Source organism: Streptomyces pseudovenezuelae (genome assembly GCF_029892565.1).
GTDB lineage: Bacteria > Actinomycetota > Actinomycetes > Streptomycetales > Streptomycetaceae > Streptomyces > Streptomyces pseudovenezuelae_A.
In genome coordinates this window covers 57,409-114,660 of sequence record NZ_JARXVH010000023.1, presented here as the reverse complement: position 1 = coordinate 114,660, position 57,252 = coordinate 57,409, and the positions used below count along the sequence as shown (strand labels likewise).

General features: G+C 69.4%; 53 protein-coding genes and 2 pseudogenes (1 of these 55 only partly in view). 29 read left to right on the top strand and 26 right to left on the bottom strand.

The features are described 5' to 3' along the window. Positions 1–164 precede the first annotated feature (164 nt). Positions 165–899, bottom strand: coding sequence for a transposase (locus M2283_RS44265; protein WP_280882256.1), 735 nt, complete (start codon positions 897–899; stop codon positions 165–167). Between the two features lie 206 nt (positions 900–1,105). Between M2283_RS44265 and M2283_RS44260 the strand changes: the two genes are divergently transcribed. The 3 genes and pseudogenes from M2283_RS44260 to M2283_RS51780 form a co-directional block, all read left to right on the top strand. After that, entirely contained in the window at positions 1,106–1,954 is an 849-nt protein-coding gene (locus M2283_RS44260) for an IS5 family transposase (RefSeq protein ID WP_280882255.1), read from the top strand. Next, entirely contained in the window at positions 1,951–2,634 is a 684-nt protein-coding gene (locus M2283_RS44255; protein ID WP_280882254.1) for a hypothetical protein, read from the top strand. The genes M2283_RS44260 and M2283_RS44255 overlap by 4 nt, the downstream gene beginning before the upstream one ends. A gap of 8 nt (positions 2,635–2,642) precedes the next feature. After that, positions 2,643–3,059: pseudogene (locus tag M2283_RS51780) on the top strand (transposase); the annotation flags it as partial. Between the two features lie 21 nt (positions 3,060–3,080). On the opposite strand, the gene M2283_RS44245 reads toward M2283_RS51780, so the two are convergent. Next, positions 3,081–4,322 carry an IS110 family transposase gene (locus tag M2283_RS44245; RefSeq protein ID WP_280882253.1) on the bottom strand — a complete coding sequence of 414 codons (1,242 nt, stop codon included), beginning with the start codon at positions 4,320–4,322 and terminating at the stop codon, positions 3,081–3,083. A 366-nt stretch (positions 4,323–4,688) separates the two neighbouring features. On the opposite strand from M2283_RS44245, the pseudogene M2283_RS44240 reads away from it, so the two are divergent. The 4 genes and pseudogenes from M2283_RS44240 to M2283_RS44225 all read left to right on the top strand — a co-directional run. Then, a pseudogene (locus tag M2283_RS44240) lies at positions 4,689–5,117 on the top strand (transposase); the annotation flags it as partial. Positions 5,118–5,447: 330 nt separating this feature from the next. Continuing rightward, entirely contained in the window at positions 5,448–6,671 is a 1,224-nt protein-coding gene (locus tag M2283_RS44235; protein ID WP_280882252.1) for an ISAs1 family transposase, read from the top strand. Between the two features lie 46 nt (positions 6,672–6,717). Continuing rightward, entirely contained in the window at positions 6,718–7,056 is a 339-nt protein-coding gene (locus tag M2283_RS44230; protein ID WP_280882251.1) for a DUF4333 domain-containing protein, read from the top strand. A gap of 213 nt (positions 7,057–7,269) precedes the next feature. After that, a complete protein-coding gene (locus tag M2283_RS44225) occupies positions 7,270–7,920 on the top strand; it encodes a DUF4232 domain-containing protein (RefSeq protein WP_280882250.1) in 651 nt (216 codons plus the stop codon). Positions 7,921–8,199: 279 nt separating this feature from the next. Here the strand turns inward: M2283_RS44225 and M2283_RS52070 are convergent, their stop codons facing one another. The 6 genes from M2283_RS52070 to M2283_RS44195 all read right to left on the bottom strand — a co-directional run bounded on the left by M2283_RS52070 (position 8,200) and on the right by M2283_RS44195 (position 15,536). After that, the gene (locus M2283_RS52070; RefSeq protein WP_432423215.1) at positions 8,200–8,481 is read right to left on the bottom strand and encodes a hypothetical protein; all 282 of its coding nucleotides are present in this window, start codon (positions 8,479–8,481) and stop codon (positions 8,200–8,202) included. Positions 8,482–8,604: 123 nt separating this feature from the next. Next, the gene (locus tag M2283_RS44215; RefSeq protein WP_280882249.1) at positions 8,605–9,693 is read right to left on the bottom strand and encodes an ABC transporter permease; all 1,089 of its coding nucleotides are present in this window, start codon (positions 9,691–9,693) and stop codon (positions 8,605–8,607) included. Then, positions 9,693–11,216 carry a sugar ABC transporter ATP-binding protein gene (locus M2283_RS44210; RefSeq protein ID WP_280882248.1) on the bottom strand — a complete coding sequence of 508 codons (1,524 nt, stop codon included), beginning with the start codon at positions 11,214–11,216 and terminating at the stop codon, positions 9,693–9,695. Before M2283_RS44210 ends, M2283_RS44215 begins: the two co-directional genes overlap by 1 nt. Before the next feature lie 5 nt (positions 11,217–11,221). Continuing rightward, on the bottom strand, positions 11,222–12,874 hold the full coding sequence (locus tag M2283_RS44205; protein ID WP_280882247.1) for a GMC family oxidoreductase: 1,653 nt from the start codon (positions 12,872–12,874) through the stop codon (positions 11,222–11,224). Between the two features lie 301 nt (positions 12,875–13,175). Beyond that, positions 13,176–14,324, bottom strand: coding sequence for a substrate-binding domain-containing protein (locus M2283_RS44200; RefSeq protein WP_280882246.1), 1,149 nt, complete (start codon positions 14,322–14,324; stop codon positions 13,176–13,178). 171 nt (positions 14,325–14,495) lie between these two features. Then, positions 14,496–15,536 (bottom strand): NAD(P)-dependent alcohol dehydrogenase, encoded by a 1,041-nt coding sequence (locus M2283_RS44195; protein ID WP_280882245.1) that lies wholly within the window; start codon positions 15,534–15,536, stop codon positions 14,496–14,498. A 109-nt stretch (positions 15,537–15,645) separates the two neighbouring features. Between M2283_RS44195 and M2283_RS44190 the strand changes: the two genes are divergently transcribed. From M2283_RS44190 to M2283_RS44090, 21 genes are all read left to right on the top strand, one after another. Then, a complete protein-coding gene (locus M2283_RS44190) occupies positions 15,646–16,446 on the top strand; it encodes an SDR family NAD(P)-dependent oxidoreductase (protein ID WP_280882244.1) in 801 nt (266 codons plus the stop codon). Between the two features lie 246 nt (positions 16,447–16,692). Beyond that, complete coding sequence (locus M2283_RS44185) at positions 16,693–17,106, top strand: ABC transporter permease subunit (RefSeq protein WP_280882243.1); 414 nt, start codon at positions 16,693–16,695, stop codon at positions 17,104–17,106. A 6-nt stretch (positions 17,107–17,112) separates the two neighbouring features. Next, complete coding sequence (locus M2283_RS44180; RefSeq protein WP_280882242.1) at positions 17,113–18,978, top strand: aldehyde dehydrogenase; 1,866 nt, start codon at positions 17,113–17,115, stop codon at positions 18,976–18,978. Positions 18,979–19,037: 59 nt separating this feature from the next. Continuing rightward, positions 19,038–20,171, top strand: coding sequence for an acyl-CoA dehydrogenase family protein (locus M2283_RS44175; protein WP_280882241.1), 1,134 nt, complete (start codon positions 19,038–19,040; stop codon positions 20,169–20,171). A 206-nt stretch (positions 20,172–20,377) separates the two neighbouring features. Beyond that, a complete protein-coding gene (locus M2283_RS44170; protein ID WP_280882240.1) occupies positions 20,378–21,496 on the top strand; it encodes an alcohol dehydrogenase catalytic domain-containing protein in 1,119 nt (372 codons plus the stop codon). Positions 21,497–21,548: 52 nt separating this feature from the next. Then, complete coding sequence (locus tag M2283_RS44165) at positions 21,549–22,337, top strand: enoyl-CoA hydratase/isomerase family protein (RefSeq protein ID WP_280882239.1); 789 nt, start codon at positions 21,549–21,551, stop codon at positions 22,335–22,337. 5 nt (positions 22,338–22,342) lie between these two features. Continuing rightward, the gene (locus M2283_RS44160) at positions 22,343–22,723 is read left to right on the top strand and encodes a Zn-ribbon domain-containing OB-fold protein (protein WP_280882238.1); all 381 of its coding nucleotides are present in this window, start codon (positions 22,343–22,345) and stop codon (positions 22,721–22,723) included. Next, a complete protein-coding gene (locus M2283_RS44155) occupies positions 22,720–23,865 on the top strand; it encodes a thiolase family protein (RefSeq protein WP_280882237.1) in 1,146 nt (381 codons plus the stop codon). Before M2283_RS44160 ends, M2283_RS44155 begins: the two co-directional genes overlap by 4 nt. Positions 23,866–23,893: 28 nt before the next feature. Next, positions 23,894–25,096, top strand: a complete 1,203-nt coding sequence (locus M2283_RS44150; RefSeq protein ID WP_280882236.1) for an acyl-CoA dehydrogenase family protein — start codon at positions 23,894–23,896, stop codon at positions 25,094–25,096. Beyond that, positions 25,093–26,067, top strand: coding sequence for a phosphotransferase family protein (locus M2283_RS44145; RefSeq protein WP_280882235.1), 975 nt, complete (start codon positions 25,093–25,095; stop codon positions 26,065–26,067). Before M2283_RS44150 ends, M2283_RS44145 begins: the two co-directional genes overlap by 4 nt. A 40-nt stretch (positions 26,068–26,107) precedes the next feature. After that, entirely contained in the window at positions 26,108–27,364 is a 1,257-nt protein-coding gene (locus M2283_RS44140) for an acyl-CoA dehydrogenase family protein (protein ID WP_280882234.1), read from the top strand. After that, positions 27,361–28,137, top strand: a complete 777-nt coding sequence (locus tag M2283_RS44135; RefSeq protein ID WP_280882233.1) for an SDR family oxidoreductase — start codon at positions 27,361–27,363, stop codon at positions 28,135–28,137. The genes M2283_RS44140 and M2283_RS44135 overlap by 4 nt, the downstream gene beginning before the upstream one ends. Next, complete coding sequence (locus M2283_RS44130) at positions 28,134–28,946, top strand: SDR family NAD(P)-dependent oxidoreductase (protein WP_280882232.1); 813 nt, start codon at positions 28,134–28,136, stop codon at positions 28,944–28,946. The genes M2283_RS44135 and M2283_RS44130 overlap by 4 nt, the downstream gene beginning before the upstream one ends. Beyond that, positions 28,943–29,845 carry an enoyl-CoA hydratase-related protein gene (locus tag M2283_RS44125; protein ID WP_280882231.1) on the top strand — a complete coding sequence of 301 codons (903 nt, stop codon included), beginning with the start codon at positions 28,943–28,945 and terminating at the stop codon, positions 29,843–29,845. The genes M2283_RS44130 and M2283_RS44125 overlap by 4 nt, the downstream gene beginning before the upstream one ends. Positions 29,846–29,881: 36 nt before the next feature. Next, complete coding sequence (locus M2283_RS44120; protein WP_280882230.1) at positions 29,882–31,030, top strand: acetyl-CoA C-acetyltransferase; 1,149 nt, start codon at positions 29,882–29,884, stop codon at positions 31,028–31,030. A gap of 81 nt (positions 31,031–31,111) precedes the next feature. Further along, complete coding sequence (locus M2283_RS44115; protein ID WP_280882229.1) at positions 31,112–31,732, top strand: TetR/AcrR family transcriptional regulator; 621 nt, start codon at positions 31,112–31,114, stop codon at positions 31,730–31,732. A 675-nt stretch (positions 31,733–32,407) separates the two neighbouring features. After that, the gene (locus M2283_RS44110; protein ID WP_280882228.1) at positions 32,408–32,767 is read left to right on the top strand and encodes a nuclear transport factor 2 family protein; all 360 of its coding nucleotides are present in this window, start codon (positions 32,408–32,410) and stop codon (positions 32,765–32,767) included. A 40-nt stretch (positions 32,768–32,807) separates the two neighbouring features. Beyond that, complete coding sequence (locus tag M2283_RS44105) at positions 32,808–33,194, top strand: hypothetical protein (protein ID WP_280882227.1); 387 nt, start codon at positions 32,808–32,810, stop codon at positions 33,192–33,194. A 67-nt stretch (positions 33,195–33,261) separates the two neighbouring features. Beyond that, a complete protein-coding gene (locus M2283_RS44100) occupies positions 33,262–33,582 on the top strand; it encodes an EthD domain-containing protein (RefSeq protein ID WP_280882226.1) in 321 nt (106 codons plus the stop codon). Positions 33,583–33,683: 101 nt separating this feature from the next. After that, the gene (locus M2283_RS44095; RefSeq protein ID WP_280882225.1) at positions 33,684–35,183 is read left to right on the top strand and encodes a class I adenylate-forming enzyme family protein; all 1,500 of its coding nucleotides are present in this window, start codon (positions 33,684–33,686) and stop codon (positions 35,181–35,183) included. Between the two features lie 102 nt (positions 35,184–35,285). Continuing rightward, on the top strand, positions 35,286–36,326 hold the full coding sequence (locus M2283_RS44090) for an MBL fold metallo-hydrolase (protein ID WP_280882224.1): 1,041 nt from the start codon (positions 35,286–35,288) through the stop codon (positions 36,324–36,326). Positions 36,327–36,433: 107 nt separating this feature from the next. On the opposite strand, the gene M2283_RS44085 is transcribed toward M2283_RS44090, so the two are convergent. The 3 genes from M2283_RS44085 to M2283_RS44075 are packed head-to-tail and all read right to left on the bottom strand — an operon-like array spanning position 36,434 to position 39,449. Continuing rightward, entirely contained in the window at positions 36,434–37,192 is a 759-nt protein-coding gene (locus M2283_RS44085) for an SDR family NAD(P)-dependent oxidoreductase (protein ID WP_280882223.1), read from the bottom strand. 29 nt (positions 37,193–37,221) lie between these two features. Continuing rightward, the gene (locus M2283_RS44080) at positions 37,222–38,250 is read right to left on the bottom strand and encodes a phosphotransferase family protein (RefSeq protein WP_280882222.1); all 1,029 of its coding nucleotides are present in this window, start codon (positions 38,248–38,250) and stop codon (positions 37,222–37,224) included. Further along, positions 38,247–39,449: an acyl-CoA dehydrogenase family protein gene (locus tag M2283_RS44075; RefSeq protein ID WP_280882221.1), complete on the bottom strand. Its 1,203-nt coding sequence runs from the start codon at positions 39,447–39,449 to the stop codon at positions 38,247–38,249. The genes M2283_RS44080 and M2283_RS44075 overlap by 4 nt, the downstream gene beginning before the upstream one ends. Positions 39,450–39,583: 134 nt before the next feature. On the opposite strand from M2283_RS44075, the gene M2283_RS44070 reads away from it, so the two are divergent. Beyond that, positions 39,584–40,267, top strand: coding sequence for a TetR/AcrR family transcriptional regulator (locus M2283_RS44070; protein ID WP_280882220.1), 684 nt, complete (start codon positions 39,584–39,586; stop codon positions 40,265–40,267). A 158-nt stretch (positions 40,268–40,425) separates the two neighbouring features. Here the strand turns inward: M2283_RS44070 and M2283_RS44065 are convergent, their stop codons facing one another. The 15 genes from M2283_RS44065 to M2283_RS43995 form a co-directional block, all read right to left on the bottom strand. Next, entirely contained in the window at positions 40,426–41,121 is a 696-nt protein-coding gene (locus M2283_RS44065; RefSeq protein WP_280882219.1) for an alpha/beta fold hydrolase, read from the bottom strand. Between the two features lie 536 nt (positions 41,122–41,657). Further along, on the bottom strand, positions 41,658–42,164 hold the full coding sequence (locus tag M2283_RS44060) for a PIN domain-containing protein (RefSeq protein ID WP_280882218.1): 507 nt from the start codon (positions 42,162–42,164) through the stop codon (positions 41,658–41,660). 63 nt (positions 42,165–42,227) lie between these two features. After that, on the bottom strand, positions 42,228–43,373 hold the full coding sequence (locus tag M2283_RS44055) for a hypothetical protein (RefSeq protein WP_280882217.1): 1,146 nt from the start codon (positions 43,371–43,373) through the stop codon (positions 42,228–42,230). A 78-nt stretch (positions 43,374–43,451) separates the two neighbouring features. Beyond that, positions 43,452–45,551 carry a methyltransferase, FxLD system gene (fxlM, locus tag M2283_RS44050; RefSeq protein ID WP_280882216.1) on the bottom strand — a complete coding sequence of 700 codons (2,100 nt, stop codon included), beginning with the start codon at positions 45,549–45,551 and terminating at the stop codon, positions 43,452–43,454. Next, on the bottom strand, positions 45,548–45,910 hold the full coding sequence (locus tag M2283_RS44045) for a hypothetical protein (protein WP_432423214.1): 363 nt from the start codon (positions 45,908–45,910) through the stop codon (positions 45,548–45,550). Before M2283_RS44045 ends, fxlM (M2283_RS44050) begins: the two co-directional genes overlap by 4 nt. Before the next feature lie 511 nt (positions 45,911–46,421). Beyond that, a complete protein-coding gene (locus M2283_RS44040; protein ID WP_280882215.1) occupies positions 46,422–47,411 on the bottom strand; it encodes a thiopeptide-type bacteriocin biosynthesis protein in 990 nt (329 codons plus the stop codon). Further along, a complete protein-coding gene (locus M2283_RS44035) occupies positions 47,393–48,625 on the bottom strand; it encodes a lanthionine synthetase C family protein (RefSeq protein WP_280882214.1) in 1,233 nt (410 codons plus the stop codon). Before M2283_RS44035 ends, M2283_RS44040 begins: the two co-directional genes overlap by 19 nt. Then, on the bottom strand, positions 48,622–51,678 hold the full coding sequence (locus M2283_RS44030) for a lantibiotic dehydratase (protein ID WP_280882213.1): 3,057 nt from the start codon (positions 51,676–51,678) through the stop codon (positions 48,622–48,624). The genes M2283_RS44035 and M2283_RS44030 overlap by 4 nt, the downstream gene beginning before the upstream one ends. Before the next feature lie 97 nt (positions 51,679–51,775). Further along, on the bottom strand, positions 51,776–51,976 hold the full coding sequence (locus M2283_RS44025; RefSeq protein ID WP_280882212.1) for an FxLD family lanthipeptide: 201 nt from the start codon (positions 51,974–51,976) through the stop codon (positions 51,776–51,778). A 53-nt stretch (positions 51,977–52,029) separates the two neighbouring features. Beyond that, positions 52,030–53,265, bottom strand: a complete 1,236-nt coding sequence (gene fxlM / locus M2283_RS44020) for a methyltransferase, FxLD system (RefSeq protein WP_280882211.1) — start codon at positions 53,263–53,265, stop codon at positions 52,030–52,032. A 162-nt stretch (positions 53,266–53,427) separates the two neighbouring features. Next, entirely contained in the window at positions 53,428–54,162 is a 735-nt protein-coding gene (locus tag M2283_RS44015; protein WP_280882210.1) for a hypothetical protein, read from the bottom strand. Positions 54,163–54,536: 374 nt separating this feature from the next. Beyond that, the gene (locus M2283_RS44010; RefSeq protein ID WP_280882209.1) at positions 54,537–55,802 is read right to left on the bottom strand and encodes an acyl-CoA dehydrogenase family protein; all 1,266 of its coding nucleotides are present in this window, start codon (positions 55,800–55,802) and stop codon (positions 54,537–54,539) included. 70 nt (positions 55,803–55,872) lie between these two features. After that, positions 55,873–56,454: a GAF domain-containing protein gene (locus tag M2283_RS44005; protein WP_348538968.1), complete on the bottom strand. Its 582-nt coding sequence runs from the start codon at positions 56,452–56,454 to the stop codon at positions 55,873–55,875. After that, positions 56,454–57,050, bottom strand: a complete 597-nt coding sequence (locus M2283_RS44000) for a GTP-binding protein (protein WP_280882208.1) — start codon at positions 57,048–57,050, stop codon at positions 56,454–56,456. Before M2283_RS44000 ends, M2283_RS44005 begins: the two co-directional genes overlap by 1 nt. Before the next feature lie 4 nt (positions 57,051–57,054). Next, positions 57,055–57,252: the end of a DUF742 domain-containing protein gene (locus M2283_RS43995; RefSeq protein WP_280882207.1), read on the bottom strand. Its footprint extends 198 nt past the window's final position; 198 of the gene's 396 nt are visible here — the last part of the coding sequence; the start codon falls outside the window, past its right edge; it ends in the stop codon at positions 57,055–57,057.

The following is a 57,252-nucleotide window of genomic DNA, read 5'->3' as shown; positions in this document are numbered from 1 at the left end:
GCCGCGGGTCGCGGGGGTGGTTGGAGGTCATATCGGTCGTGGTCTCCTGGGCGGCTTTGAGCCATCTCAGGCAGGCGGCCGAGAGGTCGCCGTCTGCCAGATTTGCACAGCAGGGCAGGAGCGGTTTGAGCCAGGTCCCGGGCCGGTCTTGCCAGTGAGCGTTTTCAGCGTTGCCTCTCCAGGGTGAGGACGGCTTTGGTGATGACGCTCATGCGGTTGGGGCTGATGCGGGATCTGCGGAAGATCTGCCAGGACTTCAACCGTGCCATGCCTCGTTCGACGGGTGCCCGGGCCGCGGACAGGGCCCGGTTCTCGGTGAGTTCACCGTTGGGTGGGCGGCGTTTGGCGGTGGTGACCCAGTTGCCCGCACCGATGTAGGCCATGTCGGCAAGGATCGGGATGCCCTGGCGCGCGCAGATCCGGAGGATCTTGTGGGTGCGGGCGGCCGTCAGATCGTGGGTCCGGCCCGGCAGTGCCGGCGACAGCCACAGAATCTCGCCGGCCGGGTCCGTGACGACCTGCACGTTCACCCCGTGCCGCTTGTGTTTCGAGGAGTAGTCGCCCCTGCCGTCGCCGACGCGGTCGCACTCTGCGAGCGTGCCGTCCAGGAGGACGAAGTCCGGGTCGTGCGCGCGCAGCGTCTTCAGCAAGCCTGGCGCCTGCGCGGCGAGCAGACCGGTGACCGCGGTGACGTAGGCGTGGGCGGTGCCGACGGATATCCCGAAGCCCGCGGCGATACGGGCGAGGGTGTCGTGGCGCCGCAGGTACACGAGTGCGACCAGCGCACGGCGGTGCGGCGGGAGTTTGCACCGCCGGTCACCCTCACGGGTGACGATGAGCATCGTGACCCACTCGACCAAGGCGTGGGGCAGGTCGAGTGCGGCAGGATGGGGAACCAACGCAACTCCTGTGCCAATGCCGCGAAGTTAGAGAGGAAGCTGCCCACGTCAAGTGGGTTGGCGATACTGACGGTTGAGCCGTACGGCGCAACGGGACCTCTGAGTGGGCGGTTCGTGAGTGTATGAGTGGTTCTGGTGTCGCCTGATGGTGTGGGTGGAGCCGGAACGTGCCGGTCCGGCGCCGGTGGCCTGCTGGGATCGGTGGGATGAGTGCACGCAAGCCGTACCAGAGCGACTTGACGGACGGGCAGTGGGCGTTGATCGAGCCGGTGCTCACGGCCTGGAAGAACCGGCACCGTTCCGTCAGCGGGCACCAGGGCCGCTATCCGATGCGGGAGATCGTGAACTCGATCCTCTACCAGTCCCGGACCGGCTGTCAGTGGGCCCTCCTGCCGAACGACCTGCCGCCGAAGAGCGCGACGTACTACTACTTCGCCGCCTGGCGGGATGACGGCACTGACCAGCACATCCATGAACTCCTGCGCTGTCAGGTGCGGGAGAGGAACCGGCGATTAGAGGACCCGACCCTGGTGATCCTGGACACCCAGAGTGTCCGGGCGGCCACCGGGGTCCCTTCGGACACGACGGGCAGGGACGCCGCGAAGCGGGTGCCGGGCCGCAAGCGGGGACTGGCCGTGGACGTCCTCGGCCTGGTCATCGCCGTCACCGTGCTGGCCGCGAGCGTCCACGACAACGCCGCCGGCATCACTCTGCTCGACCAGGTAGCCGTCGCGGCCGGCGGCTCAGTCAGTAAGGCCCTGGTCGACCAGGGCTTCAAGAACCAGGTCGTCACGCACGGGGCCGCCCTCGGCATCGACGTCGAGATCGTCCGGCGCAACCCTGAGGAGCGAGGATTCGTTCCGCAGCCGAAACGGTGGCGGGTGGAGCAGACATTCGGGATCTTGATACTGCACCGGCGGCTGGTCCGCGACTACGAACACCGCCCGGCCTCCTCCGCCTCACGCGTCTACTGGGCCATGACTCATGTCATGGCTCGTCGGCTCACCGACACGAACACGCTCACCTGGCGCGATCCACAGGCGGCCGGCGCGTGAACCTCAACCCCCTCCTCCAGGCAATCAACCTTCAGGAAGACGCCGCCCGGGCCCTGGCCGACGGTCTCCGCACCCAGATCGACGCCCTGCAGACCCAACTCCACGAGGCCGAACTCCGTCTGGAACACCTCTCCATCACCCGCACGACCATCACCGGCCTCGCCGACCGAATCCCGGCCCAGAGCGCCGACCCGGCAAGAAGTCTGGAGCTGTCCGAACACCCGGACTACCCCCGCATCCTCGCCGTCTTCAACGACACCACCGGCCCACTGCGGGCCCGGGACATCTGCCAGGCCCTCAGCTTCGAGCTCTTGCCGAAACACGTCGAACGCACCCGGGCCAAGATGAAACGCCTGGTCACACTAGGAATCCTCAGCGAAGCCGAGCCCGGCACCTTCAGCAAGAAGCAATGGCCAAGCCCGGAACGGACATCACCTCACGAACCGCCCACTCAGGGGACGTTCGTGTCATTTATCCGTCGGTTTACGGTAGTTGGCGCGTGCCTGGAATCGGGGTGTACAGGCAGAACGGGTGGTATGTCTCTGCGGTCACAACGCGCCTGGTCCTGCGTTTCACCCCGGTTGCTACCGATAGCTCCTGTCCGGTTCGAATACGCATCTGAAATTGGCTTTTGCCTCGCCCGATCGAGCGATATGCCCGATCAGGAGCCTCGTGCATGAGTGTTCCCATGGCCACTTCGCAGCAGCGCAAGCCGTACCTGAGTGATCTGTCCGACGCCCGCTGGGCCTTGATGGAGCCGACCTTGACATCCTGGCGGGCCGAACGGCAGAAGACCTCGCTCAACCTCGGCGGCAAGGTCACTGACCTGCGCGAAGTGATGAACGCGATCCTCTTCCTCAACCGTACCGGCGTCCCGTGGCGCTATCTGCCGCACGACTTCCCGCCGCACACCACCGTGTTCGGGTATTTCAGCGCCTGGACCGCCGACGGCACCATCGAGAAACTCGGCCTCCATCTGCACCGGAAGGTCCGTGAGCAGGAAGGACGTACCGCCGAGCCCACCGCCTGCGTCCTCGATGCCCAGAGCGTCAAGACCGCCCCCAGCGTGCCCACCGACACCCAGGGAACTGACGCCGGCAAGAAGACATCCGATGCGGAGAACGTGTCAAGCGGCGAGGGTGAGACGGGGGTCTTTCGAGGTCGGGAAGGCTACGGCCTCGTTGAACGGGACGCGGTGAGTCAGGCAGTGGTGGAGGCAGCCGATCATTCGGTTGAAGAGGTTCCTCTGGGCGGCCGTGTGTCGATCTCCTGCCTCACGTCGGCGGTCGTAGTGAGCCCGCGCCCCATCTGAATGGGCCATCGCCGAGAAGGCCCACATGTAGCCGACCCCGGCCAGCCGCTGGTTCTTCACCCTTCGGGCCGCGACGGACACGCTCTTGCCGGAGGCGCGGGTGACCGGGGCGGAACCCGCGTAAGCCTTCAGCCCTCTGGCGTCGGCGAACCGAGTCCGGTCGTCGCCGATTTCCGCCAGAACCCGAGCTCCGCTGAGCGGACCCAGCCCTGGGAAACTGGTGATGATATCGGCGTCAGCATGTGCCCCGAACGCCTGCACCGCCGCCTCGGCAAGCTCGTCGGCGCTCGCGCACGCAGCTTCCAACTGCCGGAGCAGCGCGATTGCCTGGCGTCCCATGGCCTCCTCGACCAGGGGAAGATGGCGCATCTGCGATGCGCGAAGTGCGCTGTGCAGACGCTCGACCTCGGTGTCGATGGTGTTCTTGCGCCCGGCCTTCTTCAGCACGGCCCGCAGTTGCGGCCGGGTCAGCTTGGCTGCCTGGCCCGGAGTTGGCGCCGCGGCCAGGAGCGCCCGGGCTATGGGGTGATAGATGCCCTCGCGGCGGTGCCTGACGGCGGCCAGGTAGCTGGGGAAGTACTCGCGCAGGTGGGAGGTCAGCTTGTTGCCGGCCTGGGTTCGGTCCCAGACGGCGTCCTGCTGGGCGCGGGCAAGGACCGCGACGGCCTGGGCCACCTCCGAGTCGGCGGGAAGCATGCGGTGAGCGGCGGCGTCGGTGCGGAGAATGTTCGCCAGCACCATGGCGTCCAGGTGGTCGGACTTCTTCCGGGAGACCGTGTGGCGGTCCCGGTACCGGGCGGCGGCCAACGGGTTGATGGCAAAGACCGGGCGGCCGGTGGCCCGAAGGCAGGCGACCAGGAGACCGCGGGAGGTCTCAATGGCCACGGGGATGGATTCCTCCGAACTGTCGCCGTGCGCGGCGAGCACCTGAAGCAGCTGGTCGAGCCCTTCCGCGGAGTCATCGATGCGAGCCCGGGCCAGCAGCGAACCCGTTTCGTCGACGACGGCTATGTCGTGGTGGTCGCTGGCCCAGTCGATGCCGCAGAACGCTCTCACTCGCCTCACTCTTTCTCACCGAACCTGTGTGGTGGCTGGTCACAGCCGTGCAGGGCATGCGTCTCTCTAATGGAAGGGCTCAGTGGCCCGACATCCGATTAGCCGTTCATGACCCCAGCGACCTGCGGGGCCCTCGGTCTTGATCGGAGCTGATGGCTCCCGAGCACGTAAGAGGTAGTCCCCGCAGGGGGCTTGGACCACGATCATCATCGGTGATCAAGCGTTTGCTCTCGATGCCGACGGCGAGCGCCAGCACACGTCAGTCTTCTTTGAGGGCTCACGGCCCCGATCGTCGGTGGACGTTGTGCTGACGCCGGCGGTCGGCATCGAGAAGGTCCTTCACCGGGCTCAGCTACCGCCCATTAGATCGTGGGGCGCAAACGCAGCATCGTCGTCGATACCCTCGGCCTGTTACTGCTGGTCATGGTGACCGCCGCCAGCGTCTCCGACAACGAGGCCGGCAAGCAGCTCCTCACCCGCGTCGCCTCCGACCACCCCACGATCACCAAGGCGTGGGTCGACACCGGCTACAAGACCCAGGCCATCGAGCACGGCGCCGCCCTCGGCATCGATGTCGACGTCGTCCCCAGGAACCCGCAGGTCAAAGGATTCTCGGTGATCGCGAGGCGCTGGGTAGTGGAGCGAAGTTTTGGATGGATCATGATGCACCGCCGCCTCGCCCGCGACTACGAGACCAAACCCACCCACTCCGAGAGCATGATCCGCCTCGCGATGATCTCGAACCTCGCGAAACGAGCAACCGGCGAAACACCCATAACCTGGCATAACCCATGAACTGTCCGGTGTTCAATCGGAACATCCTCTCACGGTTGCTGAAGGTCACCGAGGAACACGCTGAGAAGCTGTATCGCCGTACCCGGAGAAAAGTCCGAAACCGCGGGCTTGGCGATGAGAGCCTGCTCGGGACAGGTCGAACCATGGCCTCTCAGTAGGAACCGCACGGGCTGGTCGGTATCAACCGAACACCCCGTGCGGCTCAGGGCGGTTGCAAGTTCCGGGATCGCGTAGATCGTCCGCGTCCAGTGGGAGTTGACGTGGCAACAGCACAGGCACGAGACCGGTGATCATCAGGGTGTCTACGCCAGCTGATCACATCGAGGTCCCGTGCCTGCCGCTCCATCCTCCCCGATCCCTGCCGTCCTGACGAAACTGGGCCCCCTCCACCAGCACGACACCGGCCGCCTGCGCGCCCATCTCCAGCGCGTACCCGACCCGCGTTCGCGTCGCGGGCGGTGGTATCCCCTGGTCGGCTTACTGCTGATCTGCGCCTGCGCAGTCGTCTCCGGCGCCCGGACCGTCACCGAGATCACCGAGTGGGGACAGCGCGCCACCACCACGGTGCTGGAACGACTCGGCATCCGCAGGCACTTGCCCGGATGTCGCCGCGCCCCGTCCCATGCCACCCTCACCCGGCTCCTGGCCACCCTCGACGGCGATGCCCTGGACAGCGCGATCGGCGCCTACCTGGCCGAACGCGACCACATCGACGACGGCGGCACCGGTTCTGCGCCGCGGCCGGCGATCGCGGTGGACGGCAAGGCGCTGTCCGGCTCCGCGCACCGGCAGCAGTGCCACCGGCACCTGCTGTCCGCCGTCACCCACACCCCCACCGTCACCCTGGCCCAGCGGGAGGTGGGGGCCAAGACCAACGAGACGGCCGCCTTCCGCCCGCTGCTGGAACCGCTCGATCTGACCGGTGCCGTGGTCACCTTCGACGCCCTGCACAGCGTCAGGGACCAGGTGCGCTGGCTGGTGCAGGAGAAGAAGGCCCACTACATCGCTGTGATCAAGGGAAATCAGCCGACCGCGTCGGACCAGGTCAAGGCCCTGCCATGGGAGCAGGTACCCGTGGCGCACACCGTCTCGGGGACCGGGCACGGGCGGCGGGAGTCCCGCTCGGTCAAGACCATGGCCATCGCGGCGAACCTGGGCGGGATCGCCTTCCCCGAAGCGCGGCTGGCCCTGCGCATCCACCGGCGCCGCCAGGAGAACGGCAAGCGGCAGACCCGGGAGACGGTCTACGCCGTCACCAGCCTCGATACCCACCAGGCCAGCCCTGCTGACCTGGGCGGATACGTGCGCGGCCACTGGGGAATCGAAAATTCCAGCCACCATGTCAGAGATGTGGTGTTCGCCGAGGATGCCTCCACCGTCCACACCGGCAGCGCGCCGCGGGCGATGGCCGCTCTGCGGAACCTGGCCATCGGCAGACTGCGACTGCTGGGAGCGGACAACATCGCCAAGACCACCCGAGCGATCCGGGACGCACCCGAACACGCCATCTGGATCTGGGGTATCACCGACAGCCCGCCCCTACCGGGAACTTGAAGCCGCCCTGAGGGATCGGCCGTCGCGGGAATCGAAGGAGCACCCCATGAAGCGCATCGTCATTGCCCTGGCCGTGGCCGCCGTGCTGGCGGGAGGCGTGGTGACGGCGTGGAACGTGTTCGACAACTCGTCGGTCGCCACCGCGGGCGGAGCGGATCACACGGTGCCGCGCACTCAGGTCGAGAAGCTGGCCAGGGAGAACTACGGCATCCCCTTCGTCCAGGACGGCCCGCGGTCCGTGACCTGCCCGAGCGGGCTGCACGCGAAGGTGGACGACACCGTGGCGTGCACCGCCGTCTTCAAGGGCGAGAAGAAGACGATGCTGATCTCCGTGACCGGAGTGCACGGCGACCGGGTGAGCTTCGACTATGGCCTGTCGAAGTAGGGCGAGGCCTTCAGGGCCCGGCAGCCAGCGCAACGGGCCCGGTCTGTCCCAGTTCCTCTGCTTCCCATAACCGCGCGTCAACTCGCCTGTCACAGGGGTGCCTTGGTGCAACTCCTGTCTGACGCATCGCCCGGCAGTAGGCCTCCCATGAAACAACCGTGCCCGCTCAGCCGGAGCAAACGACCGATACAACACCGCTTCCCAGGAGTACCGATGCGCGTCAAGAAGATGCCCGCCCTCGCCCCCATCCTCGCTGCTGCCGGCCTCTCGCTGACCGCATGCAACAGCAGCGACGGATCGAGCGCTTCCGCCAACACCAGCGCGTCCACCGCTGCGAGCAGCTCGACCGGCGGCAAGGGCTCGACCTCAGGTTCCTCCTCGTCCGACTCTTCCACCGGCTCCAGCAAGGGCAGCGAGCTCGCTGCCCGGTCCTCGACGTCGGGCTCGAGGTGCAAGACCGACCATCTCGCCCCCAGCGCCACCGCCACGGGGACCAAGAATGAGATAGTCGTCAACCTGAAGAACACCGGTTCCAGCGCATGCAGCATGCACGGCTTCCCGGGCGTCCAACTCGTAGGCCCCGATGGCCTGGGCGACACCGGGCCCGACGCCGCCCGCACCGACGTCTCCGCGTCCACCGTCACCATCGGGCCCGGCGAGGAGACACGCTTCCTGCTGCACTTCATCCCGGACACCAGCGGCTCCGGCAAGACCTACACCCGGCTCTCCGTCACCCCGCCCAACGAGAAGGTCTCGGAGATCGTGGATCTCAACGATCTGGCCTTCACTATCTCCGCCTCCAGCGGCAACGCTCCGGACGTCTACGTCGACCCCGTCGGCTACCACGTCGGTTCCGGCAAGTGAGCCCAGCAGCCACGCCCTCGCCCAAGTCGCCCGGCCAGTCCGAACTCGGATGAGCCGGGCGGGATCGCCGGGCCCGTGGTCAAAGGCGTTGGGTCGGCACGTCGCTGGGCTCCATGTCGGCGCCGACTGTCGGCGTACATGTGAATGTGGCTGACTCCAGTGCCCCCACCAAGGTCTCGTAGGAAGGTCGGCCACGTGCCCTCTCGTGCCGTCGCCGCATGTGACACCTGTGGTGATCCCATCCGCACCAACACGCCATCCAGTCGTCCCCGCTACTGCTCAAACGCCTGCCGTCAACGCTCGTACCGTCAACGGCGGAAGGCCGGCGGGATGGTCACCGGGGCGAATGGCGGATCGCTGACGCAGTTGAGCAGCTTCGTCGGCCGTACCGAGGAGGTGGCCGAGTTGAGAAGGCTGCTGCACGGTGTGCGTCTGCTGACGCTGACCGGTCCTGGTGGGGTCGGCAAGACGCGTCTGGCGCTGGAACTCGCCGCGCAGGAGCAGCGGGGCAGGCGCTGCGACGTCGCCGTGGTGCAGCTGGACGGGCTGGCCGATGCCCATCTGCGCTGCGGCGACAACAATCCAGAGCCGAACGGCAACGGTGGATCTTGCCGATCGTCAGGGTGGACAGCTACGGAACCCCCGCCCGCCACACCGGCCGACCATCCTGATCGCGGCGATGACTCAGGTGGCCTCCTTACTCGGTGCGCGGCGGCGGGTCAGGCGGGTGCGGAGGCCCAGCCGTCCGCCGGTCACGACCAGGGCGACGATCAGGACGAGACCGGTGAACAGGCTGGGGGCCCACTGGGCGGAGGTCGCAAGGCCGAGGCCCACCGTCCCGGTGCCCAGCAGGAGGACCGCGATGACCGTGCCCCAGGAGTTGAAGCGGCCCGCGCGGAGCTGGGTGGCGCCGACGAAGGCGGCGGCGTACGACGACAGCAGATAGGGCGTGCCGGCCTCGGGAGAGCCCGAGCCGATCTGCGAGGCGAAGACGACGCCCGCGCATCCGGCGATCGCCGAGGACGCGACGAGGGTGAGGAAGCGAAGACGGTCGGTGGGCACGCCCTGCAGACGCGCCGCGTCCGAGTTGAAGCCCGTCGCGTACAGGCGGCGCCCGGTCGCAGTGTGCTCCAGGACAAACCACAGCGCGATCGCCACCACCAGGAGGTAGAGAACGGGGATGGTGAAGCCGCCCGCGCTCTTCTGCCCGATGCTCGCGAAGGGTTCACGCAGCAGTTTGACGCCGGTGATCGACGTGCCGTCGGTGAACATCGTGATGAATGCCTGGATGAGCGACCCGGTCGCCAGTGTCGCGATGAACGAGTCCACCCGCAGCGTCACCACGACGATTCCGTTGATCACGCCGATCACCAGGGCGGTGCCCATGGCGAGGGCGATGGCGCCCCCGGCGCCGATGTCCGTGGACACGATCACCTTGGCGGTGATGACTCCGCTCAGCGACATCGTGTAGGCGAGGGAGAGGTCGAAGACGCGCGCGGCCAGCGGCGGCACCACGCTCAACGCCATCAGGCCGGTCACCGCGTTGCTGTTGAGTACCTGCTGGAACGTCGACCAGGTGGGAAAGGTGTCCGGCGCCCAGAACGAGAACACCACGATGATCACGATCCACACGTAGACCGCGCCGATGTTCGTGAAGGACAGACCCGAGAGCGCACGGCGTCCCAGCGGCTGGCGAGTCGGCGGCGAGGCGGGTGGCGCCCCTGTCGGTTCGCCGACGGACGGGCCGGTGCTGCCGGCGGCGGTGGTGCTCATCATTCGGTTCCTTCCATGGCATGGACGAGCGTCGGCTCGGTGATGGCCTCACCGGCGATCTCCCGTACGACCTGGCCGTCGCGCAGCACGAGGACCCGGGTGCACAGTGCGAGCAGGTCGCCCACGTCCGACGAGGAGACGATGACGCCGAGCCCTTGGGCCGCCTGCTCCTTGATCAGGTCGTAGAGCTGGAGCCGGGTGGCGATGTCGACACCGGCCGTCGGCTCGCACAGCACGAGCACCTCGGGTTCGAGGGCCAGGCAGCGGGCCATGACGACCTTCTGCTGGTTGCCCCCGCTGAGTGTGGTGATCGGGGCGTCGCGGCCCGCGGTACGGATCCCGACCCGCTCCACCCAGTCGTCGACGAGTGCGGCCTCGTGCCGGCCGTCGAGGAGGCGCCGCCCCGTACGGAGCCGGGACAGCAGCGGCAGCGTGAGGTTCTCGGCGACGCTGAAATCGGCGATGACACCGTGGGCGGCCCGGTCGCCGGGCACCAGGGGGATGCCGAGGCGGGCGGCGCGGGAGGCGTCCGACCACTCCGGCGACCGGGCGGGACAGCGCAACTGCCCTTGTACGTCACCGGGCCAGGCGCCGGTCACGACGTACGGCAGCACGTCGTGACCGGAACCGGCGAGCCCGGCGATACCGAGCAGTTCACCGCGGGCGAGGGAGAACCCCAGCCCGCGGAGCGGACCGCCGGTCAACTCCCGGGCCTCCAGGGCGGATTCACCGGACCGCGAAGTCGCCGAGACCTTCGGTCGCTCGGCGGAACGCTCCGTCGCCTCGCCGGCCATGAGGGAGGCGAGGCTCTGCGGCGTCAGCCCCTGCACGGGCCGGGTGGCGATGCGCCGGCCGCCCCGGATGACGGTCACCCGGTCCGCCACCTGGAAGATCTCGTCGAGGCGGTGCGACACATACAGCACGCTCGCCCCGCCCCGCCGTACCTCCCGCACGATGTCCAGGAGCTTGCCGACCTCGCCCGGCGGGAGTACGGCGGTCGGTTCGTCCAGCACCAGCAGGCCCTGGTCGGCCTCCCATCCCTGGAGCGCGGCGGCGATGGCCACCACCGTGCGTTGCACGGGCGTGGCGTCCACGAGGGGGCGGCGCACGTCGATGTCCAGGCCGAACCTGTGGACGAGCTCCACGGTGCGGTGCTCCTGCTCGCGCCAACGGATGTTGCCGAGGCGGCTGCGGGCGAAGCCCCGGCTGAGCGCCAGGTTGTCCATCGCGCTCAACTCGCCCACCAGGCCCAGCTCCTGATGGACGAATCGCAGCCGGTCGTGGTCCGAGCCGAGTTCGAAGGGCTCACCGTCCAGCCGGGCTTCGGCTCCCGCGTCGGCCTGGTGGTAACCGGCGAGAATCTTGATGAGGGTCGACTTGCCGGAGCCGTTGGGGCCGACCAGGGCGTGGATCTCGCCTTGTGCGATGTTCAGATCGACGTCCCGCAGCGCCTGGGTCCCGCCGAAACGCTTGGACAGTCCGGTGATGCTCAGCACCGGGCTTGTCGTCACTGTGTCCGACATCCCGATCACGACCCGCCCTGTACGGCCAGGCCCTCGACGGCGGCGATCGGGTTCGTGCGACCTGTCATGAGGTCGGCGAGCCGTTCCGCGGCGGCGATGGTCGGCAGGTTGGTGTTGGCCCGCGGTACCTCGGGGAAGACCGAGGCGTCGGCGACCCACAGGCCTTCGACGCCGAGCACGCGGCCGGCCGGGTCGACCACCGCGCGCGGGTCGTCGGGCGCGCTCATACGGCAGGTGCCGCAGATGTGGCCGGTGTCGCCGATGGTCTCCAGCAGCCACCGGTCGATGGTGGTGTCGTCCGTGAGCGCGTCGATGCCCGTGCCGGCGAGGTTGACGGCGATGTGCTCGAAGGCGGCGTCGAACGAACCGGACCGGACCAGCTCCAGGCAGCGGTGGACGCCGTCCCGCATCCGGGTCAGGTCGCCGGGGTCGTTCAGCAGGTTCTGTTCGATGACGGGGTGGACGTCCGGGTCGGGTGAGGCCAGGCGCAGTGTGCCGCGGGAGAACTCCTGGTTGGCCCACAGACAGAGCAGCCCCGGGCCGCCCGAGGCGTGGCCGCCGCCCGCACCGCCCCAGGTGCCGCGGGCCCCGTCGGCCACCAGGTGCGAGTCGTTCATGTCGGGCAGGGCGAGGGTCTGGTTGATCGACACGATCATCATGTCGTTCTCGCTCGCGCCCGCGAGACGGGACGAGTAGCGCAGACAGCAGTTGGTCTGCCGTTCGTCCAGGCCGGGCCGTGCCTCGGGGCGCTGGTGGAGCCAGAACAGCGCCAGCGGGTGCTCCTGCATGCCCTCACCGACCGGCAGCGACGCGACAGGACCGCCCGGTCCGATGCCGGAACGCAGCAGGATCGAGGGGGAGTGCACGGCCCCGGCGCAGAGCACGACCCGCGCGGCGCGGACCTGCGTCCAGGTGCCTTCCACGCGCACCCGCACACCCACCGCGCGACCGCCCTCGACGATCACCTGATCGACCGTCGCGTCACCCACGATCCGCAGGTTCGGCCGCTGCCGGGCGGGCTCCAGATAGCCGTCGTTGACGGTGACCCGAGCGCCGTCGCGGGCGTTGCTGCCGTACGGCGAAACGCCGGTGCCCGTGGGCCCGTTGTGGTCGTCGCACCACGCGTGGCCGATGTCCAGCGCGGCTTCGGCGAGTGCATGGTCGGCGGGGCCCCACGCCTCGCGCCCGAGCCGCTGCACCGGGATCGGCCCGTCGGCGCCGTGGTGGGGCCGGTCGCCGAAGTCCGCGTCGCTCTCCATGCGCCGCAGGTACGGCAGCATCTCCTCGTACGACCAGCCGGGACAGCCGTAGGACGCCCAGCTGTCGTAGTCGCCGGGCAGCGCACGGATGGCGATCATTCCGTTCACCGACGACGAGCCGCCGAGACCCCGGCCGCGCACATGCGGGCGGCGCTCTTGAGCGCTGCTGCGCCGCGATTCCAGACCGGGCCACTGAAACGGTGCGCACGCCGTCTCGTCCAGCGCCCGCCAGCCGTTCATGCTGCGCATCTCGGGCGGCGCCTCGGCGGACCGCCAGTCCGGTCCGGCCTCCAGGAGCACGACCTCCTGGGTGGGGTCCCCGCTCAGCCGGGCGGCCAGCACGCATCCCGCGCTGCCACCGCCGACGACCACCCAGTCGGCCTCGATCACCTTGCCCATGACGCGCCCACCGCCCTTCGCGGCCTCTCGGGGGCGGTCAGGTCCTTCTCCAGCGGGGCCGGCACCCTCCGGTGGCCGTCGTCGAGGGCAGTGGGCGCGGAGCGTACGGCTGCCGCTGTCCGGCCGCCGTGGGGTTGATAGGAACGGGAACGGGTGAGATCGAGCAGCTGTGTGGACATGCGATGACTCCCGTATGCACCTCGTCGCGCGATCGGGCCGTGAGCCAAGCTGAAGTAACTTCAGGGCCGCGAAGCGTCAGTGATGTGGTGGAAGGCTGTGGCGGGGACGTCGGGAACGGACGTCAGCTCTTGCCCCACAGCTTCTTGAACTGGGCCTGGTAGTCCTCGACGAGCGGGAACTGCGTCTTCGTCGAGATCAGGTTGTCCTTGTCGACGAGCATGAACGGCAGCTTCGCGTCCTGCGTCACCTTCATCGACTGGCCGCTGAAGTGCCGTGCCAGTCCGTCGGCCTGCGCCCACGCGTTCTCCATGGTGTTGAACGCGACGGCGGCCTGTGTCTGACCCGAGTCGATGTACTGGTAGTTGGTGGACTCGCCGACGTTGACGATCGTGTGGACCTTGTTCTGCAGTCCGGCGGCCCGCAGCGCGGCCGGCACGCCCACGTTGAGCAGGGCGAGCGAGTAGGTGATGTGGGTGACCTTGGGGTGCGCGCGGACGTACGAGACCACGCGGTCCGGCATGTCCTTGCCGATGGCGCTGATCGGCACGTCGACCTTGTCGTACCCGCAGCCGGCGCACCACTTCTCGTAGTCGCTGCGGAAGGTGTCGGCGACCGGCTTGAGGATGCCGTAGGTCGGCATGTCGAAGTAGACGGTGTCGGCGTCGCCTCCGCTGTCGGAGGTCACCCAGGAAGCCATGATCTTGCCTTCGACGTCCACGACGTCGGGCCCGTCGATGAGCATGCTGATGCCGTCGCCCGCGGTGTCGTCCGTGGAGGACTCGACGACGGGGATGTCCATGTCCTTGAGCTGCTTCAACTGCCTGGCGAACACGCTGCGCGGGAATCCGGAGGCGATGACCGCGTCGGGCTTGTCGCGCACCGCCTGCGTCCAGGCGGCCTGGACCGACTGCGGGGTGCCCTGGGTGGGGATCTTGTTGACACTCCAGCCGAGCACCTTGGCCGCCTGGGTGAAGTAGTTCGCCAGGTCCTGGCAGGACTGCACGCCGCACAGAATGAAGTCGATCTTCTTGCCGGTCGGGACCGGCTTGCCCACCGGCTGCGTGATACCGATGCTCGTCGGACGCTTCGAGTACTGGGCGAGGACCTCCTTGGCCGCCTTGACACCGGCGGGGTTGCCGCCGGCGGCCTTCGCCGAGCTCCCGGCGTCGGAGTTGCCGCCGCACGCCGCCAGGGCGAGGAGTGCGGCGGTGGTGAACAGGGCCGTTGTGGCGCGGGTGCGGCCCTTCGAACTGGTTCTGCGACGGCTCATGGCACTTCTCCTGTCGACCGGGCTACGGCTCACGCCGTGCCTCCATGTCGTGTAACCTGAGTTCAGTTCAGGTGAATGTAAGCGCGTCGGGTCCGGCAGGCAACAGTCGTGCACACGATTGATCGCGTCTCTTCAATCAGAGTCGATCAGCAGAGAGGCGGGAGGCGCGTGTCAGCCGGGCAGCAGAACCGCTCGGCCTCGCACCCGCCCCTGGCGTAGCCGGCCGAATGCCTCGGGTGCCGCGGACAGGGCGAATTGCTCCGTCTCGACGTGGAGTGAGCCCGCGCGGGCCAGGGCGATGACCTCGGCGAGTTCGGGGCGGGTGCCCCAGAACGGCAGGGAGAGCCGGAAACCCGCGGGAAGGAAACCCGGCTTGCGCACCGTCAGCCGGCCGCCGCCGCTGCCGACCACCGCCAGTTCCCCGCCGGGGCGCAGCAGGTCGACGGCGAGAGCGAACGTCGCCTCGTTGCCGACGAAGTCGAGGACGGCGTCGACTCCCACACCGCCGGTCTCCGCCCTGAGCACCTTGGCCGTGTCCGCCCCCATCGGGACGCCGAGATGCGCGCCGGACCGCAAAGCGAGATCCACCGCCTCCTCGCGGATGTCGACCGCCAGCACCCGGCTCGGGGTGGTCGCACGCACCAGCTGGACGGCCAGGTGCCCGAGCCCGCCGACACCGATGACCAGGGCGACGCTGCCCTCGCCGAGCGCGTGCCGCACTCCGCTGAGGGCGTGATACGACGTGAGGCCCGCGTCGGAGAGCGGCGCCGCCTGCGTGGCGGGCAGGTCACCGATCGGCACCAGGTGGCGGGCCGAGGGGACGAGGAGGTAGTCGGTCATCCCGCCGTCCCGGCCGAGCCCGGCCCCGTGCCAGCCGAGGTCGCCCCGGCGGTCGCAGTAGTTGTCCCGACCGGCGGCACAGCGGGTGCAGTTGCCGCAGCCCCACGGGCCGTAGACCACCACGCGTTCACCCGCCGCCGTTCCTTCGGCGTCGGGGCCGAGGGCCGCCACGTGACCGGCGACCTCGTGGCCGAGGGTGAACGGCGGCCGGTAGGGGAGTGCTCCCTCGGCCGCGTCGATGACATGGACGTCGGACTGGCAGAGCCCTGCGGCTTCGACCCGCACCAGTACCTCGGCCCCGCGCGGGATCGGGCGCTCCAGCTCGGCGAGCGCCGGCTCGCGTCCCCATTCAGTCAGCCGCACCGCTTTCATGCACACCGTCCCGGGTCTTGTCAGTTGGCCGACGGTGACGGTAACAGAGACGAAGTCAGTTCAATAATGATGGGCCGACGGCGAGACGTGTCGAGAGGGAGTGCGTGGGATGGACGGGAATGAGCGAGGGTCCCGGTTCGAGGGCGGCGTCGCACTGGTGACGGGTGCCGCCTCCGGAATAGGGGCGGCGGTCGCCAGGCGGATGGCCGCCGAGGGGGCGCGGGCCGTGGTCGTCGCGGACGTGAACGGTGAGGGGGCCGAGGTCGTCGCCAAGACGTTGACGGCCGGCCGTGCGGTGCCGCTCGACGTGGCGGACGCCGCCGCGGTCGAAGCGGTCGTCGACGACGTACTGCGCGCACACGGGCGGCTGGACGTCGTCGTGCACGCCGCGGGCGTCGACGACCCGGAGGCCAAGCGGCTCATCGCGGACGCCCTCGTCGAGGGGCGGCCTGTCGAGGTGACCGACCGGCTCGACGACGTGGCATGGCGGCGCGTCACGCGCGTCAACCTGGACGGCACCTTCCATGTGCTGCGGGCCGCGGTACGGGCGATGCGGCCGGTGGGGGCGGGTGCGATCGTCGTCATCGGCTCCTCCTCGGCCTTCGACACCCCGGTCGGTTATCCCCACTACGCGGCCTCCAAGGCGGGGGTGCACGCGCTGAGTCAGGCGGTGGCCAAGGAGGTCATCGCGTCCGGGATCCGGGTGAACGTGGTCGCGCCCGGTCCGACGGAGACCGGGATGGCGGCCCGCACGCCCGAGGTCCTGCGCGGCGGCTTCACCGACCCCCGGGTCCGCCCCTATGCGACGCCCGAGGAGATCGCCGACATAGCCCTGTTCCTCGCGAGCGAGGCCTCGGCGAACCTGGTCGGCGCGGTGCTGCTGGCCAACGGCGGCCGTTTCACGACCTGACCGGGCCGGGGCGGGCGGCATGTGCTGACGGGCGTCACTCCGATGGGCGTCACTCCGGCCGGCGCGCCGGCTCGTGTCGTCGGCCCCGGCTCTCCCGGGTGGAAAGCGCTGGAATCAACTCGTGCAGGGGTCTTGCCCCTCCCCGGCCCGTTGCTTACGGTGCATGAATTGAGTTCAGTTTGTAATGCGCGCGGGTAACGGTGAGTGTGCCGGGCGCGCGGGTCCGGGCGCGAGGAGACGGTCGACGTGGATCAGTTCCTGCTCATCCTGGTGAGCGGTCTCGCTAGTGGTGCGGTGCACGGCCTGATGGGCCTCGGGCTGGTGATCATTTATCGGGCGGCCGACGTGGTCGACTTCGCCCTCGCCGGCCTGGCGACCGTCGGGTTGTACGCGGTGCCGGCGCTGAACGAGCGCGGTCTGCCACTGCTGTTGGCCGCCGTGGCCGCGATCGTCACGACCGCCGCGGTCGGCCTGGTGGCCCGGGAAGCGGTGATCAGACCGCTCGTACGGGGGGAACTCCTCACGGCGCTCGTCATGACCATGGGCGTCTCGCCCATCGCGGAGAGCGCCATCAGCACGATCCGGGACGACCGGCCACGGCTCTTCCCGAGCCTGGTGGAGGGCTCCGTCTCCCCCGGGAGCACCGCCGTACCGGCATAGAGCCTGTTGACCATCGCGGTGGCCGCCGTCGCGATGGCTCTGGTGGCGTATCCCTTCGGACGCAGCGCCCTGCGGATGCGGCTGGTGGCCGCCACGTCCCATCCGATGGCCGGCCGTTCGATCGGGATCGCACCCGAGCCCCAGTCGGCGCCGGCCTTCGCGGTCGGTGCCGTGTTCGCCGCACTGGCGGGTGTGCTGCTCGCCCTGGTCGTCGGATTCGTCGGCCGCCCCACCGACCCACCGCACCTGACCATGTCGTTCGACGGCATCACCACCCTCGCAGGAGTCGAACAGGAGTCGAAGATGACAACGATCGATCACAAAGCCTTCTTCATCGACGGGGCGTGGAGAGCAGCCTCAGGCACGGACCACTTCGACGTGATCTCGCCGAGGTCGGAGCTGCGCATCGGGAGCGTCCCGGCCGCCTCGAAGGAGGACATCGACGCCGCGGTCGCCGCGGCCCGGCGCGCGTTCGACGAAGGGGAGTGGCCCCGGCTCACCCCCGCAGAGCGAGCCGGCTGTCTCTCGCGTCTGGCCGACGGCATCGAGCGGCGGCAGGCCGAACTCGCCGAGCTGATCACCGAAGAACTCGGCTGCACGTTGTTCCTGTCGCAGGTCTACCAGACGGTCTCGCCCGTCATGAGCTTCAACTACTGCGCCGAGATCGGCCGAAGCCTGCAGACCGCCGAGGTGCGCATCAGCGACCTCTCCCCGCTCGCGGGCAGGTCGGCAGGAGGCAGCATCATCCCCATGGCGGGTGCCAGCCTGGTCGTCAAGGAACCCGTCGGCGTGGTCGCCGGCTTCCCGGCGTACAACTTGGCGCTTCCGGCGATCGGCCAGAAGGCCGGGCCGGCGATGGTCGCGGGCTGCACCGTCATCGTCAAGGTCACCGAACCCAACCCGCTGGCGACCTTCGTCATCGGTGAGATCTGTGAGGAGATCGGCCTGCCGCCCGGTGTCTTGAACATCGTCGCGGCGCGAGCCGCGGAGTCCGAGTACCTGGTACGCCACCCCGGTGTGGACATGGTCAGCTTCACCGGCTCGGCCGAGGTCGGCGCCAAGATCGCGGCGGCCTGCGGAGAACTCGTCCGACCGTGCGTGCTGGAGCTCGGAGGCAAGTCCGCGGCCATCGTGCTCGAGGACGCGAAGCTGGAGGACGTGCTGCCCACCCTCGTCGGGGCCACCGCCGGCACCAACGCAGGCCAGAGCTGTGTGGCCCTGTCGCGACTCCTGGTCCCCGAGTCCCAGTACCGCGCCTATGCGGAGGCCCTGGCCGACGGCTTCGCGTCGCTCAAGGTCGGCGACCCCATGGAAGCCGACACCGTGGTCGGACCGCTGGTCACCTCGCGCCAGCGGGAACGCGTCGAGTACTACGTGGATGTGGCACGCAAGGAGGGCGCGACGATCGCCTACGGTGGCCGCCGCCCGTCGCACCTGGAGCGTGGCTGGTACTACGAGCCGACACTCGTCACCGACGCCCACAACGAGATGAGGGTCTCCAGGGAGGAGATCTTCGGACCCGTCGCCTCGCTCATCCCCCACCGCGGTGAGGACGACGCCGTCCGTATCGCCAACGACAGTGACCTGGGGCTGGCGGGCTCCGTGTTCACGGCGGACGCGGCACACGGCTTCGAGGTCGCCCGACGCGTGCGCACCGGCACGTTCTCGGTCAACACGTTCGCAGCCGACCTGGGCTCGCCGTTCGGCGGGTTCAAGAAGTCGGGGATCGGTCGCGAGCACGGTCCCTACGCCGTGGAGGAGTACCTGCAGACGAAGACGATCTCGATCGACCCGAGCCAAGAGCTTCCGGAGTCGGTCACCAGGAACGTTCCGTACGGAACGGGACCCGGGACGCGCGGCTCCTCCAGCTGACCTCGGCCCCCGTCCAGTTGCCCACTCGCTCTCCGCCACCCCAACGCGATGGAGACCCCATGCACCCCCGTCACCCCGACATCGACCCCCAGCTGCTGTCCGAGACCGAGGAACAGCGGGAACTGCGCACGGTCCTGCGGGACTTCTTCACCGAGGAGAGCGGTCCCGAGGACGTCCGCAAGCACCTGGCCACCCCGCGCGGACACGACGAGACGCTGTGGACGCGGCTCGCGGGCGAGATCGGGGTCCATGGTCTGGCGATTCCCGAGGAGTTCGGCGGGTCCGGCTTCACCTTCGCCGAACTGGCCGTGGCGCTGGAGGAATCAGGGCGTGCGCTGTACTGCGCGCCACTGCTCCCCACGGTGGTCCTCGCCGCGCACGCCCTGCTGAACAGCGGGGACCAGCAGGCGTGCGAGCGCTATCTGCCGCGGATCGCGGACGGCACGCTCACCGCGACGGTGGCCGGGTTCGACGAGGCCGAGCCCGGCGTCGGCGCCGAGCGGAGCGGGCCGGGGTGGGTGCTGCGCGGGGCGGTCGACTTCGTACTGGACGGAGCCGGCGCGGATCTGATCGTGGTCCGGGCCCGAACCACCGAGGGCGCCCGGCTGTTCGCCTGCGAGCCGGCCGAGGACACCTGCCCGCGGACACCGCGCCGTGTCCTGGACGAGACGCGCCGCCAGGCGCTGGTGGAGTTCCGTGGCGCACCGGCCACACCCGTGGGCGAGTCGGGTGAGGTGACGGCGGCACTCGACGCCGGGCGGGCCGCGCTCGCCGCCGAGCAGGTCGGCGGCAGCGGGCATGCGCTGGACGCCACCGTCGAATTCGTCGCCCAGCGCCGGCAGTTCGGGCGCCCCATCGGCTCCTTCCAGGCGGTCAAGCACCGGCTGGCCGACGTGCTGGTCGCTCTCGAGGCAGCACGCTCGGCATCCGCGTACGCGACCGCCTGCGTGGCCCTCGCGTCGCCGCAACTGCCGGTGGCCGCGAGCGCCGCCGCCGCGGTCTGCTCCGAGACCTACCGCCTGGCCACGGCCGAATACGTCCAGCTGCACGGCGGGATCGGCTTCACCTGGGAGCACCCGGCACACCTGTACGTGCGCAGGGCACGCAGCGGCGAGGTGCTGTTCGGCACCGCGGACCAACACCGCACCCGGCTCGCCGAACTCGTCGGCCTCACCACTCGACCCGCGGCCTGAGCGGGCACGGAGAGCGTCATGGCCCTCGGCCCCATCGGGTGGGCGCAGCCCAGCTCCATGCCGCCGTGCGGGAAGCGGATGCGGGCCGGATTGAGCCCTTCCGTGCTGAACCGAAGTAGGTGAGGGCCTCAACCGCTCTATTGAAGTAAGTTCAGTTCGGTGGCAACCTCAAGGGTGTCGTACGGGACCGACACCGAGGAGGAAGCATGCTGGCCGCCAGGCTGTACGGAGCCAAGGATCTGCGGATCGAGGAGATGCCCGAGCCCGAGCCGGGACCGGGCGAGGTGAAGATCCGCGTGGCGTACGCGGGGATCTGCGGCACCGATGTGCACGAGTACTTCGAGATGCCGCGGGCCACGCACGTGCCCAACCCGCTCACCGGCGCCACCCTCCCGCAGACCCTGGGGCACGAGTTCGCCGGGACCGTGGTGACCTGCGGGGAAGGGGTCGGCCGGGTCGCGCCCGGCGCCCGGGTCTGCGTACGGCCGATCCGCACCTGCGGAGTGTGTCCACGCTGCACGTCGGGACTGTCCCACCTGTGCACGGCCCTGGCGGCGATCGGGGTGACCGCCCCGGGCGGCGGCCTCGCCCAGTACGTGGTCGTGCCGGCCGACTCGGTGCATCAGCTGCCCGAGGGTGTCCCGCTGGAGCAGGGCGCCCTGGTGGAGCCGATGGCGGTGGCCCTGAACGCGGTGGAGCGGGCCCGTGTGCCCCGCGGTGGCAGCGCGCTGGTGACGGGCGCGGGCGCGGTCGGAATGGGCGCGCTGTTCGCGTTCAAGGCGCACGGTGTCGAGGACGTGCTGATGGTGGAGCCCTCGCCGTCGCGCCGTGCGGCGGCCGAACGGCACGGGGCCCGGGTGCTCGACCCCGGCGTGGTCGACGTGGCCGAGGAGGTGATGGCCTTCACCCGGGCCCGTGGCGTGGACGCCGCCGTCGAATGCTCGGGCCGGACCGATGCGCTGAACGCCGCGATCCGCTCGTTGGCCGCCCAGGCGCCGGTGGTGATGGTGGCCCTGTACTCCGGCCCGGTGGCCATCGACGCGTCCGTCGTGCGCCTGGCCGAACTCGCCCTGCTCGGCTGTGAGGCCTACCCGGACGGGGTCTTCGAGAGGGTCATCGAGCACATGGCGAGCGGTCACTACCCGACCGACGGCTGGCTCGATCACATCGCCCTCCGCGACACCCTCGCCGGGCTGCACGACGTCCGGGACGGGCGACGGCTCAAGGTCCTCGTGGACATTCCGGACGGCAGCGGGAGCTGGGCTGAGCGGGGCGGATCGGCGGACGTCCTGTGGGGCAATCTCGACCAGGGGGTTGACAGTTGATCACCACTTCCGCAGACTCGTAGTGAATTCAGTTCAGTTTGGAGGATCAGAAATGGCAGTGGAAGACGAAATCCAGTTCGAGCGTGACGGTCATGTCGCCCGCGTCTGGCTGAACCGACCGTGGAAGAAGAACTGCGTCACGGTGCCGATCCTGGACCGGCTCGACGAGATCATCACCGAGATCGACGAGGACCCCGAGCTGCGGGTCCTGGTGTTCCGCGGTCGTGGGGGCACGTTCTGCTCGGGGTTCGACCTCGACAGCCTGAAGGCGGACTTCGTCGGCAAGTCGACCGCCATCGAGGTCGCGGTGAAGTCCGCGAAGGTGTGCGACCGCCTCTACTCGATGAAGACCCCCTCCGTCGCGGTTCTGGAGGGCTACGTCACCGCGGGCGGCTTCGAGATCATGATCTCCTGCGACTTCGCGATCGCCGTGGACGACGCCAAGATCGGCGACTTCCACATCCGCCGCGCACTGTTCGGCGGGGCCGGTCCGATCTACCGGGTGCCGCGCATGATCGGCATCCGCAAGACCAAGGAGTTGATGCTCACCGGCAAGCTCCTGTCGGGCGTCGAGGCCGTCGACTTCGGCCTGATCAACAAGTCCGCCCCGGCCGACAAGCTGGACGAGACGGTCGAGGACTTCATCGGGGACCTCGTCGACAAGAGCCCGTTCACGATGTGGCTCACCAAGATGACGATCGACCGGAGCCTGGACGCCGACACCCAGTCGCTGATGGTGATGGAGCACCTCGCCGTGGGCGTGGCGCTCAACTCCGAGGACGCCAACGAAGGTGTCTCGGCGTTCCTGGAGAAGCGCGAGCCGAAGTGGCAGGGGCGCTGATCCGCATGACCACGGATCCGCGCAGTCCGGCGACCGCACTCCAGGGCTCACGCTGCTCCGGCTGCTCGGTGTCGGTCTACCCCGCGGACGACGCGTGTCCGCGCTGCGGAGGGCCGGCCGACCCGGCGGCCCTGTCCGGCGCAGGCACCCTGTGGACCTGGACGGTGCAGCGCTACGCACCCAAGTCACCGCCGTACCAGGCCCCACCGAGCGGCTTCGTACCGTTCGCGGTCGGCTATGTCGAACTGCCGGACGGCGTACGGGTGGCAGCCGTCCTCGACGTCGACGACGTCGAGGAGGTCCGCATCGGCATGCCCCTTACGGTGACCGCGGGTGAAGGGGTTCCGCGGGCCCGCCCCACCACCGGCCACAAGGGGAGCTCGTGAGCGCCGACGTCCTGATCTGCGGTGCCGGTCGCACCCCGTTCGGCCGCATGGAGGCAAGCGGTCGCCAACTGGCCGTCGGCGCGGTGACCACCGCTCTCGCGGATGCCGGAATCGAGTGGTCACGGGTGGGAGCGGCGTTCGGCGGCAGCGACAGCGCCGGGCTCGCCGACACCCTGGTGGTCCAACTCGGCCTCACCGGGCTGCCGTTCGTCAACGTCAAGAACGGCTGCGCGACCGGCGGCAGCGCCCTGGTCTCCGCCGTGAACGCGGTCCGCTCCGGCATGGCGGACGTCGTCCTCGCCGTCGGCTTCGACAAACACCCGCGTGGCGCCTTCGACCCACGCCCCGAGGACTGGGGACTGGGCGCCGAGTACGGCAGCGACGGACTGATGGTGACCACCCAGTTCTTCGGCATGAAGATCCAGCGCTACATGTACGACCACGGAATCACACCGCAGACCCTCGCCCTGGTCGCCGAGAAGGCCTACCGCAACGGAGGGCTGACCCCCGAGGCATGGCGGCGCAAGCCGGTGTCCGCCGAGGAGATCCTCGACTCCGGCATGGTCAGCGATCCCCTGACCCGCTTCATGTTCTGCTCGCCAGGAGCGGGCGCCGCCGCGCTCGTCCTCTGCTCGCCCGACGTCGCCCGCACCCTGGACGGCCCGTCGGTCACCCTGCGCTCGGCGGCTGTGCGCACCCGCCGCTTCGGCTCGTTCGAGGTGTTCAGCCCCTGGATCCCCGGGGGCGAGCTCACCAGCGTCAGCCGTGATGCCTCCGCCGCCGCCTTCGAGGAGGCAGGGCTCGGTCCTGGGGACGTGGACGTGTGCCAGCTCCAGGACACCGAGAGCGGCGCCGAGATCATGCACATGGCCGAGTGCGGGTTCTGCGAGAACGGTGAACAGGAGCGGCTGATCGCCTCGGGCGCCACCGAGATCGGCGGCAGCCTACCGGTCAACACCGACGGCGGCTGCATCGCCAACGGCGAACCCATCGGGGCCTCGGGACTGCGCCAGGTCTACGAGGTCGTCCAGCAACTGCGCGGCCGGGCCGGCGAACGCCAGGTCCAGGGCGAACCGAGGGTCGGCTTCACCCATGTGTACGGCGCCCCGGGCGTGAGCGCCTGCACGGTGCTGTCCCGCTGATCCGCGACGGAGGAAGGAGAGGAAGGAAATGAGCGATATCCCGGACCCCGACGAGTTCCGCGCGCAGGCCCGGCAGTGGCTCGCCACGGTCGCCCGCCCGCGCACCGCCGACGGGGCGTGGGGCAGCGGCTCCGACTCCGTCGCCGTGTTCGAGAACTGGACCGAGCAGCAGGAACGCGAGCACACCGCCCGCACCCAGGAATGGGAACGCACCCGATACGACCAGGGCTGGGGCGCCCTCAACTGGCAGAGGGCGTACGGAGGCCGCGAGCTGCCCGCGTACTCCGAGCAGCTCTACCGCACCGAAGAAGCGGCCTTCCACGTGCCGCACCGCACCGAGATCTTCCCCGTGACCCAGCAACTCGTCGCTCCCGCGATCGGCATCTGGGGCACCGACGAGCAGAAGGGACGCTGGCTGCGGCCCATGCTGCGCACGGACGAGCTGGCCTGCCAGCTCTTCTCCGAGACCGAGGCGGGATCCGACCTCGCCGCGGTGCGGACGAAGGCGGTGCGTGAAGGTGACCACTGGGTGCTGCGGGGCCACAAGGTGTGGACCTCCGGGGCCGGGGTCGCGACCTGGGGGGTCGCGGTGTGCCGCACCGACCCGGACGTACGCAAGCACGCCGGCATCACCGTCTTCCTGGTGCGCATGGACGCGCCGGGCGTGACCGTCCGGCCCATCCAGCAGATGACCGGCGGGGCCAGCTTCAACGAGGTCTACCTCGATGACGTGATCGTGCCCGACACCGACCGGCTGGGACCGGTCGGCGAGGGCTGGAGGGTCACGCTGAGTGTGCTGGCCGCCGAACGGCTCGACTCCGGAAACCTGGGCCTCGACAACGCCGACCGTGCCCTGGACCTGGCCAGGAACCTGCCCCGCCCGCTCACCGGCGGCGAACAGCGGCAGGCCTCCGACCTCTACCTCCGCGCCCTCGTGCAGCGGCTCATCGGACTGCGGGTGACCGGCGCCCTCGTCGCCGGACGCGAACCCGGAGCCGAGGCCTCGGTCGGCAAGCTGTACGCCACCGAGACCATGCGCCGCACCAGCGACCTGGTGTCCGAGCTCCTCGGGCCGCGCCTCGTCGCCGACACGGGGGAGTGGGGCACGTACGCCTGGACGGAGCACCTGCTCGGCGCGCCCGGTTACAGCATCGCGGGCGGTACCGACGAGATCCAGCACAACATCCTCGCCGAGCGGGTGCTCGGCCTGCCCAAGGAGCCCGTCCGATGAGCACGGCCACGCAGGTGTCGGAGCTGGCCGCCCGGGTCCGTGGCGCTCTCGCCCGCCGCCATCCGGGGGCGCCCGTGGGCGAGTTGAGGCCCCTGCCCGGCGGCCACTCGGGGCTGACGTATTCGGTGAGCGCGGGCGAGGCGGCGTACGTCATCAAGGCGGTGCCTCCCGGGCAGCGGCCCGTCGGGCGCAACGACGTCCTGCGACAGGCACGGGTACTGGGCGCGCTCGCCAGAACCGCGGTGCCGGTGCCGGGTGTGGCCACTGTAGACGAGAGCCAACCGGCCTGGTTCGCCATGGACTTCGCCGCCGGTGAGGCCGTCGAGCCGGTCCTGGACGAACCCGAGGTGCCCGCCGCCACGGCCCGGGCACGCATGCTGCAGATCGCCTCCGTGCTGCGGCGGCTGCACGAGACCGACGTCGGCACACCCGGCCTCGACGCGCCCGAACCACTCGACGCCGCCGGCGAGCTGAACCGGTGGAGCCGTACCCTGCACGCCGTACCGTCCGAACTGCGGCCGGGAGGCGAGGAGTTGCTCAAGCGCCTCGCTGACGACGTGCCCGACGGCCTGCCGCCGGTGCTGCTGCACGGCGACTTCCGGCTCGGGAACGTGCTGTGCGTCGGCGAGCGCGCGGTGGCGGTCGTCGACTGGGAGATCTGGAGCGTCGGCGACCCACGCATCGACCTGGGCTGGTTCCTGCTCTTCGCCGACCACCGCAACTTCCCGCAGCTGGGCCGCGCCGTACCCGGCCTGCCCACCGAGGCCGAACTCCTCGACGCCTACGGCGGTGGCGGCCCCGCGTTGCCCGCGATGGACTGGTTCCGCGCCCTGGGCCGCATGAAGATGGCCGCGATCATGGGCCACAACCTGCGGCGGCACCGCGAGGGCAAACACCACGACCCGGACCAGGAGCGACTGCCGCCCACCATCGCCGCGATGATCCGCACGGCGCGCGACATCCTCGGCTGACCGGACCCGCCAGCCACACCCCAGCATGAGGAGCAACCCCGTGGATTTCGGATTCTCGCCTCGGGCGAGTGAACTCCAGGACCGTATGCGGTCGTTCATGGAACAGCACGTCTTCCCCGCGGAGGCCGTCTACGACCGGCAGCTGGCCGAGGCGGACGACCCGCACGCGCTGCCGCCGGTGATGACCGAGCTGAAGGAGAAAGCGCGCGCCGAGGGCCTGTGGAACCTCTTCATGGCGCACGGCGACTGGGGCGCGGGACTCACCAACCTCGAATACGCACCCCTCATGGAGCTGGCGGGCCGCTCCATCATCGGCCCCGAGGTGTTCAACTGCTCGGCGCCCGACACCGGCAACATGGAACTGCTCGCGCTGTACGGCACACCCGCCCAGCAGAAGCGCTGGCTCCGGCCCCTGCTGGAGGCCGGGATCCGGTCCTGCTTCGCGATGACCGAGCCCGAGGTCGCCAGCTCCGACGCCCGCAACATCCGCACCCGCATCACCCGCGACGGCGGCAGTTATGTCGTCAACGGCCGCAAGTGGTACACCTCCGGGATCCTCGACCCCGACTGCAAGCTGATCATCCTGATGGGCAAGACCGACCCGGACGCGCCCACCTACCGCCAGCAGAGCATGCTCCTCATCCCTCGCGACACACCGGGCGTCACCGTCCTGCGCGACCTGCCGATGTTCGGCTACACCGACCGGTGCGGCCACGGCGAGGTGCTCTTCGAGAACGTCCGCGTGCCCGTGGAGAACATCCTCGGCGGTGAGGGGGACGGATTCGCGATCGCCCAGGGGCGGCTCGGCCCCGGTCGCATGCACTACGCGATGCGTGCCGTGGGTTTCGCCGAGCGCGCCCTGCAGCTGATGTGCGAACGCGTCACCGAGCGTGTCGCCTTCGGCGGGCCCCTCGCCGATCGCGGCGTGGTGCGCGAGTGGGTCGCCCGCAGTCGTATCGAGATCGAACAACTACGGCTGCTGGTGCTGAAGTCGGCCTGGCTGATGGACACCGTCGGCAACGCCGCCGCCCGAATGGAGGTCGCCGCGATCAAGGTGGCCGCGCTGGAGGTCGCCCACAAGGTGGTCGACCGCGCGGTCCAGGCACACGGCGCGGCGGGGGTCAGCGACGACACCGTACTGGCCCGGCTGTTCTCCATCACCCGGGCGCTGAAGATCGCCGACGGGCCCGACGAGGTGCACCTGCGCACGGTCGCCCGCCAGGAACTCGCCCGGTACCGGAAAACCGATCCGAAGGCCGAACGGCAGACGGCCGACACGAAGGCAGGGGCAGCGTGAGCGCCAACACCCTCGACGGCAAGGTGGCCGTCATCACCGGCGGATCCCGCGGCATCGGCCTCGGCATCGCCACCGCCTACCGGGCGGCCGGCGCACACGTGGTCATAGCCGCGCGGAAGGCGGCCGGACTGGCTGACGCACGCGAGAAACTGCTGCGCGTCAAGGGCGACGGCGACCTTCACACCGTGGTGGCCAACGCCGGCGAACCCGACCAGGCAGAGGCCTGCGTCGACGAGACCATGGCCCGCTTCGGCCGCGTCGACATTCTCGTCAACAACGCAGCGACCAACCCGTACCACGGCGACCTGCTCGACCTGGATCTGCCGCGGGCGGAGAAGACGGTACGGGTCAACCAGTACGGGATGATCGCCTGGACCCGCTGTGCCTGGCGCGCCTGGATGGCCGAGCACGGGGGAGCGGTCGTCAACATCGCCTCCGTCGGCGGACTGATCGTCGACCCGCACATCGGCTACTACAACGCCACCAAGGCGGCCATGCTCCACATGACCCGGCAGCTCGCCTACGAACTCGGGCCGCGAGCACGGGTGAACGCCATCGCCCCCGGCCTGATCAAGACCGAACTGGCGCGTGCGGTGTGGGAGGTCCGCGAGAGCGTCCTCACCGCCAAACTGCCGATGCGGCGCCTGGGCACAGTGGAGGACGTGGCGAACGCGGCACTGTTCCTCGCCTCCGACGCCTCCTCCTGGATGACCGGCCAGACCCTGGTGCTCGACGGCGGCGCGACCGCCCTGCCGATCGGAGTGGACGAGTGAACGCGCCACGACCCGCCGATGGAGAGGGACGACCGAGCGCGCCGCGCCCCGCCGGTGAACTGTTCTCGCTGGAGGGCAGGACCGCCATCGTCACCGGCGCGTCCGCGGGCCTCGGCGCCCGGTTCGCGACCGTCCTCGCGCAGGCCGGCGCCACGGTGTTCGCCGCCGCCCGCCGCATCGACCGGCTGAAGGAACTCGCCGGCTCCGACGCGCGCATTCACCCGGTTGCCTGCGACGTCGCACTGGAAGCCGACCGTACGAGGCTCACCGAGACGGCGCTGACCACCACCGGCCGCATAGACATCCTCGTCAACAACGCCGCGACCTCGGGCGAGACCCGTGCCGAGGACGAGTCCCCGGATGCCTTCACCGACGTCCTCGGCGTCAACCTCACCGCGCCTTTCCATCTGGCCCGGCTGACAGCAGAGGCCCCGGCCCCGGCGAGCGGCGGCAGGAGCATCATCAACGTCTCCTCCATCCTCGGCCTGGTCTCGGCCGCACCCCTCGGCGGCGCGAGCTACTCCGCGTCCAAGGCCGGGCTCATCGGCCTGACCCGTGAGCTGGCCGGACAGTGGGGCCGCAGCGGGACCCGTGTCAACGCGCTCGCCCCGGGCTGGTTCCGCACCGAGATGACCGAGGACCTCTTCGGCGACGAGCGCTCCAGCCGCTGGGTCGAACGCAACACCCTGCTGCACCGCGGCGGCGACGGCCATGAACTCGACGGCGCGCTGCTGTTCCTGGCCTCGGACGCGTCCTCCTACTGCACCGGACAGGTCCTGACCGTCGACGGCGGATGGACCGCGCGGTGACGGGCGCCGGACCGGGCGCGGGGCACCCCGCGACAGCGGATGTCGGTGCGGGTGCCGCGGATCGCGCGAAGACGGGCGTCAGCCGGCCTGCGGCGGATCGCGCGAGGAGTGTCGGCGTCGAGATCCAGGACGACGGCCTCGCCCGCGTCACGCTGCGCCGGGGCCAGGCGGGCAACGCCATCGACCTGGAGACGGCGCGCGGGCTTCTCGACGCGGCACGGGCCTGCGAACGTGCGGCCGTGCGCGCCGTGCTGCTCACCGGTGAGGGGAAGTCCTTCTGCGTCGGCGGCGACCTCGGGGAGTTCTCCCGGCTCTCCGGTGAGGCCCTGGAGAAACACCTCGTCGCGGTGACCGACGCGCTGCACGACGCCCTGCGCACGTTCGCCTCGATCGACGCGCCCATGGTGGCCGCCGTCCAGGGAGCCGTCGCCGGCGCGGGTATCGGCCTCGCCGCGGCCGCCGACGTGACACTCGCGGCCGACAACGTCACGTTCACCGCCGCGTACACCGGTGTCGGCTACTCGCCGGACGCCGGCGTGAGCTGGCGGCTGCCCCGCCTCGTCGGGCCCAAGCGGGCGGTGGAGCTGCTGCTGACCAACCGCCGCGTACCGGCGGCGGAAGCCGCCACGATCGGTCTGGTGAGCCGTGTCGTGGCGTTCGGCGAACTGGCCGCCGAGGCCGAGCGGACCGCCGAGGCCCTGCGCCGCGGTCCCACCTCCGCCTTCGGCGCCACCCGCCGCCTCGTCGCCTCCGGTCAGACGGCGGATCTCACCCGGCATCTCGACGAGGAGGCCCGTGCGCTCGCCGCCGCGGCCGCCTCGGACGAGGGCCGCGAGGGCGTCGCCGCGTTCCTCGACAAGAGGGGGCCCGACTTCACGCGCATCCCGTCCAGGTCCTGATCACTCAACTCGTCCTCCGAACCAAGGGAGCCCACCGTGCCGGAAGCATTCATCGTCGGGGCCGTCCGTACCCCGGTCGGCCGCCGCAAGGGCACGCTCAGCGGCGTGCATCCGGCCGATCTCGGCGCCCATGTGCTGCGCGTCCTGCTGGAACGTACGGGAGCCGACCCGGGCGCGGTCGACGACGTGTATTTCGGCTGTGTCAGCCAGATCGGGGCCCAGACCGGAAACATCGCCCGCACCGCCTGGCTGTCGGCGGGGCTGCCCCAGCACGTACCCGGAACCACCATCGACCGTCAGTGCGGCTCCTCTCAGCAGGCCGTGCACTTCGCCGCCCAGGCCGTCGGCTCCGGTGCCGCCGACCTGGTCGTCGCGGGAGGGGTGGAGGTGATGAGCCTGGTGCCGATAGCCAGCCCCATGTTCATCGGCGAACAGGCGGGTATGGGCAGTCCCTTCGCGGGGGACGGCTGGCGCGAACACTTCGGGGACCAGGAGGTCTCGCAGTTCCGCGGCGCTGAGCTGATCGCCGAGAAATGGGGCGTCTCCCGCACGGACATGGAACGGTTCGCGCTCACCAGCCACCAGCGGGCCCTCGCTGCGCAGGCCGGCGGAGCCTTCGACGACGAGATCGCCCCGGCCTTCGGACTCGCCGCCGACGAGGGCCCGCGCGGCGACACCACGCTCGAGAAGATGGCGGGACTGAAGACCCTCACCGAGGACGGGCGGCTGACGGCCGCAGTCGCCAGCCAGATCTCCGACGGTGCCGCCGCCCTGCTCATCGCCTCCGCGGACGCGGTCCGCCGCCACGGTCTGACCCCCCTGGCCCGCGTGCACACCATGGCGGTGGTCGGCTCCGACCCGATCCACATGCTGACCGGCCCGATCCCGGCCACCGAGAAGGTCCTGGTCAAGGCGGGCCTGTCCATCGACGACATCGACCTGGTCGAGATCAACGAGGCCTTCGCCTCGGTCGTCCTCGCCTGGCAGAAGGAGATCGGCGCCGCCCAGGAGCGGGTCAACGCCTTCGGCGGGGCGATCGCGCTCGGGCATCCGCTCGGCGCCACGGGCGCCCGGTTGATGACCACGCTCGTCCACCAGCTGCGCAGGACCGGTGGACGCTACGGTCTGCAGACGATGTGCGAGGGCGGCGGGATGGCCAACGCGACCGTGCTCGAACGCCTCTGACCGGATCTGATTGGCAACTGAGTTCAGCTTGGGTCTACTCTCGGGTACGGACACGGTGGGTGACGGCCATGGAGAGGGAGCATGACGAGGATCGTTGAACCGGAGGCGGGACCGCGGTCCAAGCGCGCGGCCATTCTCACGGCCGCCGTGGGCTGTTTCGGTGAAACCGGCTTCGAGGCCACCAAGTGGTCGACGGTTGCGGAGCGCGTCGGCATCGGGCAGACGGCCCTCTACCATTACTTCGAGTCGAAGACCCACTGCCTGCTCACCATCATGCGGCTCGAACTGCAGTGCTCCCACGACCGGTTCGTGGAGGCGACGAAGGACGCCGCGGACCCCGTCGAGGCGCTGCGGGCCGCGGTGCGCGCGGCCTACGACGTGTCCCCGCAGGAGGTCCTGCAGATGCGCATTCTGCAGAACCACATGGATCTGTTGTCCGGTTCGCGCAGGTCCAAGCGCGAGGAGGACGAGCGGGTCGCGGCCCGCCAGCTGGTCCAGGTCGTCGAACGGGACTGGACGAACCTGCTGGTCAAGGGCATGTCCCAAGGCTCCTTCCCGCTGCGTGACGCCCAGCTGCTCGGTGCGAGTGTGCTCGGGCTGATCGTCAGCGTGTGGCGGTGGTACCGGCCGTCAGGACCGACCCCGCTCTCGGAGGTCAGCGAGCTGATCGAGGGCGCCTGCGTCCGGATGGTCGCCTCCTGACGCGCTGAGCGGGTACCGCACCTCGCGGCCCTCCGACGGATGCCCCGTCGGAGGGCCGCACTGTTTCTCCGGCGCGCGGTGATCGGTCGTGGCGCGGGGTGATCCCGCGCGGTCACGGTGATCGAGTACGTAACCAGCCATTGCCAGGGCTGTTACCTCGGGATTAAAATCCAAACTGAACTGAACTCATGTTGATCTGAGGAGGGGTCTTGCGACGACGCACGACACGCTCATCGCCGCGGCCACCGCCCTGCTCGCCCTGGCGGCGAGCGCCTGCGGCGCCGGAGGCCCCGCGTGCGGCGGGGGACGACGGACCAGGCGCCGGCGCTCGGGCAGTTGGGCGGCAGGTACGAGCCCGGGCAGCCGGCCGGCTTCATCACCCTGTGGGGCTGGGCCGCGGCCAAGGCGTTCGTCGAGATCGCCAGGACCTGTCGACGGCCTGATCACCTCCCGGGCGCCGACCGCCGCGTACAAGAAGGCCCGAGCGGTCGACACCGGCGTCGCTCCGGTCCTGAACTTCTCCGTGGAGCACCACCTCGGCACCCGTGACGTACAGAAGGCCGTCGTCAGAGACGGCCGCTGGGAGTCACAGGGTGACTTCTTCAGCCCGCCCGCCCATGACTGAATCCCGCCCGCGACCGAAACCAGCCATTCCCAGCATGGAAGAGGACTCCCATGGCCGGCGTGATCCCCGACTACATGGCCCGTATGGACAGTGACGACCCCCGTCAGGCACTCGAACTCCTCATGCCGGACTTCCGATTCCTGATCGCCCTGCCCGGCCGCGAGGCGACGGGAACGTCAAGGGACGACTTCGCCGCCTACATCGCCGGCCGCAACGCCGTCGAGAGGGGACACAAGATCCTCCGGCACTGCTCCGACGGCGATCTGGAGACCGTGTACGGAGTGGTCACCGAGTCCGGAAAGACCGTCGGCTCCTTCCTGTCGGCCGCCGTCGTCACACCCGACGGGCGCATGGCGCGCTACCAGTCGTACTTCAGCACCACCTACGACCTCATCGACCGGCCGGACTAGCCGCGCCCCGGCGGACACCCACCGATTCCTGGGAGCCGATATGACCGACACATCCACGGACGCCGCCCCCGCACCCTTCCTCACCGCGTGGTTCGACATCCTCGACAGTGACGAACCGACCCGGATCCTCGACCTGATCAGCGACGACTTCACCCTCTCCATCCTGTTCTCCACCGGCGACGGCAACGCGACCGACTTCGCCGGGGACCGTGCCGCCCTCGTCGGCTATCTCGAACAGCGCGAGAAGGGTACCCGCACCCACCATCTCCTGTCCGCGACCACCCTCGGCCAGGACGAGCTCTTCCTCGGCGAGGTGCGGCGCGGGGGAGTGCCCGAGGCGAGCTTTGTCGCCGCGGGCCGGGTGGACGACCACGGACGTCTGCAGCGCCTGCTGATCGGCCGGTCGTCCGAGATCTGCTTCACCTGAACCCACAAGGCCGGATGCAACGGGACACGCAAGCTCCGCTTCGACCGGACACCCACGGAGGACCGTCATGTACAACCTCGTCCTGCTGGCCGCCAGGCCCCCGGAGTGGACGCACGAGCAGTTCATCGACTGGTGGCGCGGCGACCACGCGGAACTGACCTACCGCCTGCCCGGTCTTCGCGCCTGGCGGCACACCGAGATCGACAAGGCGCTGGAGCCCCGCTCGGAGGGCTGGGACGGGATCTCCGTGCTCAGCTTCGACTCCCCGCAGGACCTGAAGAAGGCCCTCGCGAGCCAGGAGTGGGCGGACGCGATCGCGCAGGTCGGGGACATGAAGGGCCGCCGCATCGCGGTGATGGGGCACGAGGCGCAACTGTTCGGCGGCTGAGACCGCCGGACCGAGAGTCCTCCAGTTCCGTCAGCACGGCATGCGTCGGGCATGCACACAGAATTCTCCACGGAGTTCGGCCAGCGTAGCGAGGAAGCGGGATGCGACAGGTAGTGCGGGAGTTCCAACGAAGGGCCGTTCAGGCGGACTTCGTCGCCGTCATCGACGACGACGGCAGTCATACGGCGCGCGAGCTGCTCGCCGACGCCGGCCGGCTCGCCGAAGCGATGTTCCCCGACGGCCCGGGCGGCACCGTCATGCTCCAAGCCGACAACTCATGGCGTACCGTCGCCGGCTCCCTTGCCGTGGGACTGCGCGGAGGGGTCCTCGCGGTGGTCAACCGGCACACCACCCAGGCCGAGTTCGCCGCGGCCTACGAGGACATCCGTCCGGACGCGGTCGTCGCCGAGGCCTCCGCGAGCGACGAATGGGGGCTCGGCGAGCTCCTGCCGGGCCCGGCGGACGCGGTGCTCGACGGCTGGACCTGCCGTGCCACGCCCGGTCCGCGTGATGTGTCACGGTGGTCGGGAGGTGTCCTCATCGGGCTGACCTCCGGCTCGACCGGGCGGCCCAAGGGCGTGGTGCAGTCCGAGGAGGCCCTGCGCTACGCCGGCGCGAGCACGATCGACATCAACGGCCTGGCCCCCGGCGACACAGTGGCCGCGATCGTGCCCCTGTCGTCGACGGCCGCGTACTGCTTCGGTGTGTACCTCTCCCTTCTGCTGGGCGGCCCGCTCGTCCTGACGTCGAAGTGGGACCGGGCCGTCGCGTTGCGGCGGATGGCCGAGACCGAGGTCCGCTGGACCATGTGCGTACCGACGATGGCGCTGCAGATGGGGGCCGAGGCGGCGGGATCCGGTGTGCTCTCGGGAGTCCGCGCCATCACCGTGGGCGGCGGTCCCATGGAGCGTGGCGCCCTGGCGCGTGCCGAACGGTCACTGGGCACCAGGATCCTGCGCGTCTTCGGCATGTCGGAGTGCCTCGGCCACACCTCGCCCCGCCCCGACGACCCCGAGGAGATCAGGCTGGGCAGGGACGGCCGCCCCTTCGCGGGCACGCACCTGCGCGCACTGACCCCCGACGGTGCCGAGGCCGGGCCGGGCATCACCGGCCGGGCACAGGTCCGCGGCCCCTCTCTGTTCGTCGGCTATGCCCGCGACGGCCGGGTCGAGCGGCCGGCGCTGACCGAGGACGGCTTCTTCCCGACCGGTGACCTGCTGCTCACCCACGAGGACGGCACCGTCAGCATCATGGGCCGCGAGAAGGACATCATCATCCGCGGCGGCCGGAACATCGACATCACCGAGATCGAGCGGGCGGTCGCCGGGTACCCGCGGGTGGCCAGGGCCTGTGTCGCCGCAGTCCCGGACGAGGTGCTCGGCGAGCGCGTCGCGCTGCTGGTCGTCACCGAGGACGGACAGGGCATCGACCTGGCCGAGGTGACCGGACACCTGGAGAGCGTCGGACTGTCCAAGGCCAAGTGGCCCGAGTTCGTGTACGACGTCGAGGAGCTGCCCCAGACCAAGGTCGGCAAACTCGACCGGAGCGGGGCCCGCGAACTCGCCCACTGGCTACGGACGGGCACACCCGGCTTGGCCTGATCAGAGGCGATCTGGCTTGATGAGAGGACAGACCCGGCGGGGTCGCACCCCCGCGCACCCCGCCGGGCCCGGTTCCCAGCGAAACAGAAGCATTGGAGAATCATGACAGCGCGGTTCGACCAGGGCCCATGGGCCGCAGCCGGAGTCCAGACCGTCCAGCCCGGAGTCCACCGCGTTCCCCTGCCACTGCCCCACGACGGCCTGCACGCAGTCAACGTCTATCTGCTGGAGAACCTCGCGGAGGACAACGGCATCGTCATGATCGACGGGGGCTGGGCGATACCCGAGGCGCGCAAGGCACTCGAGGAGGCGCTGGTCGCCATCGGGCGCGACCTCGGCGACATCAGCCACATCCTGGTCACCCACATCCACCGTGACCACTACACCAACGCCGTGGAGCTGCGCCGGCTGCTGGGCTCACGGGTCTACCTGGGCGCGGGCGAGCGGCCGGGTCTGGAGATGCTCGAGCGGCTGCGCAGCGACGAACCCGCCGGCTCGCTGGAGACGCTGCGCAGGGCAGGGGCGGCCGAACTCGCCGACCGGATCACGATGATGGACCACGGCGGCTACGACCCGAGCGTGTGGGAGGCCCCCGACCAGTGGCTCGGCGCCGAAACGCTCCGCTTCGGCGACCACGAGCTGCGCGTCGTACCGACTCCCGGGCACACCAAGGGACATGTGGTCTACCTGGACGAACAGCGCGGACTGCTGTTCGCCGGTGACCACGTCCTTCCGCACATCACCCCGTCCATCGGCTTCGAGCTGACCGAAGCCGGCGGGCGCCCCCTCGCCGACTACCTGGACTCGCTGCGGCTGATGACGCGGTACGCCGACACCCGTCTGCTGCCCGCGCACGGGCCGGTCACCGACAGCGCCCACACCCGCGTCGCCGAACTGCTCACCCACCACGACGACCGGCTGGCCAAGAGCCTGACGGCGCTGGGCGAGGAGACCCTCGACGCGCACGCGGTGGCGCGCGAGCTGGGCTGGACGCGCCGCGAGGTGCCGTTCGGCGACCTCAACGCCTTCAACCAGATGCTCGCCGTGAACGAGACGGCGGCCCACCTGGACGTCCTGGTGCTGCGCGGACGCGCCACGGTGGCGTTCGTGGGCGGGGTGAACCAGTACACGCGCGTGCGCTGACACGGCACGTGCACAGGGGGAGGGGCTCGGCCATCGCCGCGCCCCTCCTTCCTTGTCAGCAGACCTTGTCAGCGGAGCTTGTTGGCGGACTTTGGCAGGGGATCTCGTCAGCGGGCCGTCCAGCCGCCGTCCACGTACAGCTCGGATCCCGTGATGAAGGTCGCGTCCTGGGAGGCCAGGAACGCCACCGCGCCCGCGACCTCGTCGGGCCTGCCCAGCCGCCCCATCGGGGTGCCCTCGACCATGGCGGTGTGCCGGGGCGTGCCCCGCCACAGTTCCCGGGAGAGAGGCGTTTCGATGAAACCGGGGTGGATCGAGTTGACGCGGACGCCGCGCGTGGCCCAGTGAAGTGCCGCGTTCTTCGTCATCAGGCGGACCGCACCTTTCGCGGCGTGGTACGAGAACTGGCTGCCGAAGCCGCCGACGGTACCGAAGATCGACGCGATGTTGACGATCGAGCCGCCGCCGGAGCGTTCGATCGCGGGACCGCCGTGCTTCATGCCGAGCCACACACCGCTCTGGGTGACCGCGATGACCTTGTCCCATGACTCCTGGGTCTCCGTCTCAACCGTCCGCACCTCGGCGATGCCCGCATTGTTGACCAGCACCGACAGGCCACCCAGCTCGGCGACCACCCGCTCGACCGCGCCGCGCCACGCCTCCTCGTCGCTGACGTCCAGCGCGAGGCCGAGCGCCCGCGCCCCGTCACCCGTCAGCTCCTTTGCCAGGTCGTCGCAGCGACCGGCGTCCACGTCCGTCACCACCACCGTCGCGCCCTCCGCGGCGAGCCGGTGCGAGACGGCATGTCCAATGCCGCCGGTCGCACCGGTGACCAGGGCGATCTGTCCGGACAGTCGGTCTCCCACGGGCTCTCCTCGGTTCGGCGTGTGCGCGGTCATGGCAGCAGCTCCAATCCCGAGCGCAGCAACGCGGGGACCGCGGACCCGACTCGCTCGAATCCGGTGCCCACGGTCTGTCCCGCGAGGTAGCGGGCGTGGATGCCCTCCGCGATGACGGCAAGCTTGAAACAGCCCAGGGCCTGGTAGTAAGGCAGGGCGTCGAGGGTGCGGCCGGACTGCGCGGCATACCGCTCGGCCAGTTCGGGGCCCGCGGGAAAGCCGGGGTTGGCCGTCGGGACGTGGCGCGCCGCCAGGACCGGCTCGCAGGTCGGATCCCAGTACATGAGGAGCATCCCGAGATCGGCGAGAGGATCACCGAGCGTGGCCATCTCCCAGTCGACGATCGCCGCGATCCGGCCGAAGCCGTCGGGCGCCAGGATGGTGTTGTCCAGGCGGTAGTCGCCGTGCACGATCGCCGGAGCGCCGCTCACGGGCACGGCGCGGGCGAGCCTGCCGTGCAGCTCGTCGACGTCGGGCAGCGAACGCGTGGCGACCTTCTCCCACTGCCCGCGCCAGCGCCTCACCTGACGCTCCAGATAGCCGTCCGGCCGGCCGAAGTCGCCGAGCCCGACGTCGCAGGCGTCGATCGAGTGGAGTGCCACCAGGGCGTCCACGAGCGCGTCGGCGGCCCGTCGTGCCTCGCCGGGCGGCAGTACGGCAGCGTCGTCGCCGTCGCGCAGCACCGTCCCCTCCACGAAGTCGACGACGCAGAACGGCGCGCCGATCACCTCCGGGTCCTGGCACGACAGCACGGCGCGCGCGACCGGCACCCCGGTGCCGCCGAGGGCGGCGACGACGCGGTACTCGCGGTCCATGTCGTGCGCCGTGGGGGTCAGCACCCCCAGCGGGGGCCGACGCAACACCCACCGGTGCGTCCCGTCGGTCACCTCGTACGTCAAGTTGGAGCGCCCGCCCTGGAGCAGCTGGATCCTCAACGGGCCGGCGCACTCGGGGACATGGTGGTCGAAGTACCGCTGTAGTGCGGGCACGTCGACGCCGACCACGGCAGCCTCGGATGCGGTCACTGTGCGGCCACCCGCTCCCGCGCCGCCCGTACCGCACGCTTGGCGATGGCCCACCGGTGGGTCTCGGAAGGACCGTCGTAGATCCGGAACGGGCGCACCTCCCGGTACAGCCGGGACAGCGGGGCGTCCCCCGAGATGCCGAGCGCGCCGCACACCTGCACGGACCGGTCGACCACCCGGTTGACTGCCTCGGAGACGTATGTCTTGGCGATCGAGGTGTGCTGGGCGGCCGAGCGGCCCTGGTCCAGTTCCCAGCAGGCCCGCCACAGCACCGCACGGCCGGTCTCGATGTCGATCTCGGAATCGGCCAACAGTTGCTGTACCATGCCGAGTTCGGCCAGCGGTTTGCCGAAGGCTGAACGATCCGTCGCGCGCTCCAGGGCGATGTCCTGCGCGCGCCGCGCTACGCCGAGCCAGCGCATGCAGTGCGTCATCCGGGCGGGCCCGAGGCGCACCTGCGCGTACCTGAATCCCTGGTCCACCTCGCCCAGGACGGCGCTGTCGCCGACTTCGCAGCCCTCGAAGGCAATCTCGCTGTGCCCGCCGAACAGACCCTGGTCCAGAGTGTCGATGTTGCGGACGATCTTCATTCCCGGATTGTCGGCGTCGACGAGAAACATCGTCGCGCCGCCCGCGTCGCCGGGGCCGCCACTGGTGCGGGCCATGCAGATGGCGAAGGCCGCCCCGTCGGCGCCGCTGATGAACCACTTCCGTCCGTCGATCCGCCAGCCGCCGTCGACCTTGGTCGCAGTCGTGGCCAGGGCGCGCGGGTCGGATCCGGCGCCGGGCGCCGGCTCAGTCATCGCGAAGCAGGACCGGACCTCCCCGGCGGCCAACGGCCCCAGATAGCGCTCCTTCTGCTCCTCGGTGGCCACCACTTCGAGCAGATGGGTGTTGCCCTCGTCGGGCGCCGCGCAGTTGAGCGCCAGCGGTCCCAGCAGCGAGTACCCGGCCGCTTCGAAGACGACTGCCTGGCCGCACAGGTCGAGCCCGAGCCCGCCCCACTCCGCGCCGATGTGCGGTGCGAAGACCCCCGCATCGCGGGCTGCCCGCTGAAGCCGGCGGCGCAGCGGCTCCGGTCCGGCGTGGACGTTCCCGTCACACGCCTGCTCCTCGGGTATCACCACGTTCCGTACGAACTCCGAGGTGCGCCGCGTGATGGCGGCGACCCTCTCGTCGATCTCGAACCCGATGGGCATGTCCACTCCCCGAGCTTGGCTACTGACCATTAGCCATCAGAAGGGCGAAGAGGTTCGCATGTCAAGAGTGCTGGATATAGTTGCAGTACCGGTAGACGCACTCGGGCTAATGATCGATAGTTTCGGGAGTTCGTATGAGCTCAGTCCAAGGCGGCTCGCACGCCGCGTCGTACGAGCGGCCGTACCGGCCGGCACAGCCGGAGGGCACGCCCGTCGCCGACCGCCGGTCGGCGATCCGGCAGGCCGCGCTGCTGCTGTTCGCCGCACAGGGCTACCGGTCCACCACCATGGCCGACATCGGGGCCGCCGTAGGCATCCGCGGCCCGAGCCTCTACAAGCACGTCGCTTCCAAGCAGGAGTTGCTGGCCGAGATCATGATCGGCACCATGGAACAGCTCATCGCCGACAACATCGTCGCCGTCGCGGGCGCCGACGACGTCCGGGAACGGTTGCGCCGCTCCGTGGAGGCGCACATTCGCTACCACGCCCGCCACCGTCTCGAGGCCTTCGTCGGCAACCGCGAGATCGGCAGCCTGGAGCAGCCCGACCAGGACCGAGTGCTCGGCCGCCGCAGTGACTACGAGCGCCGCTTCCGCGAACTCATCGAGCAGGGCGCCGCCGAGGGCACCTTCCACGTGCAGTCGACCCGCATCGCCTCGTACTCGATCCTCGACATGGGCATCGGCGTCTCCAGCTGGTTCCACGAGGGCGGTGAGTTCTCCGTCGACCAACTCGCCTACCAGTACGGCGACACCGCGCTGCGGATGGTGGGCGCGCTGCCTCACAGCGGCACTCGGAACGGGGACGAGCCGGAGTAATGCCTGATCCGCCGCCGACCGGCGATCGCCGGGGACGGCCGACACCGGGGACGGCCGCGGACGTGGTCATCGCCTTGGGCGTCAAGGACGGACCGTGCCCATTCCGGGGCTGTCCGCCGCACCGGGGTGTCCGGGGCGGCGGACAGGTCCGGCCGTGATCAGCCGTGAACGGCGTTGAGGACGGCGGCGAGCTTTTCGGGTGCGCTGATCATTGCCATGTGACCGGTGTCGAGATCGATGACCTCGGGCCGGAGCAGCGCGATGGATCGCTGCTGGAGTTCCTCCACGTAGCACTGATCCCGGGTGAGGTGAACGTAGGTTCGGGGGATCTCCCGCCGGTAGCCGCTCAGGTCCACGGGCTCGGTCAGCACGGCGGCCGACTCCTCGGCCAGTCGGTCCAGAGCGGACGCGGCGGTCGCCTCGTCCATGTCGTTGCACAGCATCGCGGCGGCGCCCTCGCGGGTCTGGTGGTAGATCCCGCCGGAGATGGACTGCTCGACCAGATGCCGCACGCCGGGATCGATCTCGTCGAGCACCCGCGATCCGTCAGGTGGGACGACGGCCGACACGAGGACGACCTGACGGATCCGTTCGGGAATGAGCTCCAGGACGCGCGGCACCGTGACTCCCGCGAAGGAATGGCCTATCAGCACCACGTCCCGCAGATCCTTCGCCTCGACGTCCTCCCGGACCGCATCGGCACAGTCCGCGAGAGTGACCGTGCCAAGGGGGACTCCGGCCCTCGTTCCACGGCCTGGAAGGTCGACCGCCAGCGTTTCCGCAGCCAAATACGGAATCAGCTCGTCCCAGCAGTCCGCGCCGAAGCCGGCTCCATGGATCAAAACGAACGACATCTGTGACCTCCTCGTCCAGTGCGCCAGAACTTTAACTGAATTCAGCTCAGTCGCCTAGGGGTCTGTTTGCCGACCATCGGCGAACCACTGCCCTATGAGCAGGAACGCCGCATGGAACTGGGCCTGTCGCCCCGATGGGACGCCGCGCAGAGGGAAGAAGACGGGGACGGGGCGAGGACGGGGCGAGGACGGGTGGAAGTGGGCCGTGCCGCTGGCCGGACGCCTCGCCATGCGGAGGACGGCGTGTTCGCCAGTGGCCTACCGACGACACACCCACAAACCCCGCCGACCCCCGTGGTCGGCGGGGTTTGTGGGTGTGTCGTCGGTAGGCGTCAGCTGATGTAGCCGGCCACGTCCGCGATCACCTGGGTGGTGCTGCCGGCGTAGAAATCGACCTTGCCGTCGGAGCCGACCGGCACGATCACCTGGTTGGCGATCGTCTTGCCCTTCACCCAGGTTGGAGGCCGTCGGACGGCTGCCGCCGTCGGCCCAGGCGGTGAGGTAGCCGCTGCCGGTGGTGCCGGTGACGGTGACGGTCAGCACGACGGCCTTGACGCCGGTGGACGGAATGGGGCATCAGTCGAGCGTGCGCATTCCAGGAGTGTGAGCCAGATTGTGACGTCCCTGGCACCACGGGCCTTCATTGATTTCCCGTTACCGACCTCCCAGGCTTGTTCAGCTGGCGCGATCCTGTTTGCTTCTCGGCGTAGAGCTTCCTCGGCGGCTCCGGAAGGAGTTGGCAAGATATCGAAACTCTTACCGAGGGCCACCTGATGCTTTTCAGCGGCTACCTCGGCAGAAAGCGCCTCAACGTGAGACAATAGGTCTTGGTCGAATGCCTTATCGAGGGTGGCAAGTGCCTTGCGAGCCGTAGTGAGAGCCTGCTCCACTCGATGTCGGTAGTGAGCGACATGCTCCACTACGACCATCTCCGGAATCGCCAATCTTTGTTGCTGTAGCTCAGCAATTTTGCGAAGCATGCCCAGCACAGCACCATGCGGGAATGCTGCATGTTCAAGCTGATTCGTATCGAGAACGATCAAGAGCGGTCTCCGAGAGTTGTGCGAGCTGTGGTCTTCGCGAAGGATGGCATGCCAAGGTCGACATCAATGCCGGTTGCGCACCGCCTGTTGAGTTGGGCGAGCTTGTCCTCGGCTCCGGCGAGACTGATACGAAGTCCTTCGACTTCCCCGAGCCATCCTTCGCGTTCGACCTCGGCGATGCGGGCGACGAGGTTTTCGCGGATCTCGACGAGCTGGGCGGGGTCGGGCCAGAGCATCGGACACAGGCGTCTTCGTGGACACCAGGTTGGTGAAGCGGGAGTCGGCCAGGCACTCGCGGGCGGCGTAGCCGTCGGTCGCGTCGATGCCTCGGCGGTGCAGTTCCTCGGCTACGCGGCGTGCTGCAGGATCCGTGGGCTGGTCGTGGAGATCCAGGATGGTCAGGCCAAGCCGGGTGTCGAAGACGGTTGTGCCGGGGTCGGGCTGGCGTTGGATGTAGGTGTCCGCCAATTCGGAGAGCAGGGCGTCGACGGGGCGGTGCGCGAGCTGGCGACACATCACCGCCAGGCAGGAGGTGACGGCATTTTCCCAGGGTTCGCCGTGCGCTGTCTGCGCCACGATGTGGGCAGCTTCCGCCGGGTCGCGGCCGAGGGTCGCGAGCACAGCGACCTGCCGGCCGTCGAGCATTCGCTGTCCGAGGCCGTTGTGCTCCTGGATGTGGGCTAAGGCATCGTCCCAGCGTCCTGCAGTGGTCAGGGTTCGGGTGCCGTCGGCCAGGATCACTCGCCACAGCCACGCCCGCACTTTGTGGCGGTCGGCGTCGCTGGCGGTGAGCTCGGCGGGTATACGGATGCCTTCGAGTTGGGCGCCTGCGCCGTCGCTGACGGCCTTGTAGAGCGTGAGCAGGAGGTGCCGGCCGTTGTCGGCGTTGCTTGCACGGATGTGGAGGCGGGCGAGGTTGACCACTGGTTCGAGCGCCCGGATCGCGGTCATTGCCGGGAGGGGCGCAGTGTGGAGGTAGGCGGCGGCGTGTTGATGGCACCACTGTCGTGCGAGGTCGGGAAGTCCGAGGTCAGAGGCGAGGAGCGCGGCCTGGTTGTAGACCGAGGATGCGAGGCCCTGGTCCGTTTTGGCCGCGGCGGCGTCGGAGAGTTCGACCAAGGCGTTGACACGTTGGGGGAAGGGCAGGCAGGCGGGTCGGAATCGGGAAATGAGGGGGAAGCGCTGGGCTATGGGGCCGTGTGGGTCCATGAAGTCTCCCCGGGAGTGAGCGGCAAGGAGAACTGCGTGGGTGTCCGCCGGTGGGCGGGCGGACACCCACGCAGACGGCTACTGCCAGGTGACGAGGACGCGGTTCAGGGGGGTGTCGAGGAGGAAGATTCCGGGCTTCGGCTCGATGGCAGGGGCGTTGAGCGGAAGGAGTTCGAAGGTCGCTTCGCGGTCGCGGTACTCGTGGTCCCAGGTGTGGATGGCGTTGGCGACGGTCGCAGCCAGTTCTTCGCTGCCGGGGCCGTGTCCGATGACGCCGAACTCCCAGAGCTTGCCGCCTTCGGGGGTCTTCTGCTCGGACAGGCGCCGGGTGAGGTAGGTGACCGCGCCTTTGTCGACGGCGGCCGTGGAGGACGGGTACGGGTCTTTGGTGAGCACCGTGCCCTTGGCGGTCTGCGGGAACAGCATGCGGATCAGTCCGGAGGGCAAGGAGCAGGAGACGAATAGCTCCATCCACTCCGGGCTTTCCATGGCGCGGACGGTCATGCCGGTCCACTTCTCGGTGCGTGGCTGGTCCAGGACGCCGGCAAGGGCGTCGGCGTCGATCTGCTGCCCGGCCGGGGCCTGGATCCGTACCGTGCCGTCCGCGGTGAGCGGGACGACGCGGCGGCCGTCGTCGGCGATGCCACGCCGCAGCGGCATGAAGGTATTCATCTGCGAGCCGGACGACACCCACCGCCCGTCGCGCTCCCTATAGACGATGGAGCGAGAGACGCTGCCCTTGAGCCGCTGCGGGGTGACGAGGCGGCCGCCGGGGGCGAGTTGTTCGAGCCAGGCGTGTGGGATGCCGTGCGCGCCCACGGTGGCGATGATCCGGTCGTATGGCGCCCCTTCGGCGTGGCCGAGGGCGCCGTCGCGAGTCAGTGCCTCCACGTTGGTGAAGCCGGCGGCGGCGAGGTGATCGCGGGCTCCCTCGATCAGGTCGTCATCGACGTCGATGGTCGTGACGTGTCCGTCAGAGCCGACGAGATGGCCGATCAGGGCGGCGTTGTAGCCGGTGCCGGCGCCGAGTTCGAGGATGCGCTCACCGGGCTGGGCCTGGAGCTGGTCCAGCATGAGGGCGACGACGCTGGGCTGGGAGGCGCAGGAGATCGAGGTGCCGTCGGTGTCGTACTTGATGTTGACGGGCACGTTCGCGTAAGCGTCGGCAAGCGGCGCGTCGGGGACGAACAGGTGCCGGGGCACGGTGCGCAGCGCGGTCTCGACCGATGTGGTGCGGGCGTGGCCGTCGGCCTGGATCTGGTCTACAAGGGCGTTGCGGAGCCGTTCGTCCTCGGCCTCGGACGTGGTGAGCGTGTCGGTGTTCACTACCCTGACGCTATCGATCTGGGTGCTGCTCGCCGCGATGGACGCGGTGTTGTCACTCGATCCCATGACTACCTCTCGTGCGATGTGAAACAGGGTGTGCTGATCCGATGTGAGCAGACCGGCTCGGTTGGCGTGGAAGATCACGTGGTGGGCGATGACGGCCCGCAGACCGCGGGTCAACTCCCCTTGAGCGGCCAGGCAGGCGAGCGTGGTGCCTGCGTGCTGGAAAGCGGCGACCCACTGCGTGCGACCGTCGAGCGGCCCGCCTTCCCGGCACAGGCTGCGGGCCTCGGTGGCCATCAACGTCTGCATCGCCGGCAGCAGGGCATCGGACCGCGCGGGGACGATCTCACCGCGTCCCGGGCGCAGAGCAGCGGCCTTGGCCCAGGCGTCTCCTTGCTCGAACCAGTCGAGGTTCGCGGTGCGCATCAGGCTGCTGATGAGCAGGACGGCGGTCTCGCGACGGCCCAGCCTTCCCGGGCCGGGCTGGTAGTCGAGCAGATGACGGCTGTCCTCGTGGAAGAGAGCGTGCGCGGCAGTCATGGCGGCTGCGCCGCCGAACGCATCCGTCTCCGGTTCGTAGATCCCAGTCGTCCAGGAGTGCGCAATGCCGTCCGTGACCAAGTTGTCCAACACCGCTTCCACCGCCGGAGATGGGCGGTCGGCCAGATACCGCAGCGGCCAGGGCTGCTTGTTCATGAACCACCAGCCGGTGAGCTGATTGCCCTCCGCGTCGAGGAGTACGGGTGCGATGCGGTCGGCGATGGCCCACCGCGCGGTCTGCCGGTCGGCGAAGGTGATGTTGTGCTGCTGCCAGCGGTCGGGGGGACATCCAGGTCCTTTCGAGGTCACGCGATGAGCAGGCAGGCGTCCCAGGCAGTACGGGGCGGCTCGGCGCTGGCGGCGGTGAGAACACCCAGCGCTGTCCCCGCGGCGCCATCGAGGAGGCCGGGCCCTGCACGGTCGTTCACCAGAGTGGTAGCCGCCTCCTCGGGCGCTGCTCCGGGCGGGACCAGCGTGGCGAGCAGGGAGGGGAGGACGGCGCGGGCGGCGAGACGAGCGAGCCCGGCGACACCGTGGCAGAGCCCGGAGTCCACCATGGCGCGGAGCTGCGCGGGGTCGGTGAGCACGTCCAGGAGCGCCGCTTCAGCCTGTGCGCGCCGCTCCGAGTCACGGAGCGCGGGCGCGGCGAGTAGCTGGGCGCGCGCCAAGCCAGCGGCGCCGTAGCACCAGGAGGGAAGCTGCGGTGCGGCGAGCCCGCGGTGGTCGGCGCGGGTTTGCGCTTCGCGCGCACGGACTGGTATCCGCTGATCAAGTGTCGGTTGCCGACGAGGGCTTCGCAGTATTCCCGGAGACTCAGGCGAAGGGCGGCGGTAGCTTTTGCAGTAGGTGTCCAGGGCGTCGATGCGCTGCTCGACTTCCTTCTTGAGGAACCGCGGAAGTCCGCGACGCGGGCAACGGCCTCCTCAACGACGATCTCAGCCGCTACAACCCACATGTGGGGGTGCGTCGTCGCGGTGGTGGAACGGGATGAGGACTGGTCGGTCACGTGCAGCTCTCCCATGAAGAAGCCGGGCCTGCTCCAAGGGTGTGGTCACTCTGAGGGACGCGACGGTTGACGAATCCGTTACGTCAACTGCCACTTCGCAAGAACGTGGGCAAGTGTCAAAGTCTGACCTGCATTGTCGACATAGTCGCCCCGCGAGACGTTAGGCAATCGTTCTATGTCGCGCTCTCGGTGTGCAGGGTCGCCGCTCTGGCGGCCCAGGCCAGCATGCTCTGTCCTCGCATGGACAGGCCGAGCCGGTTCCAGTGGAAGAGCATGTGGTAGCTGAGCACTTGCCTCAGCCCACGGTCGAGCGTCCCAGCCTGGACGGCATGGGCGAGTGCCTGGCCCGTGTCGTGGAAGGCGGTGACCCATTCGGCAACGGGCTCCAACGGGCCGCGGGACCGGAGCAGGGCATCGGTGTCGGCGAAGAGCAGGTGCCTGATCTCCTGGGCGCGGGAGTTGAGTCGGTCCGTCGGGACACCGTCGATGGCCGAACGGTGTTCGCTCGTGATGACGCGGTGCCAGACATCTCCCTGCTCGTACCACTCCAGTCCGGCGGCGCGCATCATGATCGTGCACAGCAAGACGGACAGTTCCCTTGGCCCCACTGCTAGTTCGCTGCGGTACGGCAGTTGCTGGGCCTCCCGGCTGTCGACGACGAACAGGGCGTGGGCGGCCGTCATGCTGGCCTCGCCTCCGAATGCTGCCGTCTCCGGTTCGTAGATACCGGGCCACCAGCGTTGCAGGTGTCCGTCGTTGACGAGTCGGGTGAAGCGGTCACCGAGGGCCAGTTTGGTCCCGATCGCGGGGCGCACGTGCAGGCGTATGCGCCAACAGGGGTGCTTTCTGGTGTACCACCAGCCGCTGGTGGTGCCTGCGGCCTGTGCCTCTTGCAGTACGGGCAGGACGTATGTGGTGAAGGTGGTATCGGCGTTCACCCAGTCGGTGAAGTGGAGGTAGACCTGCCACCACTCGGTGGTGGAGGCGTTGCGGGCCAGGGCCTCCCGACCGGCCTGGTCGTAGACCACAACAGCGTCGGACAGGATCACGGGGTCCATCCGGTACTGGTCTGCTACGTCGGTGAGCGGCAGGCCGGTGAGGACGGCGAGGACCGCCCGCTGGGTCGGGCTCGATTCGGTCTGGATCAGTTGATCAAGAGACATGCGTCCCATCCGGAGGCCGGTGCCTTCTGCAAGGCGAAGGCGGTGAGGGCGAGCGCGGTGCCGGCGTCGCCGTTGATCAGCCCGGTCGTCGAGAGGTCGCCGGGCTGGGCCCGCGCGGCGAGGGTGCTGCCAAGTCGATGCGGGAGAGTCTGAAGACGGAGGTCAAGGGCATCGGCGGCGGCGCGGGCCGCGGTTTGGTAGATGCCTGCCCACCCGTGGCACAGCCCGGTGTCGGTGACGTGAGCGAGTTGTACGGGGTCGGTCAGGGCCTGGTACAGGGCGTCTTCGTAGAACGCCTGGATGTCGGGTGCGAGTAGAGCGATCCCGGCGAGTTGCCCGGCCCGAGCGATGCCTGTCGTGCCGTAGCACCAGCTCGGGCGTGCGGGGGCTTGTTGGTGGGGGCGTCCGCGAGCCAGGTCGCTGCGGGAGATGTGCTCGGGCCACCACGGGCCGGATGCTGAGGGCTGGCACCAGGTGTCGAGGTGTTCGCAGATGCTGAGCATGGCCTCGCGGTGGCCGTTGACGGTGATGTTCCGGCGCGATGCTTGGGCCAGGAGGAGAAGGGGCCCGGTGATTCCGTGCGCAGCCCCGAAGTTTCCGTGGCCGCCGGGGAAGAGGGGCGACTCGCCGCGGGCCGGGTCGTGCCGAACCCACCAGCCGGGCAGGCCGCGGCCACCGGCAGCGAGCGGGCGGGTCAGCGCGACGAGATACCGCAAGACCCCTTGTAGCGCGGCGCCCTCGGGCTCGGTGCACAGGAGGTAGGCCCCGATGCCGGTGAGGCCGTAGAAGAGGTCGTACTCCGCGAAGGTCGGCAGAGCGCCGTTGCTGATCCGGGCAAGTGCTGCGTCCACGCGGCGGTGGGCAAGCGCGGTGATGTGCTGATGGAGAGTCCTGCGCGCCGGTTCGTACAGATGCTGGAAGGCTGGAGGGACGGCGCTGAGGAGGAAGCCGATGGCAGGGGCGCCGAGGAACAGCCCGGTGGTGTCGGCCGCGCTGATGTCCCCGGAGGCAGCGGTGGTGATCCACCGGTGTGCGAGGCGCCAGGAGCCGCTGAACCGGTCGGCCATCTCGACGTGCAGCAGGGCGATCCCGGCCGCGCCGTCGGCGAGGGACTGTACCGCCCAGGGTTCGTCCGGTGGCGGGGGAGTGGGTTCTGCCAGATAGCGGGCGTACTGCTTTAGGAGCGACGCGACGGTCGCGTTCGGCGCGGTCACCGGTTCGTCATCCGGTGTTGAAGGGCGGCGTTGCGTACGAGCCGCAGCGTCGTCGCCTCGATGCTCGGACTGACACCCAGAGCGCGAACGTGATGCTGGTGCAACAGTGATCGAGCGACGGTGAGTGGGTCACGCTCGGGGGCCAGAATTTTCCGATAGACGTCCAGGACCACGGCGCGGGCCCACCACGCTTCGGCAACCTGGCAGCCTCCGGGGAGGGCAGCGAGAGCGGATTCCCCTTCAGATGTGGCGAGTTCGAGCATTTGGTTGCGCAGCGTCCGGTCCAGCTTTCCATTGCCCTGGGGAAGGTTGTCTACCAGCCACTCCTCGGCTTCGGCAGTGGTCGCTGTGAGCTGGGTGACGAGGTTCAGGGAGCTGGCTGCTGCGAGAGCCTGCGGGGCGAAGGCATCGCTACTCTCGGCGAGCTGGAGTTGGGCGAGGGCGGCGGCGGAGTCCGCGGCGAACACCTGGTGAGCGGCGTCCATGGCCGCGCCGTGGCCGAAGCGTCCGGTCTGTGGCTGGTAGGTGGTCAGTACGAGCCCGGACGCCAGGCCTAGACCGTGAAGAGTATCTGCCCAGGTGTGGACGTGTCCGGCCGCACTGCCGTACGCGCCCTGGGGCAGGTGCAGCGTGAAGTCGAGGTGCTGGTCGGCGTCCGGGCGGGCCGTCTCCCGGTGCCGGGTGAACCACCAGGTCGGTTGAGTGTCGCCGAACGCGGCAAGAAGACGGGGCAGGTACTGGCTCAGGATCTCGTCGTAGCGGCGTGGATGGGCGTGGAGTTGGGCGTGGAGCACGTCGCCGGCACCCGGTAGATGCCGCCTTGTGGCGCCCGGTGTGGCGGGGCGCGGCTGGGGCGTGTCGCCGGTCTCGGGCTGGGGACGACCGAGGGAGAGCCATATCTCGTGCGCCCGCCCGATCCAGCCGTGGGCATCGCCGTCGGGAACCTCGCGCAGCTCCAGGCGTCGAGTGCTGTCGAGGTGGGCGCGCAGGGCACGGCGGTGGGCTGGGTGGGTGAGGTCCAGGGGAAGGCGTTGGTCGTACTCGATCATGGCGGCCTGGTCCGGGACACGCAGTCGGCCCCGCCAGGCGTCGAAGGCGTCGTCCCACTGCCGTGTTGGGGCCTTGCGGCCGGGGAGGTCGTCGGCCATCAGCAGCCATCGGGCTTGGGTGAGGATCGTGCGGCGGTAGCGCACTCGTGGCAGGAACGGGAGGCGGGCGCCGGCTCCGAAGTCGAACGGCTTGTAGGCGGCGTACCGCGCGGTGGCCACCTCGGCGAGGAAGCGAGCCAGCGGCGGGGTCTGGGTACCGCCTTCCAGCGCGTGCAGGACCCGTACATCGATTCGTCGGTCGGTGGAGAGCTGCACCAAGTGGAAGCTTCGTGAGTCCGCGGTCACGGCGATGTCGCAGAGCTGGATCGTCGTCTCGTCGACCTCTCGATGGCCGGACAGCTCGATGATGTTCGGCAGCAACTGCGGTGTGCGGATGACGTTCTCGTTGCGGCGGCGACGCGGAGGGAACACGAGCTGTGTGGACAGAACGTCCGGGGCGCCGAGGTAGGTGGCGCCGAGCCCCTCTTGCTGCTCGGGCGGCAGGACATGGGCGAACCGGCCGGCCATGCTGCTGCCGGGCCGCGGCACCGAGGTCAACTGCACGTCGAAGGAGCCCTGGGCCAGAGCAGTGGTGCTGGGAGCGTGGACTTCGAACGCGACCTCCACGCGGGGCACGAACAGCCGCTCGTCGCTTCCAGCGGCCCTCTCCAGGGCGTCGACTGTCGCGTCGGTCAGCCGGAGTTCGTCGCGGCCGTCCAGAAGAACTTGCTGCACCAGAGCGAGCAGCAGTTCATCGCGATCGGTGAGCAGTTTCGGGGCGGCACCACGTTCGGAACCGACGTACCCGGCGGGCAGGCCCAAGCCACTGTCGGAGACCAGATCCATCACCGGCACCAGGGCGCCGACGCCGTACCGGGCCCGGAACCGGCGATGGTAGTCGCGCCAGTGCTGGTATCCGTAGGGCTGCGGGGTGGTCCGGTACAGGGCAGAGACGGCTGCTTGCGCTTCCGCAATCACGGCCTGCGGGATCTCAATCTCGCAGTCGAGGGCGGTGTCAATGAGCAGCGGCGTCGGGGTGACGGGGCTGAGGGCGCGCATCCGCGCGAGGACGCTGGTGTCCTGCAGGGTCGGCTGAGGGGAGGACACATCCTCGCGCACGGCGTACAGAGCGTGGACCAGGTCCCGGACGTCCGGGACGCTGTCCGCCTGGTGGCGGTCCAGCTCACGGCACAGGTGCTGAAAGGCGTCCACGGTGGTCATCGGCGCCCACAGGCTGCTGATGAGGAACTGCTGCTCGACCAGACTCAAGAGAAGAGCATCGATCTTCTCCGGGGTGGCCTGCGGGAAGCGGTCGTGCAGGCGGGTGTGGAGGTCGCCGTAGGGGACGGGGATGCGGGCCGCGTCCATCGCTGCGGCCACCGGCCGGGCGTTGCGGACGGATATCTCGACCGGGGCCAGGAGGAGAGCATGCCCGTCGGAGGGTGGCCCCGGCGCCACGAGCCTGTCCCCGCGGGCGCGGGCGGCGTTGTTCGCGACGAGGGGCAGCCGCTTCAGCAGCTCAGGGCTGCGCTGGAGACGCAGGATCATCTCGGTGACCCACTCGGCATCCGGCCGGATCGTCGCACGGGGCTTGTCGCGCCATCGCACGCTCGCCCGAGAACCGACGGACACGGGAGCGGTGCCGGCGAACAGGCCGAGGGGGGTTGGCCGGTGCTGCCACCGCAGGAGGTAAGAGACCGTCGACAGGGCGGTACGGCGGACGTGACGGGGCTCGGCCTGGCGCCCCCGCACGACGGTCTCGATGGCGTCGGACAAGACAGGCGTCGCCAGCTTCAGCGCGCTGCGGAACTCCTCGCGCTGCCAGATGCGGTTCAACCACCCGCGGGTGACGGTCACGTCGTCCAGGTCGAGAGTGCGGGGTATGTCCGCTGGTCCGGGGCTGGTGGTGGCGCGCAGCATCGCGGCGCCCTGCCACTGGTAGTCGACGACTGCTCGGGAAGCCATGAGGCCTTTCCTTCAGGCGGCGCGCGCGGGGGGAGGGAGGCGGCTGGTGGGTTGGGCGAAGAGCTTCGCCCAACCCACCAGCGATAGGGGGCTTAGATCAGGCCGGGTCCTCCACGAAGGAGTTGCAGGCGGAGGAACCGGTCGCACAGGTGGTGCCGCAGCCGTCGCCCGTGGAGCACATGAGCTTGCCGTATGAGTGCTCGGCGATGACGACCCTCACGTCCAGGGGTGCGAAGTCGTCGTCCAGGTCCGCCGGCTGCACCAGTCGGGGCGGCGGGGTCACAGTGGCGCTCGTCATGAGGGTGCTCTTCCTTCCAATGGGGGTTGGTGCGGGACGACCTGGCTCTCGGCTCAGGCCGAGGGCCAGGAGAGCGAGATCCGGCTGTGCACCTTGCCGATGACCCGGTCGCCATGGATCAGATCGCCGGGGGTACTCGCCGGATAGGCCCGGATGACCGGGCTGGGGCCGCCGCGCCGGTTGCCTTCCCAGTCGCGCAGCACGTCGGCGACCTTGTGGACGAGCTGCTCCGCATTCGGGCCCAGAGCGTGCACGCCGTACTCGACGTGCTTGTCGTCGTCAGTACGGCGAGTGACGAGGTAGCCGAAGGTGTCGTCCTCGACGACCGCGAGGGCGAACCGCTTGTTCGTCGGGGCGACCAGACCCGTGTCCAGATCTTCGTCGACGGCCATCGTGCAAAAGCCCGGCAGGCTGATCGCCATCGTCATCTGGAGGGTGTCGAGGAGTTCCTGGAGACCCACGGTGACGCCGGTCCACAGCTCGCGGCGCGGATGCGTGACGGCGTTGTCCAGCCGGTGCGGGTCGGCCGGCAAGCCGTCATCGAACCGCAGCCCGATCTCCGGGGTGCCGTTGACCAGCAGAAGCTCTTCCCGGTGGGCGGTCGAGCCCTGCATGGGAACGAAGCCGCAGATCCGCGCCGATTCGCTCTCCAGATAGCCGCCATGCTCGCCCTTCACCTGGGTGAAGGCGACCGACCGTGTCAGGCCTCGCATCCGCAGCGGCACCACGAGCCGACCCCCCAGCTTGAGTTGCGAGATCCAGGCCGGGGGGATGTCCCAGGCTCCCACGGTCACCAGAACCACATCGACCTCACCGAGATCCGCAATGAGCTCGGCCGCATCTGCGGTGACCACCCGCACCCTGTCGTAGCCGTGCTCGACCAGGAGCCGACTGGCGCGTTCGGTGACGACAGGGTCGATGTCCACGGTGACGACTTCACCGGCCTCGCCGACGACTTCGGCGAGATAGGCCGCATTCAGCCCACCCGAACCGATCTCCAGCACCCTCATCCCGGGCAGAAGCCGCGCCTGCTCCAGCATCATGGCCTGGATCTGCGGGGCGGAGACGGAACTGAGCTGCACCCCGTGCTCGTCCGTCTTGGTGATCACGGCCGCGTACGTGTTGTACGCCTGATCCAGCGGCGCGTCGAGGGTGAACTCGTGGCGGGGCACCTTGCGCATCGCCGCTTCGATCGCCGGGGAAACGATCGTGCCGTCCGCGCACAGCTCGTCCACCACCTTGTTCCGCAGGCGAGTCGCCTCGCCGGGCTCGACGGTCGTGTCGGTCATTGATATTCCTTCGGTCGTAAGTGGTTGGGGGAAGCCGGTACGAGCGTGCCGGTGGGCCGGGAGGCTATCGGCGGGCGCTCTGCGTCCTCACGACCGGCTCACCGTGAGCCGAGGTCTGCACTGTTTGCCTCCTTGGTGTTCGAGTGCTGGCGAAGCCTGCGGTCAGCGGCATGCGACGTTGAGGTCCTGGATGTCATCGGGCGTGCTCTCGCCAGGTGAGGGTGGAGAGGGTGAGGGTGTGCAGTTTGGTCCTGTCGTCACCGCACCAGCCGGTCCACAGCGGGCCGAAGGCGTTCTCTTTCCTGTCGGGCCAGGGGTAGCCACGATGTCTGCGGCTCGGCTGCGCACGGCGAGGTCGTCGTGGGGGTAGATGCTGAAGTCGCCGGTGAAGTCGGCGGCGGCCACCCGGGCGGTCCACGGTTCGAGGTGGGGCAGGTTCGTCAGCGCGGCGGCAAGGGCTGCGGCATTCAGGTGCTGCCACTCCTTGTGGTGCAGTTCGTACTGCGCGGCCGCGGTCGTCAGCGCGTTGTAGTGGAATCGCGTGCCGGCCACGGCGAAGGTGTTCATTTGTATGTCGAGCACCCGGGTGTGGTCGGGAGCCAGGGTCAATGGGCCGAACGGACCTTCCACGATGGTGCCGTAGGCGCTGCACCAGGTGCGGTAGAGACGGCGGCCCCGGTCCGGGTGTACTCCCTGACGCAGGATGGCGGTGGTGATGGCGTCCCACAGCCACGGATTGGCCAGCCGCTGCGAGACACCGAGCTCGGTCAGCGGCTCACGCAGCGCGGCCGGGACGGCGGCCGGCAGGTCGGCGGGATCGGTGACGACGAAGGACGGTTTGACATCCTCGGGGCCCTCCACGCAGTCGATGCGCAGGCGTTGGCAGTCGTGCGACATGACCCATATTCCGCAGCCGGCTCGCACAGCGCGCCCGCAGGAGCCGTCGATGTAGCGGTGCCAGGCAGCGTGATCAGTGGTCAGAACGCCGACCATCACAAACCTCTCGTGTAGTGCGGGTGTTGGAGGGTGTCCCGGCCCGTGGGCACCACCCCACGGAGACCGGGACCAGGTCCGGACCCACCAGGGATCAGACCCTCCCGGCCTCCTTATGGACCGGGAGTTGAGCCTCGTTCCCCAGACCACCGTCCGGCCGGGGGAACGAGGTGCTGAACCTCCTGCCACCGAGGGGGAGGGTGCGCTCAGCGGCAGGAGGTGTCGGACCCGCGCACGGGCATGCGCATTCACGGGTATCGACCGTGCGCGGGAGCTTTTTAGACACTGACCGCCTCGTCGGGAATCGGAGGCTGAGCGCGGCCAGCGTGAAGAACAGACCACGGCGTGCGGAGATCGGTGCCGGTCTCCTCCTCGAGGAGGTTTTCCGCGAGGCGTCGGCGCTGGACCTCGCCGGTGCCGGCGGGTGCGTAGGTGGTCTGCATGTCGCGCCAGACGCGCTGGATGGGGTGGTTCTCGTCCAGGCCGTTGGCGGCGTGGAGGTGCATGGCGTCGTTGCCGGTCTGGGCGGCGAGTTCATGGCCGAGTGTCTTAGCGGCGATGAGCTCGTCGTCGCAGGACAGGCCGCGGTCGAGCATGTCGACGGCGTGATAGGCCAGGATCTTGGCCATGAGCAGCCGGGCGGACATCTCGCCGAGTCGGTCTCGGATGACGCTGAGGTCGGCGAGTTTGCCCTTGTAGCGAGGCCGCTTGCTGACGTACTGGGCGGTCAGGGAGACAGCGGTCTCGTGCAGCCCCAGGCAGAGCGCTGTCAGGTTGGCGCGGCCGTAGAGGATGCTGCTGAACTGGGCAACGTCGAAGCCCTGGCCGATCTCCCCGAGCACGTTGTTCGGGGAGACGCGCACCCGGTCGAAACTGATCTGGCCGAAGCTGAATCCGCGCAGCCCCAGCTTGCGTCCGTGCGGGGCGAGGATGACTCCCCGCTGGCCGCTCTTGACGAGGAATGCGGTCAGCGCCTTCGAGGTCCGGGTGTCGGCGCGGGCGGTGCGGGCGATAACGACGTGGGTGTCCGCGAGGTGGCTGTTGCCGACGTGTGCTTTGACCCCGGTCAGCACCCAGGCCCGTCCGTCCCACTCGGCCGCGGTCGTCATCCCGCCGATGTGTCCGCCCTGGTCCGGCTCGGTGACGGCGATCGACATCAGCACACTGGCGTCGGCCACCGCGGGCAGCAGCGTGTGGTGCTGGTCCTTGGTGCCGTAGTGCAGCAGGGCGGCCACGGGGATCAGGCTGGCCTGGAGGAGGGCGGCGGCCGCGCCGGAGACGAGGGCGAGGCGGTGGATGAGGATCGTCTTGGCGACGTGTCCGGCGTTCATGCCGCCGAAGGTCGCGGGCACGGTGACGCCGAACCAGCGGCGGGTGGCCAGCAGTCGGGCGATCTTCCGGTCCACGCGGTGCGGGGCACGCTCCATGCGTTCCACCCGGGGCCGGATCTCCTGGGTGGCGAAGTCGTCGACGGCCTCCCACAGGGCCCTGTGGGCGGGGGTGAGGAACCGGTCGAGACTGACGGGGGTGGTGGGCGTGGACATGGTCGGTCCCTCTCCCTGAAAGGGGCTCACAGGACGGCTGCGGCAAAGACCGCGTACAAGGGGCGGAGGGTTAAGGGGTGGGCAAGGCAGGGATCTTGAGGATGCTGGCGGCCTCGCGGCCGCCGTCGCGGACGATCTCCTGCTTGTGCCGCCAGTCGGCGAGCGTGCGTGGTTCTGGGTCGATGACGCAGACGGTCAGCAGGACCAGACCGGTCACCGCGTCGATGATCGGGGCGCCGAAGTAGGACTGGATGCCGATGGCGTCGACGACGGCGTTGCCCTGGAAGCGGGGGGATGCGGTCACATCCGGCAGCGGCAGACCGAGGCGGCGCTCGACGACTTCGGGGCAGTAGCCGTGGGCGCGGCTCATGGTGCGGCCGACGATGGGATAGCCGGACTCCGGCGGGGGGTTGTGCAGGCCCAGGAAGGTTTGCTGGTCGCTGAAGGCGTTCACCATGCCCCACACGAAGCCGGTCTGGGTGGCGATGCGGGTGGCGATGTCGTCGAGGATCTCCTGGCCCTCCATGGTGATGCCCAGCTCGGCGAAGCGGGACAACCGGGCGGCCATCTCCTTCACTTCGGTGGCCGGGCTGTCCGTGAAGACCTCGATCTGGCGTTGCGTGGTGGTGGCCGGGGCGTAAGAGGGAGTCATCAAGCATCCAGGGGGGTGAGGTCGGGATAGCGGATCTTCAAGATGTGGGTGAACAGGGTGACGAGTACCGAGGCCACGGAGCCGCCGTCGCGGGCGTCGCAGAACATCAGCGGCACGGTGTCCTTCACGGAGAAGGCGTCGCGGATGTCGTCGGGTGTGCGCGGCTTGGTGCCGGGGAAGGTGTTGACGGCGATGACGAAGGGCAGGCCTCTGTGTTCGAAGAAGTCGGCCGCGTGGAAGCTGGACTCGATCCTTCGGGTGTCGGCGAGGACCACCGCGCCGGACGCGCCGTCGCACAGGTCGTGCCACAGGCTCCAAAAACGGAGCTGGCCCGGGGCGCCGAAGAGGTAGAGCTCGACGGGGTCGGGGCCGTCCCAGCCCACCCGGCCGAAATCGAAGGCAACCGTCGTGTGCGTCTTGTTCTCCACGCCGTGCAGGCTGTCCGTCGCCGCGCTGCGCGTGGTGAGGACTTCCTCGGTCTTGAGCGGATCGATGTCGCTGACGGCGCCGATCGCGGTGGTCTTGCCCACCCCGAACCCCCCGCCGATCACCAGCTTGATCCTCTCCCGCTCGACGGTCCGCTCAGGCTGTGTCATGCCCTCACCCGGCCTTCGCGACGGCGTGTGCCCAGTTCCGCTTGAGGCCGGCGACCGCCGCGCGCAGTAGCTGTGCGTCGCGGTCCTCGCCGGGCGTATCCGACACCGGCAGGCGCAGGGCGCTGGCGTCGATCAGGTCGGAGACAAGGATCCTCACCGCGGTGACGTGCAGGCCGAGCATCCCGGCCAGCTCGACCAGCGG

Excerpts from the sequence above, each read along its gene's own strand:
- M2283_RS44260 (WP_280882255.1), top strand. The coding sequence starts at position 1,106 with ATGAGTGCACGCAAGCCGTACCAGAGCGACTTGACGGACGGGCAGTGG.
- M2283_RS44230 (WP_280882251.1), top strand. The coding sequence starts at position 6,718 with ATGAAGCGCATCGTCATTGCCCTGGCCGTGGCCGCCGTGCTGGCGGGA.
- M2283_RS44225 (WP_280882250.1), top strand. The coding sequence starts at position 7,270 with ATGCGCGTCAAGAAGATGCCCGCCCTCGCCCCCATCCTCGCTGCTGCC.
- M2283_RS52070 (WP_432423215.1), bottom strand. The coding sequence starts at position 8,481 with ATGGGCATCGGCCAGCCCGTCCAGCTGCACCACGGCGACGTCGCAGCG.
- M2283_RS44215 (WP_280882249.1), bottom strand. The coding sequence starts at position 9,693 with ATGAGCACCACCGCCGCCGGCAGCACCGGCCCGTCCGTCGGCGAACCG.
- M2283_RS44210 (WP_280882248.1), bottom strand. The coding sequence starts at position 11,216 with ATGTCGGACACAGTGACGACAAGCCCGGTGCTGAGCATCACCGGACTG.
- M2283_RS44205 (WP_280882247.1), bottom strand. The coding sequence starts at position 12,874 with ATGGGCAAGGTGATCGAGGCCGACTGGGTGGTCGTCGGCGGTGGCAGC.
- M2283_RS44200 (WP_280882246.1), bottom strand. The coding sequence starts at position 14,324 with ATGAGCCGTCGCAGAACCAGTTCGAAGGGCCGCACCCGCGCCACAACG.
- M2283_RS44195 (WP_280882245.1), bottom strand. The coding sequence starts at position 15,536 with ATGAAAGCGGTGCGGCTGACTGAATGGGGACGCGAGCCGGCGCTCGCC.
- M2283_RS44190 (WP_280882244.1), top strand. The coding sequence starts at position 15,646 with ATGGACGGGAATGAGCGAGGGTCCCGGTTCGAGGGCGGCGTCGCACTG.
- M2283_RS44175 (WP_280882241.1), top strand. The coding sequence starts at position 19,038 with ATGCACCCCCGTCACCCCGACATCGACCCCCAGCTGCTGTCCGAGACC.
- M2283_RS44170 (WP_280882240.1), top strand. The coding sequence starts at position 20,378 with ATGCTGGCCGCCAGGCTGTACGGAGCCAAGGATCTGCGGATCGAGGAG.
- M2283_RS44165 (WP_280882239.1), top strand. The coding sequence starts at position 21,549 with ATGGCAGTGGAAGACGAAATCCAGTTCGAGCGTGACGGTCATGTCGCC.
- M2283_RS44160 (WP_280882238.1), top strand. The coding sequence starts at position 22,343 with ATGACCACGGATCCGCGCAGTCCGGCGACCGCACTCCAGGGCTCACGC.
- M2283_RS44150 (WP_280882236.1), top strand. The coding sequence starts at position 23,894 with ATGAGCGATATCCCGGACCCCGACGAGTTCCGCGCGCAGGCCCGGCAG.
- M2283_RS44145 (WP_280882235.1), top strand. The coding sequence starts at position 25,093 with ATGAGCACGGCCACGCAGGTGTCGGAGCTGGCCGCCCGGGTCCGTGGC.
- M2283_RS44115 (WP_280882229.1), top strand. The coding sequence starts at position 31,112 with ATGACGAGGATCGTTGAACCGGAGGCGGGACCGCGGTCCAAGCGCGCG.
- M2283_RS44110 (WP_280882228.1), top strand. The coding sequence starts at position 32,408 with ATGGCCGGCGTGATCCCCGACTACATGGCCCGTATGGACAGTGACGAC.
- M2283_RS44105 (WP_280882227.1), top strand. The coding sequence starts at position 32,808 with ATGACCGACACATCCACGGACGCCGCCCCCGCACCCTTCCTCACCGCG.
- M2283_RS44100 (WP_280882226.1), top strand. The coding sequence starts at position 33,262 with ATGTACAACCTCGTCCTGCTGGCCGCCAGGCCCCCGGAGTGGACGCAC.
- M2283_RS44095 (WP_280882225.1), top strand. The coding sequence starts at position 33,684 with ATGCGACAGGTAGTGCGGGAGTTCCAACGAAGGGCCGTTCAGGCGGAC.
- M2283_RS44090 (WP_280882224.1), top strand. The coding sequence starts at position 35,286 with ATGACAGCGCGGTTCGACCAGGGCCCATGGGCCGCAGCCGGAGTCCAG.
- M2283_RS44075 (WP_280882221.1), bottom strand. The coding sequence starts at position 39,449 with ATGCCCATCGGGTTCGAGATCGACGAGAGGGTCGCCGCCATCACGCGG.
- M2283_RS44070 (WP_280882220.1), top strand. The coding sequence starts at position 39,584 with ATGAGCTCAGTCCAAGGCGGCTCGCACGCCGCGTCGTACGAGCGGCCG.
- M2283_RS44065 (WP_280882219.1), bottom strand. The coding sequence starts at position 41,121 with ATGTCGTTCGTTTTGATCCATGGAGCCGGCTTCGGCGCGGACTGCTGG.
- M2283_RS44055 (WP_280882217.1), bottom strand. The coding sequence starts at position 43,373 with ATGGACCCACACGGCCCCATAGCCCAGCGCTTCCCCCTCATTTCCCGA.
- M2283_RS44040 (WP_280882215.1), bottom strand. The coding sequence starts at position 47,411 with ATGTCTCTTGATCAACTGATCCAGACCGAATCGAGCCCGACCCAGCGG.
- M2283_RS44030 (WP_280882213.1), bottom strand. The coding sequence starts at position 51,678 with ATGGCTTCCCGAGCAGTCGTCGACTACCAGTGGCAGGGCGCCGCGATG.
- M2283_RS44025 (WP_280882212.1), bottom strand. The coding sequence starts at position 51,976 with ATGACGAGCGCCACTGTGACCCCGCCGCCCCGACTGGTGCAGCCGGCG.
- fxlM (WP_280882211.1), bottom strand. The coding sequence starts at position 53,265 with ATGACCGACACGACCGTCGAGCCCGGCGAGGCGACTCGCCTGCGGAAC.
- M2283_RS44015 (WP_280882210.1), bottom strand. The coding sequence starts at position 54,162 with ATGTCGCACGACTGCCAACGCCTGCGCATCGACTGCGTGGAGGGCCCC.
- M2283_RS44010 (WP_280882209.1), bottom strand. The coding sequence starts at position 55,802 with ATGTCCACGCCCACCACCCCCGTCAGTCTCGACCGGTTCCTCACCCCC.
- M2283_RS44005 (WP_348538968.1), bottom strand. The coding sequence starts at position 56,454 with ATGACTCCCTCTTACGCCCCGGCCACCACCACGCAACGCCAGATCGAG.
- M2283_RS44000 (WP_280882208.1), bottom strand. The coding sequence starts at position 57,050 with ATGACACAGCCTGAGCGGACCGTCGAGCGGGAGAGGATCAAGCTGGTG.